Raw genomic sequence first — 56,658 nt, 5'->3', positions numbered from 1 at the left:
GGTCGTAAGCAATGACCGATACAACCAGCTGTGCAATCTGACGATGACCTGCCCCATCACGTCGCGCGACAACGGGTACCCGCTGCATCTGCCGGTGCATCCCATATCGACATCGCATAGCATCGAGGGATTCGTGCAGACCGAACAGCTCAAGGCATTGGATCTCAAGGCCCGCAACGCCGAGATCATCGGATATGTTCCCGACGACGAGATGAAGCACGTCATCGAATACGTCATGGCCTCCCTGATTTAAGGAACTGCGGACTCAATGCCGCCGGCGGGGACCTTGAATGTGAGCTCCCGTCCGCCCCGGCCCCCGCCGACGCCTGATGACGAGCATCACACTCGCACCGACGACAGCAACGACCACCGCCGCACCCGCACAGATTCCCGAAATCACGGCGGCGGACAATCCACTACCGTTATTCCCGTCATCCCTGGCCTCCACCTGAGACGAACCGACACCGTCGTCCACAGTCTTCGGCAGCCTCAGCATCGAGAGGAACAACGAATTCTCGTTCTGCGTGTGCATGCCGAGAACCAGCATCCGTCCGCCGTCTCCGGACTGGGTGATCAATAGCTTGCGCGGTCCTATCGGATCAGCGACGGAAGGCTGATTGTCATACGCCGAGTCCTTCGAATCGTAGATGGACACGCCGCTTTGCTGTCGCCCGGTGTCGAGATTCAGTTGATAAACCTTGCCGTCGTCCGATTCTCGATTGCCCATGGCTCCATATATGACGTTGCGGTCGTCCTCAATCATCATCGGTATGATGTTCGTGGCCACGGCATCCGTCTCCGCCTCGGCTTTCGCAACACCCCGAGAGAGGTCAAAAGCCTCGGCCTTACCGGCGGTCTGCCTTTGACCGATGGCGTTATTGCTTACCACCAGTCGTTTGCCGGTCCGCGACAGCATAAGGGTCCGTGGCGTGAACGGCACGTCAAGCGCCCGCCGCTCCCCCGTCCGCACGTCGATGACGACGACCTGCTTCGCACCGGAGATGTAGGCGAGCGCACCACCGTCATCGGACACCTTCATCCTCATATCGGAGCCAACTCCTTCCGAAGCGGTTTTCAATGCACGTATGTCGCCCGTGTTCATGTTGATGGTGCCGAACGCCGAATCCCGGTTGCGTTCACGATAGAAGTACGCGTAGATCAGCCCGGTTTTCGAGGAGAACGCGGGCAGATAGCTGACGCTGGCGTTCGTCAGGGAGAACAGCCGCTTGCTGTGTCCGCTGGCGATATCGTATGAGTACAGATCGTATTGCGCCAGGCCGGTTTCGGCGGTGCCGCCTTTGGTGATCACCGGCGCATAGGCGGTTCTTCCATCCTCACTGACGACGACCATGGTCAGATGACCACCAAAACCGCCGATCTGCTTCATGGACGCCGTATCGAACACCTTCACCGTGCCGGCATCCAACACATACAGCCGGCTGCCGTCGGCGGACAACGACACGTCGCCCGTCCCATTGGACATGAACGTTATCTTCGACCGCACCGTTCTGGAGACCACATCGACGACATATACGTGGCCTCCCTGCCGCACGTACGCGGTCTTGCCGTCCGGAGACGACATGACCCTGATGAAGCCATACGTTCCTCCGGAGTCGGACAACGAAAACGTCGGCGACACCGTTCCCTCGAACGTCGGCCCGCCATCATTTGCCGACGAGGCACCACCGGATGCCGATTCGCCGTCTCCGGCGGCCATAACAACGGACGATGCTGCATGGGACGGCGCCACAGGCGCTATCACGGTGGCCGCAAGCATGCCAATCACCATAAGTACGGCCGACAATACCGACGTCACCGGCCTGAGCATTCCCCCATGCAGCATATCTCCGTCCTCTCTCACGCTACCGACCCTCCCGTTAAGGGCAAGAACTTTGTCTCGCTGATAATTACTGAATACTGCGGCGCCATCAAAAACGGGGAGGCAAAGGAATCATCCTTGTTTCCATAGGATGATGTCGCTGTTCTTGGGCACGATCATCGAATCGTACATGGCGTGGGTCACATAGACCGAGACTCCACGATCATCTCGGGTACGTACATGTTTCACTGCGCCGAGCGGGGTCAGGTCACGGACAGCGGTATCTTTCAGACTGACGATTGCCAGCTTGCTCATCCCACGAAGCGCCGAGATATCGCTGAGGTTCGTCAGATGATCAAGACATATGATCTTCAGATTCGTGAATACCTCCAATCCCGAAAGATTCGTCAAGTGCTTCAACGCAATGCCGCATGACGGAAGTGTGTCGGGCATGTTGTATTCATTGAGCACGCCAATAACCGTGAGATCGGTCACGCTTTCCGCTTTCTTCTTGGAAAGCTGGTCCGTGGGTTTTGCCCACATTTCACTGGCCACACATTCCGCCAGAGTCCGGTCCTTGATCACGTCATAATATGTACCCAACGAATCAGTGACCGGCTTTTCGGTTTCGGTCGGAGAAGAAACGGATGGGGAACTTTCCGAAGGTGATGGATTCGTCGTCGCAGAGGCCGATGCACTGCCGCCGGACTTCGCGGCACCTGTCGATTCCCCTCCCGATGAGCATCCACCGATAAGCATCAACGACAGACACACCATCATCGAAGAAACAACCTTGATTGCACCGTAACGAGACTTCTCCATCCCGGCATCCCCATCCACGTATTCCGACATTGCAATACCGCTATCGCCTAATTTAGCATCACCGCCTCGTATCGTTTCCTCCTCGTCGTTGAAGTATGGCCTACGTCGCCCACGCTATCGGACTTGCCGGAACAGGCAAAATATTGCATCAACTATGGTTGATGCCTTTCGGCAGATGGCCGGCACCTTTTGGCAGATGATTGATGCCTTTCGGCAGCAACATATTCCGCATATTTCCTCACAGGGGAATGGAGGCGTATAACGTCCAGCTCCCGTCCTCCAGGACCTGACGAACCACGCCTCCCCTATGCGCAATGCGCTGCTTTAACGAGACAAGTCCGTGTCCCCGAGAAGCAGGAATCGCGGATTGTTCTTTTCGAATAGTGTTCGACTGCACCACGGTTATCTCGTGCAAGGAGAAAACGATGCTGAGATAATACGGTTCGCTCGGCTCGCCGTGCCGCATGATGTTTGCAAACAACTCCCTCAGCAAACCCGACAGGCATTCCTCACCTTCCGTCGAAATACGGGCAGGATCTCCCTGCACGGCAATTCTGCCGGCGAAACCGATCGACGCCAGTCGATGCTCCTCTTCCCGAAGCATCGTTCCCAACCTGTCGGACGGCCGTTGATGTGATTCTTTCAGGGAATCGGATTCGCTGAGATCCCGTTCCGACTCATCATTTAGATAGTCGATGATCTGATACAGCGAATTCATCGCCTTTACCGATGCATCCTGCATACCGGAGATTATCGTCTGCGGGGTCTTATCCGTACGCTGGGATAGAAGAATGGCGTAGGAAAGCTGCCCCGATACGGCATCATGGATTTCCGCTGCGACTCTTTTCTCACGTTGGTATTGCAGCCGTTCCTGATGCAGGGCCTGCAATTCACGATTGATGACGACTTCCCTCCGGAACATCCCTCCTATGCACCACGCGAAGATGAACGAACAGGACATCATCATTGCGATAATCAATGAGTCATCCGCAGCATGGAAAATGCAATATTGCAGCATTCTCGCCGACACGGCAACCATCATCATCACCAGGCCGTTTTTCCAAAAACGATGATAACCAAGAAAACCCAAAGCAACCCAGACGCCCCAATACTGACTCACTCCTTCATTCAAAGGCAGCAATGAAAAGCAGCAATAGATGAAAACAACGATTTCACCGCCTTCGATTGGCCTGAAAGGTATCAACAACACGGCGAATATGTGCGCGAGAGAACATACCACCGCAATAATGCAATGCGGAGGATTCATCTGCCATTCCAGTAGGGACACTACAACCACAACGGCTATCAATAACGTCACAAAATCAACATTCGAGGCTCGGTCCTGCAGCCATTCTTTGGAATCATTCATTGTCATTCCCTTGCCGTCACCCACATGCCCACGGCCTCGGCACGGTTGCGGGCGCCGAGCTTCTTCATCGCCTTGACCACATGCGTTTTGACCGTGGAAGGGGAGATACCGAGCTTTTCCGCGATCTCGTCGGAGGTCAGGCCGTATGAGCAGAGGTCCATGACGTCGAACTCCCGTTCGGAGAAGAGCTCCTCCCTAGCCGGCGTCGTCTTGCGGAGTCTTCGATACGATTCATCCACGGTCGTGAAACGGCCGTATCGCTCGAAGAGACCGCCATCGGCCACGGTGACGATCGCCCGCACGATTTCCATGCGGTCAAGCTTGGGAACCAGACCCTGAGCCCCGGCTTCCGCCAACCGCTTTGCGTATTTCGTCGGAGAATACGACGTGATGCCGAGAATCGCCATGACTTCGTGCCGGGAACGTACCGCTTCGCAGACGCGAACGCCGGAGATGTCCTCCATGCTCATGTCGAGCAGCAACACGTCCGCAACGGTCTCGACTCGATTGCACCGCATAATCGCCCTGCGGCCGCTGGTCTCGCACCAGTCCGTCACGATGCGAATCCCGTCTTCGGCGAGGTCATCGTATGTTCCGCAGATCAGCTGGTCCAACATGGCGAGCGCGCATCGGTCATTGTCCACGATCGCCACATGAATCGTCCGGCATCCCTTGTCATCATTCACGCTATCCAACCTACTCCGGCGGGATTCGTTCATACGAGGGAAAGGGGATTATAATCCGCAGCTTGCCGTGGGGCATCAACTATAGTTGATGCCCCGTTTGCATACGCAATACGAAAGCCCCTTCCGCATGGCTGCCGCATGCGGAAGGGGCCTTGACGAAAAGACATTGCGGGCCGTCGAAACCGGAGAACTCGGGCGGGAGTCTACTTGCAGATATCCCTGGTCTGTTCGACGTTGCGCCTGAGTTCGGCGACGAGTTCGTCGGCGCCGTCGAAATGCACCTGCGGACGCAGGAACTTCACGAACTCCACGCGGGTGTGGTGGCCGTAGAGGTCCAGCCATTCGGGCTTGCCGTCCTCGCCGAGCGGGGCGATGGCGTAGGCTTCGAGCACGCGGGCCTCCGGCTCGCCGAACGTCACCTTGGTGCCGATGGAGATGGCGGAGGGGTAGCGCCTCTCCTCCCCCGTCTCGGGGTCGACGTCCACGAGCCATCCGGCGTATACGCCGTCGGCCGGCATGTAGCCCTGCACGTCGCCGGCCACGTTGGCCGTGGGGAATCCGAGTGTGCGGCCGCGCTGCTTGCCACCGACGACCACGCCTTCGACCACATGCGGACGGCCGAGAATCTCGGCGGCCTCGTCCACCCTGCCTCGAGACAGCAGGTAGCGCACGTACGAGGAGCTCCATGCGCGCACCAGACGGTTCGGGGTCTTCTTGCTCAGTGCACGACGTTCCGCCTTGGTCAGGCCGGAATCGGGATCGTTCACCTTGTCGAGGGCTTCGGCGGTCTCGTCGCTGTCGGTCAGCGGCACGCGCACCTCGCCGGGGCCGCGGTCGTCGACCACGTCCACTTCGAACATGCGGGTGGCCTGGGCGATGGAGTCAATGGAGTCGACGTTGCCGGCGCGTCCGGCGCCCATGCGAGCGTCCTTGCCGATCACGAGATTGCGCAGGCCGATCTTGCCGACCAGCTGGCCAAGGAAGTACTGGTAGGATTTGGCGCCGAATTCCAACGTGTAGCGAATCACGATGGCGTAGTCGATGCCCATCTCCTCGATGAGCTTCAGACGACGGTCGATGCCGGTCAGTGCCTCGGCATCGGTGTAGGTCTCGTCCTTGGGCAGCTGGGCGCCGTCATGGTCCTTCGCGTACTGGCGCACGATTTCCGGACGCGGGTCGAACAGGATGACCACCGAACGGCAGCCATAGCTTTTCGCCAGGTCGACGGTGCGCTTGAGCACCGCCTGATGGCCGCGATGCACGCCGTCGAAATTGCCGACGGCCACGATGGAACGCTTGTTCTGCCCGAACGGCGGCCAAGCCAGCGCGCCTTCGGTGTCGGGAACCAGTGTGGTGATCTTCATGAATGTCCTCGCTCGAATTCCTATCGTCTGTCGTCTCTGTCGTCGGACGCCGACGCTCATATATACCGATGTACTAGCTTAACGGCCCCGCCGAACGTTATTCGATTATTCGATTATTCGACGTCCGGCTATTCGGCCGGAAACACGACGGCCGGCTTCGCCTGCCGTTTGCTGGCGGGCTGGATGATGGCGACGAGGTCGTCGCCATGGATGGCGGCGACGAGTCCGTCGCCCCGTCGTGCAATCCACCGGCCGAAACGCAGTTCCCTCGCCTCGTCGGCGGTCACATCGACGCAGGGCATGGTACGTCGCGCGCTGTCGGGCATCGACGATGCGCACGACAGCAGGTAGGCGCGATGCCGTTCCCTGATGTCGTCGGAAGAATCGGCGCCTGCTTCGGTATTGTCTTCGTCCGGTTCGGGATAGTCGAGTGCGCAGCGATTGCGCGTGATGGTCTCGCCGTCGCGGTTGGTGAACGTGCGGCTTTCGGCGTGGGCGGTGACGGCACGGAACCGTTCGGTCGTACCGAGATCGAATTCGCCGACGCGGGTGCGGCGCAGCATGGTCAGATGGCCGCCGACGCCGAGCACGTAGCCGAGGTCTCGTGCCAGGGCGCGGATGTAGGTGCCCGACGAGCAGGTGACGCGCACGGTGATGTCGATGACGGGTGTTGTCGCGTTGCCGCCGTCGGCATTCGTGTCGGTGTCGGTCTCATTCGTGTCGGCGTCGACCGCGTCCGTCACGGCGATGTCGGGCGTAAGCACCGTGAATTCACTGATGGTGACGGGGCGGGCCTCGAGCCTGACGTCCTTGCCTTCGCGGGCGAGATCGTAGGCACGCTTGCCGTCGATCTTGATGGCGGAGAACATGGTTGGCGTCTGTTCGATGCGACCGGTGAAATGCTCGGCGATGGCCTGTTCGATACGGCTGCGATCCAACGCTTTCAACGTTTCCGAAGCGGAACGGACGTCTGCGATATCCCCAGAGATGTGCGCATCCGGCTGGATGTCTGGGGAGAACCCGCCATGGGCGAGCTTCTCCTCCCATGAGAGGATGTCGCCATCGGCGTCGTCGGTCGTGGTGAACTGGCCGAGCCTGATGGTGGCCTCATAGGTCTTGTCGGCGCCGACGATGTAGTTGAGCAGTCGGGTGGCGTTGCCGAAACCGACGACGAGCACGCCGGTGGCCATGGGGTCGAGCGTGCCCGCGTGGCCGACGCGCTTCATGTGCAGTCCACTGCGGACCGCGGCCACGACATCATGGCTGGTGACGCCCTGCGGCTTGTCGACGACGAGAATGCCTGATTCGGATGGTGTGGGCATGAATGCTCCTTCGGCTTCGATCTCCTGTCGGGTCGTTGTTTCAGGCCATTCGGGCCTTTTCGGGTTTTTAAGGATACTTTCAGATCTTTCGGACCTTTTGCAAATCACTTGCCAATATGAAGAGCCTCCCCCAGCAGGAGGAGGCTCTTCATCATGAAGCCATGAACGATGGCAATGACGATACCGCCGATGACGACGGGTCAGGCTTTGGAATCGTCCGACTCGACGTCGTAATCGTCGTCGTACTCCTCGATGTCGGTGTCATCGACATCGTCGATGTCACCGTCGGCATCCTGCTCGGGATGCTTGTACGGGTCGGCGTCGCCGGCGTACTGGGCGGTGGCACGCACCTTGGCGAGCTCCTCGTCGCGCTTGCGGGCGGCGGTGAGGATGTCCTCGATTTCGGTGGCCTCTCCCGGCACCTCATCGTACTTGAACTCGAGCACGGGGGTGAGTCGCAGTCCGGCCTTGCGCCCGACGAGCGAACGCAGACGGCCCTTGGCCTGGTTGAGCGCCTGGGATGCGCGCCTGCGCTGTCCCTTCTCCTTGCCTTCGTCTCCGAGCTGCGTCCAGAAGATGCGGGCGATCTGCATGTCGTTGGTCACGCGCACGTCGGTGATGGTCACGCCGAACAGACGCGGATCGTGCAGCTCGGCTTCGAGGGACTGCGCGACCACACGCTTGATGAGGCCGGCGATGCGCACGGCCCGAGGGTTGGTACCAGCCATATGAATTTCCTTACGTTGTCTTATATATGCAATTGGCTCCCCTCTGGAGGGGAGCTGTCGGCTGCGCCGACTGAGGGGAGGCGCCTCATCATCAGATGATATTCACCTTCACTCAGACCGCCTTCGGCGGCCAGCTCCCCTCAGAGAGGGGAGCCAGAGGAATCGGTCGAATCGACCGATCGACTACTTGCGTTCGACCTCGCGCATCTCGAAGGTCTCGATGATGTCGCCTTCCTGGATGTCGTTGAAGGAGCCGAGGTTGATACCGGCCTCGTAGCCTTCCTTGACCGACTGGACGTCGTCCTTGAAGCGACGCAGCGAGGAGATCTCGAGGTCGTTGACCGTGGCGACGCCGTTGCGCAGGATACGGCACTTCGTTCCGCGCTTGACCTCGCCGTCCTGCACCATGACGCCGGCGATGTTGCCGAACTTGGAGGAGCGGAAGATCTCGCGGATCTCGGAGTGGGAGGTGACGACCTCCTCGTATTCCGGCTTGAGCATGCCCTTGAGGGATGCCTCGACGTCCTCGATGGCCTTGTAGATGATCGAGTAGTACTTGATCTCCACGCCCTCGCGTTCGGCGAGGTCCGCGACCTGACGGTTCGGACGCACGTTGAAGCCGATGATGACGGCCTTGTCGACCGTGGCGAGGTTGACGTCGTTCTGCGTGATGGCGCCGACGCCGCGGTGGATGACCTGGATACCGACCTCGTCGGAGACCTCGATCTTCATCAGGGAGTCCTCGAGCGCCTCGACGGAGCCGGAGGAATCGCCCTTGATGACGATGTTGAGCATATCGATCTCGGACTTGGCGAACTGCTCCTTGAGGCTCTCGAGCGAGACGACCTTGCGGCGCTTCGCCAGCTGGGCGGCGCGCTCGGTGGCCTGACGCTTCTCGGCGATCTGGCGGGCGGTTCGGTCGTCGGGGGCGACGAGGAAGAGGTCGCCTGCCGTCGGCACGGAGGTGAGGCCAAGCACCTGCACCGGGGTGGAGGGCGTGGCCTCCTTCATCTGCTGGCCGTTCTCGTCGAGCATGGCGCGAACGCGGCCGTACGAGGTGCCGGCCACGATAGCGTCGCCGATGTGCAGGGTGCCCTGCTGGACGAGCACGGTGGCCACGGCGCCGCGACCCTTGTCGAGTCGGGCCTCGACGGTGGCGCCACGGGCGTCCATGTCGGGGTTGGCCCTGAGGTCGAGCGTCGCGTCGGCGGTAAGCAGCACGGCTTCGAGGAGCTTGTCCACGTTGATGTTCTGCTTGGCGGAGATGTCGACGAACATGGTGTCGCCGCCGTACTCCTCCGGCACCAGGCCGAACTCGGTGAGCTGGCCGCGCACCTTCTCGGGGTTGGCGCCCGGCTTATCGATCTTGTTCACGGCGACCACAATCGGCACGTTGGCGGCCTGGGCGTGGTTGATGGCCTCGACCGTCTGCGGCATCACGCCGTCGTCGGCGGCGACCACGAGGATCGCGACGTCGGTGAGCTCGGCACCACGGGCACGCATGGCGGTGAACGCCTCGTGGCCAGGGGTATCGAGGAACGTGAGCTTGCGGTGCTCGCCGTTCAGGTCGATGGCGACCTGGTAGGCGCCGATGCGCTGCGTGATGCCGCCGGCCTCGCGTGCAATGACGTTGGTCTTGCGGATCGTGTCGAGCAGTCGGGTCTTACCGTGGTCGACGTGGCCCATGACGGTGACCACCGGAGGACGGGGCTTGAGATCCTCGTCGTCCTGCAGCTCCTCTTCGTCAAGATCGATGTCGAACTGCTGGAGCAGCTCCTTGTCCTCCTCTTCGGCGGACACGATCTTGATGTTCCAGCCGATCTCCTCGCCGAGGATCTGGAAGGTGGACTCGTCCAGGGACTGCGTGGCCGTGGCCATCTCGCCCAGGTGGAAGAGCACGGTGACCAAGGAGGCGGCGTTGACGTTGATCTTCTCCGCAAGGTCGGCCAGCGTGGCGCCCTGACGAAGCTTGATGGTCTGGCCGTTACCGGTGGGGATGCGGACACCACCGATAACGGGTGCCTTCATCTCCTCGAACTCCTGCCTCCTTGCGTGCTGACGCTTGCGAGCCCTGGAGGACTTACCGCCCTGACGACCGAAGGCGCCGGCGGTACCGCCGCGGCCTCCGCGACCACCCGGACGACCGCCACCGCTCTGGGGACCGTTGTTCGGACCGCCGCCCTGACCCGGACGCGGACCGCCGAAACGGCTGCCGCCGGGACGACCGCCGCCGGAGGTGCCTGCACCCTGACCCGGACGGCTGTGGCCCCACTGGTTCGGCCTGCCCTGACCCGGACGACCTCCGCGACCACCCGGACGCGGACCGCCCTGGCCCGGACGACCCGGGCGACCGCCACGGCCGTTGTTCACGGTCGGACGGGCCATCGGATGCGGACGCGGGATGTCACCCGGCGTGGGAACGCTCATGCCCTGCTTGCGGCTGAACGGATTGTTGCCCGGACGCGGCGTGCCGGTGGCATGCGGACGGGGCGTGGCGGAGCCATTGGCGCCGCCGTGGTTCTGCTGGCCCTGGGCGCCCTGACCCGGACGCGGACCACGAGGATTCTGCGGACGTGCGCCCTGGCCACGGCCCTCGCCATGGTTGCGGCCACCGCCACGACGGTCTCCCGGACGGGGAGCCGAAGGACGGGCGCCCTGAGGATGCGGACGGGCGGAACGGCCCTCGCCGCCATGCTGGCGCTGGCCGTCACGGGACGTCTCGCGCTCGCCGCGCTCACCACGCTCGTTGCGGTGGAACGCGTTGCGCGGAGTGGCATGGGAGGATTCGCCGGCGGCATGATGACCCGGCTTCGGAGCCGCAGGACGCGGACCGGGGGTCGCGGCGGAAGCCGCAGCGGCGGAGGATTCGGATACAACAGGCTTCTTTGCAGCCGGCTTCGGCTGCGGACGACGAGACTGGGGCTTCTTGGCATCGCCCTTCTCGGTGTTGGACGGCTGGAATTCCGCCCGGAGTTTGCGCACAACCGGCGCTTCCACTGTCGACGAGGCCGACTTCACGAACTCGCCCATGTTCTTGAGCTTGTCAAGAACGGTCTTGCTATCTACGCCAAACGCCTTGGCCAATTCATATACGCGTGCTTTGGGCACCAATATCTCCTATTCCCGACCGCGCGTATACGATTCCCGTACGGACTCCCGCGCGATCACTGATCACTGATGGCAAACATGTGCTGTCTCATCGTGCGACCATGATGTGTTACCTCGTTCTTTTCCTGAAAGTGGGCATACTACACCCGCATTTTCAGACTCCGAGACAAGCATACTCATCCCCATGGATTGCATATACCAGAAAAACGCCGGAGGTGTCGCCGCATGTCCACGACGTCACCTCCGGCGTGACGAATCACTCCTCGGAACCCTGCTCGTCCTTGGAGGCCTCCGCCGCCTTCGCGGCCTCGGCGGCCTTCCTGGCACGCACCTCCTCGGACTCGATGCCGATCTTCCAGCCGGTGAGCTTAGCGGCCAAACGGGCGTTCTGCCCCTCCTTGCCGATGCCCAGCGACAGCTGATCGTCATGGATGAACGCGATGGCCGTCTTGTTCTTCTCGCTGACCACCTTCACCTCGGTGGTGTGCGCCGGCGACAGCGCAGCGGAGACGAACTGGGCCGGATCGGCCGACCAGTCGACGATGTCGATCTTCTCCTGGCCGAGGTTCTCCATCACCGCACGGACGCGGGAGCCGCCGGGGCCGATGAGCGCGCCCTTCGGGTTGACGCCCTGCGCGTTGGCGCGCACCGCGATCTTCGTGCGGGCACCGGCCTCGCGCGCGATCGACATGATGGACACCGCACCGCTCGACAACTCCGGGACCTCACGCTCGAAGAGACGACGGACCAGCTCCGGATGCGAACGAGAAACGATGACCTCCGGGCCCTTGAGGCCGCGGGAGACGTTCACCACATACACACGCAGGCGCTCGCCGTGGCGGTAGCGCTCGCCCGGCACCTGCTCGCGACGCGGCAGGATGGCCTCGACGTCGCCGACGGCGATGTGCACGTTGCCCGGGTCCTTGGCGTCCTGCTGCACGATGCCGGTGATCAGGTTGCCCTTCTGGCCCGAGAACGCGCCGAACACCTTTTCATCGGCGGCGCGACGGAACAGCTGGGAAATGACCTGACGGGCCGTGGCGGCGGCAAGACGTCCGAAATCACGGGGGGTGTCGTCATATTCCTCACCCAGAACCGGGTGCGGGTGCGGATCCTCTTCCGTGGGCTCCTGGGGAATCTCATCCTGAGCCCACACCGTGAACGTTCCGGCGCGGGAATCAAGTTCCACGCGGGCATGCTTCGCGGCGTGAGGAGTTTTCAAGTACGCAAGACGCAGGGCTTCAGCCAGTGCGTCATCCAGAGTCTCGGCATCTATTCCCTGCTCAGCAGCAAGTGCGTGAATGCCAGCCAAGTCCAATTCCATGCCAAAGACCTCCCATATGAAGTTATTACACGGGCACCTTGCCCGCAATGGTCTGCAACGGCTACTAGTCTAACGATTCATGCAGACACTATGCGCTCAGGGCGAATCCGACGTCAACCGTTCCACGCGACGCGCATCATTCCCGCTCCCGCTGTTCGCGGCGCTGATGGCCGTCATCAGCTTGTTCGCCTTCTGCGTGCCGGCCCACGCGATCGGTCTGAGCGGCCAGGGCACCGATGACTCCGAACTGAGCCCCTGCGAGCAGGCACTTACGTTGGCGACGAGGCATACCAGGCAGTATCAGGAAGGCATGCCCTCCTCCATTCGTCTGCTCTCCGCTGCGGCCGCCCAGCATGACTGGCGGAACGTGGCCGCGGACTGCCCGCAGCGGTTCGCCGAAGGCACCGTGCGCAGTGCCATGGCGACGCATGCCGCCACGACCCTTGCCTCGCAACTGCATATCAAGGACGTCTCGAAGGTGATGGACTCCCCCGCAGCGCAGGTCGCCTCCGGCACCACGCTGAGCATCGACACCGACGCGGCAGCCACGCTGAGTCTCGCCGAGGACCGCGCCGGATTCGGCTACGAGATCCTCGCGGCGAGGAACAACGCCGACGCCACGCTGTATCAGCTCAGCAACCAGCGCAAGACGAACGCGCAGATTCTCGCCACGGCTGTCAAACACGAGAAGGACCCCCGCCAGAAGATCTATTCCATCAAGTCCGTCGTCAATAATCCGGCGACGAGCACCGACCCCGATACCGGACTGACCGCCGCCACCTCCGCCGTCATCGAAATGAACTGCGCGGTCGAACAGCTCAACGCCATGGCCGCCGTGGACGCCGCCGACGGCGATGACGACGCCTCTTCGAGCTCGAACTCTTCGACTACCGACTCCGCCGGCAGCTCTTCAGCCGACGCTTCCGGGACCGGTTCCTCCGCAGCCAGTTCCACGACCGCCGGCTCCTCCGCAATCAGCGCCAAGGAACGCGCCTCGCTGACGACCGTATCCTCGCTCATCAGCGCCCACATCCTGCAGGCCATCGACCTCGGCTACCCCGCCCTCGAATCCGCCCTGCTCAAGTAATCCCCTCGGAATAGTGGGTCCACTCACTCGGATCCATGGGTCCATCGAATCATTTCCACCATGAAATGATCTCCTGACTTGGTATGCCGCAGCGTAAGCAACGGGATATCCGTAATAATGTGGTTACTCGTATTGTCGAACAGCGATCGCCTTCTTCCGCTCAATGCCTCTTAATCCCCCATTTCGCCGTCGTCGATCACTCCGTTCTTGTTGGTATCCACCGGAATATAGGTGCTGTAATCATCGGGGTCGGACGCGTTCCCGATACCAAACGGCAGATACTGCATCGTGCCGTTTTCCATCTCCTGATAGACGGAGCTGCACGGGGTCAATTGCCCTGAATTGCCGGCCAAGCAGTTATAGCTCTTGTATTGGTCGTATCCGACGGCATTGGAGTTGCCCTTATACTGTGCCTTCATCATTTCCGCCGGCGTAGGGGTATTGCCCGTCATATAGAAATCGCAGATGGAACGATGATTCTCGTCGAAGCACTTGACCCTATAGGTATCGTCACCAATCCGTTTGGGTGTGCTGTATTCCTTGCGATAGGCACCGTCATCGTCATCATTGAATTCATCTCCATCCGACGCATACCACCAATTCATCGAATTGTTCCATGACGCGTTATCACCAAGATCACGGACGAGGCTGGTCCCCGTATACCCCAGTTTCTGCGCCAGGCATCGAAGATCGACATACTCGTTCATGCTCGTATAGGTGGTTCCCGTGTTTTCCAAGCGCGCGACCGGTTTCCCCGCATCGCCCGTGGTCAGAACGAAATACCCCGGGCGCCCGCATGTCGCCAGATCACGCAGACCCTGATCGTCGGTCTGAGAGGAAGTCCGATCCGCGCTTTCCCCAGTGGCATCGGGCGACGCATCATCAGTGGAATCAGCTAATGCATCGTTGGGATCCTTAGTCTCGTCAGATTCCTCCCCACTGTTTGAAATCTCTGAAGACTCCTGGCTCTTATTGGGTTGCGAGGTCGAACGGGAACTTAGCACCGCACCGACGATCACGGCGATCACAATCAGCACAACCACGGTGATCACGATGACACGCCTGCGATGCCACTTCTGCTCCTGTTGAGCCATTCGCCGTTCCCGAGCCGCTTCGGCCGCCTGCTCGGCCTGCTCATCCGAACGGTTCCACCAATGTGGTTCGGCATCATCGGCATTACGCGAGGTATTACGGGCTGATTCATCTACGACGCCATGCCCGCCTTGGTCTTTCCTCTCATCCGACTCGACATCGAATTCCTCGGCACTGTCAGGCCGCCGTTGCTCCACTACTGGCTCACTGGACGAATCACGCGCTTCCGTCTTGTCCGCAGTCGAAGCCAATTTCGCACCGCACTTCGGACAGAACAGCGAATCCTCCGGTATCCGAGCACCGCACTTATGACAGAACATGATTGATCACTTCCGATAGAACACCGATTGGTCGGATATGGTTGTTTCTCCCGGATGGCCGATAACCAGATAATCACGGGAATTATCAGGAGGATTGTTTGAGTCAATGGAGAACCGCTGGAAATACTGCATATCGACTCCGGGCATCACAAAAAAGACACCTTCCTGAGAACCTTGATCACAACCCGCCGACCCCTGACAACCGGCGAACATCGGAAACGGTTCCGGACTCGGCGGCATGGTCTGCTTGGTTTGATACTGGAAACCGAGTTCGACTTGGGACTGACCGTTCGGCAATGGATTGGAAGAGGAATCCCCGGCAGTAAAACTCAATGTTCCCGGAGTTCCCTCATAGGTATTCGGGTCGTAGAAATCGTTCTTTGCGATATGGACGCATACGCCATCCGCCCGGCAATAGTCCCCCGCGATTTTCGACCAGTCGTTGTCATCCACGGTCGTCTTCCACAAATCAGCGAAATCATCGTCCGACGTTCGGCTCTCACTCCTGCGGTTTTGTTCTGATCTCTCAGAGGAGGAATCACCACTCGAAGCCGTATCAGAAGAACTGTCAGATACTTTCTCCTCAGTCAGAGCACACAGAAAACGGCCCATCCCCTGAATCGATGTATCCGCATCCCCAATGGTCCACATGCATCGCGCCGCAACGTTATTGGTCAAAGCACGGGGAGACACCTCGTCAAGGCTCTCGATTCCATCGGTTTTTTTATTATCCTGAGCAAATTCATCAAGCATAGCGGATAGATTCCCTTGGTATCCAAGGGCGTCTGTCATGCAGTTCATTGCTTTTTCGGTACTCTCACCATATGCACTGATGTCTCCGCTATCGAGAGATAAGCCCCAATCATAGGTAATGAGAAGCCTGTCCGATTTCGGCATGAAAAGAACAGAGTCAAGTTGAGTGGACGAGGTGAGTTCGCCGGTATAGCCATATTGATGACATTCATCAACTACCTTTGCCACATGGGGAAGCTTACGTTTCCACTGATAATAAGACTCTCCTTTAACCGCATAGGTATTGATACCAGCAGGAAACTCCTTAGGGAACATCTTGGGCCACAAGATGCCCGTAACGACGATAAACAGCGCCAGCAATGCCGCTACGGCTATCACGATGATGCGCTTGCGATCCCACTTCTGTTTCCGCTGAACCGACCGCTGTTCTCGAACCGTCTCAGGCCTCTGATTGTCCTGATTATCCGAGCGGTTCCACCAATGTGGGTCATCAGTATCGGCATTATGGGCCGCTTCACCTGCGACATCATGCCCACCTTGGTCTTTTTCCCCATCAGGCTCGATATGGGATTCCTTATCGTCGTTCTCCACTGCCGTCGACTTTCCGCACTTGGTGCAGAACAGGGCTCCTTCCGGCAGCAACGCCCCGCAGAAACGGCAGTACTTATCTTCCATGTCGGCACCTTCACCTTTCCGGACTCAAGAATGCCATATACAGGAGGTCATATACAAAACGGCTCGCTCGTATCTTTCGAGGTATGCCACGCAACACGCCTTCGGGTGCTTGGAACCATTATGTCTAGGAACTCGGGCTGAACATGCAGAGACTTCGCATTTCCCGTGGCCTGTCGCAGGAACATGTAACCTACGAGGCCGGTCTGAGCCGGTATACCTATCAGAAGTTCGAAAAGGGCGAGTCCATGCCGGGGACACCGGCGAATCCCAGCCTGAGGAACATCATGGCGATCGCCCAGGTGCTGGGTGTCACCCTTGACGAACTGTTGCTCAGTCCGTGGCCCGGCCTGCACGCCAGACAGATTATCCATTCCCCCAATGGGTGATCGAAGGAATTGATGACCAATCAACTTGGCCGAACCAATCATCAAAAGACATGTTTTCACCAAGATTGGCCAATCCGTTCACGAAGACCTCGGTTTCGGCCTGTTCGTGAACGACTAGGCCAAGTAAGGGTCTTTATGATCGGTTCAGCCAATGAATGATGAACGGGTTGGCCAAGTAACGAGGCCAGAGGACAGACCGTCTGTTCAGAAGACATGATTTGGACGTGGAGCCCCAGGCCCCCTCATCAGTCAGCCGCAAGCTGGCAGCTTCCCCAGAGGGGCAAAGAAACCAAATCCGATCTGTCGGACACACAATTTGGCCTACCCCCCCCCAAAAAAAAAACCGTTGGAATACCGCCGAAAACGGCATGAAAAAAGGGTTCCGGCCATCCCAACTGGCCAGAACCCTTAAGGGCGGATAAGGCGAGATTCGAACTCGCGGAGGGGGTTGCCCTCACACGCTTTCGAGGCGTGCTCCTTCGACCGCTCGGACACTTATCCATTGCTACAAAAACGCAACTTGAATAGTATGCCACACTTTACGGATATTGCAAAATCGAGGTATTACCCGTGTCGTCACAGGGCGGGTTCTACACCTGCGGCTTCTCGTGAACGGAGGCGTTCACCCACTGCGTCTGCTGCACGTTGCTGCCCGAGAACACGCCGATGTCGAGCATGCAGTCGCGGTAGTCGCGTCCGTGGGCGATGGTGATGTAGTTGTCGTCGACCAACCGGTTGTGAGTGGGGTCGAGCCCGATCCAACGGTCCTTGTGATACACCTCCACCCACGCGTGGGTCGCCCCCTCGCCACCCAGCAGTCCGGCGATGTATCGCGCGGTCAGTCCGACGTGGCGGCATACCGAGAGCATCACATGCGCGTAGTCCTGGCATACGCCCTTGCCTTGGGCCAGAGCCTGTTCGGCGGTGGTGTGAATCGTCGTGGACTTCGGCGTGTAGACGAACGACTTGAACACCTCGTCCATCACCACGGTGGCCACGGCGACCGGCGAACCGGTGTTCTTCTCGTGACGCAGACGGTCCTTGCATCGTTCGGTCAGCGCCTTGACGGCCGGACCGGGAATGGTCAGCGCGGAATCGAACCGGTAGAGCGGCTTGTAAATCTCGGATTTGATGTTGGCGTTGTCCACGAACGCGATGCCCGTCACCTTGTAGCCGAAATGCGTGTGCGGTTCGGGCAGGAATCCCGTCATCACCACGGAATCGAACGAATCGATGGACGTATTCGGCTCGATTGCGGGGTCGATGACCACTTTGGTGTCGATGACCTGCTGGCGGGGACCGGTGGCGGGAATGCACCGGAGCTGGAAACGATGATCGGTTACGGGCGAGCTAAACGTCAGCTTCATCTCGTAATCAAAATACAGTTTCTTCAACGAATCCAGCTCCTTTTACGCCCGATATGCGGATGCGCGGCGCATGACGCATACGCACGGCCGGTCCGCAGACTTTCCTTCAAGGATAGTCGTATCGGTCCGGCGACTACGCCGCCCATCCGAAAACGCATGAGAGCAACATGATACCGGTGGCTGACGCCCGCTTGCCGCCTACTGGTCGCCGCTTGCCAATCACCGATCGCCGAGATCGGTGGGGTCGACGGTCATCAGCGGCTTCAGTCGGGATGCGACCACATGATCGGTGAATCCGGTCTCGAAGTCACGCAGCCGGTCGGCGAGCCTCTCGTAGCCGCGGGCAGGCAGCTGACCGATGAGCCAGCGTACGCCGGAGACGAAGCACTGCGGCACGGGCATGCCGTCCAACGTCATCGCATAGTCGACGAGCTTGCGCAGCGGCGGCTTGAGCTCGGTGGGCGAAACATGCAGGCGCGTGTACAGGTCGAGTCGTTCGAGGTATTTGCCGACGAAGAGGAACGACTTGAGCGTCTGGTCGACCACCGAATTCTCGACGGCGCCCCAGAAGGCCAGCATGTCGTCGGTCACATCGCGCTGGTCGTACAGGTCCTCGGCCTCGGACGAACGCTCGCTCGCGTCGGTGATGCTGCTCAGCGCCAGTTCCACGTACTGCAGCACGCGAGAGCTGAGTTCGGGACGCAGGATCACGGCGTTGTTGAACGCGTAGTCCATGGCGCTGCGCACCGAGTTCGGGTTGCTCTCGTCGTACAGGAAGCTATGCACGAACGCATCGAAGTCCTCGAAGTCCTCCGGCAGGTCGAGTGCGCGGGCGAACGGGCGGAACGCGTCCACGTCGGTGTCCATCACATGGTCGTAGAACGGGAAGAACCGCGTGAGCGTGGTGAACACGCGTTCCGTGTACCGTCCGAGCCAGTAGAGGTTCTCCGCCTTCGACGCGGTGAGCAGCGAAAGCGAGTGCCGCTGCGTCTGCGTGGCGATGGAAATCTTCTCGTCCTCGAACTGGTCGTATTTGTCGGTCATCGCGGCATCGTCGTCAGCCAGCACCCACGTGTCCTTGAATCCGCCGCCCTGCGAGGAATTCACGATCATCTGTCCGGGGACCGACGAGTAGCGGGTCAGGCCGGAATACCATACCTGCGTGTCCTTGCCGGTCACGACGAACGCACGAAGATCGGCCTTGCGCGGCTCGTACTGCCCGGTCTTCGGGTCGACCACGTCGATGTCGCGGAACTGGATGACCTCCTGCGCGATGAATCGGCGCGGGTCGGCCTTGATCCTGTCGGCGAGCTCCTCGCGCTGGGATGCGTCGAGCGACGATCCGAACACCACGCCGTATCCGCCGGCTTCGGCGACGTCCTTGATGACGAGTTCGCCCATGCGGTCGAGCACGGTCCTGCGGTCCTGTTCGAACATCGGCATGTAAGTGGGCGCGTTGTGCAGGATCGGGTCCTCGTGCAAATAGTACTGGATCATCGCCGGCACGAAGTAGTAGATGGCCTTGTCGTCGGCGGCGCCATTACCGGGCGCGTTCATGATCGCCACGTTGCCGGCGCGGTAGGCGCCGAGCAGGCCGGGCACGCCGATTACGGATTCGGCATTGAAGGCGAACGGGTCGAGATAGTCGTCGGAGAGTCGGCGGTAGACCACGCCGACGCGGTGCTTGCTGCCGGAGTAGTCGATGAAGAACAGCTGGTTGTCCTCGACCTCGAGATCCTCGGGGAATGCGAGTACGGCGCCGGTCTTCTCGGCGAGATACGCGTGTTCGAAGAACGCGGAGTTGTAGCGGCCGGGCGTGAGCACCACGGCGATGCCCTCGGTGGTCACGAAATCCATCGACCGGCGCAGCATCATCGGGTAGGCACGGTTGTCGCGCACACGCACGTCGCGGAACAGTCTGGGCGAGATGCGGCGTTCGATATCGCGCACGAACAGCGGATAGCTGGCGCCCGACGGGATGCGAAGGTTGTCTTCGAGCACCCACCAGCGGCCGTCCTCCCCCTGCACCAGGTCCTCGCCGGCGATGTGCGCGAACACGCCGCCGGGAGGGGTCACGCCGTTGACCTGCGGATAGTAGCCGGCCGACGTGTACACGTATTCCTCGGGGATGATGCCGTCGTGGATGATGCGCTTGTCGGAGTAGATGTCGCGCAGGTAGGCGTTCAGCGCCTTCACGCGCTGCGCCAGACCGAGTTCAAGCTCGTCGAACTCCTTGGATTCGATGATGCGAGGCACCGGATCGTAGGGAAACAGCTGATCGTGGTACTGACCGTTCTTGTAGATGCCGAACCGTACGCCGTTACGGCTCAGTTCGCGGTTGATCGCCTCCCTGCGGTCGACGAGTTCCGTTGCCATTTTCTGCGCCCGCGATTGAATCACTGCCCACTCCTTTTCCCACGTTTCCCACGTGCCGAAGCACCTGCGGCCGGCACGTTCCGCGCACGGCCGTCGACGCATGCTTCGCCTGCGTCCGATCGGCACGATGGCCGGCCGGCAATCTGGGCATCAGATTAATCACGCACCGTTAACGCAAATACCGAGGAATGTTTCCAACATGATTCATGATTTATCGCATGTCATGTGTGTGACGTGGAAGCGGTCGCGGCACGGACGTGCGCGGCCATGACGGCCGGACCGCACACGTCACGGCTGCCCGGCCGTCGCGACCTTCGTGGCCGATGCGGCTACAGCGTGCGCACGGCGCGAATGGCCTGCGCACGTTCGGCGAGCATGTCGTCGGGAGGATAGGCCACGTATTCGAGCGTGAGGCCCTTGGCCGCGGCCGGACCGGTGGAGCCTTCGCGCATGGGAACGGCCATTTTCCGCGCGAACCATTCCACGTCCTTTCGGCCGCGTCCGACCTGCAGGCAGCCGTTGACCAGCGAGCGGACCATGTTCCTCGCGAACGCGTCGGCGACGATTGTGAAGCACAGCAGTCCCGATTCCGCATACGGCACCGGCTCGCCGTAGCCGCCGTCGGCCGCTCCCCCGTGCAGCATCGTGCCGGGATCGACCCGACGCCACTGCGCGTACTTGACCTCTCGGATGGTGGTGCCTCCCGGATTGGGCGTGGCGAACGAGCCGAAGTCATGCAGACCGATGGTGAGCGCCGCCGCCTGGTTCATGGCGTCCATATCGAGCGTTTCGTCGACGGCGACGACGAATCCTCGTGTCCGGGGGTCCACGAATCGTCCGTTGTCGCTCACCCGATACACATAGGTGCGTTCGAGCGCGGAGAATCGTGCGTCGAACCCGTCGGGGGCCTGCTGCACACGATGGATGGCGATGTCGTCGGGCAGCACGCGCTGCAGTCGTCGTTCCAAGGCGACCTCCGGGGTCACGTCCATGTGGCCCACGGCCCGGGCGAGCACGTCTTCGGGGATGTCGATGTGGCAGACCTGATGCAGGGCGTGCACGCCGGTGTCGGTGCGGCCGGCCACCACCAGCCGGATTTCGGGGGCGTCGGCATCGTCGGCCCGTACGCGCAGCACCTTGCGGATTGCCGCCTCGATCTCCCCCTGTACGGTACGTAGCTTCGGCTGGCGAGCCCATCCGTAGAAGGCGCCGCCGTCATATCCCAAATCGATCCTCAAACGCATACGTACTAGAGTATCGGGATTACTTGGCGAAAACGATCATGAAGAAGGGAAAACATGGTCGTAATGAACGGATTGACCAAATTCGGGATATTACAGGATATTAAGAACGAAAGAGGTCCGGGACCTTGCGATCCCAGACCTCTTCAGCGGTTTGAAACCAGTTCACCTGACGTGAATCAGATTCACTCGGCCTTCTCCTCGGCGGCGGCTTCCTGAGCCGGAGCCTCGGTGGCCTCAGCGGCCGGAGCCTCGGCCTCGGTGGCCGGAGCTTCTTCGGCGGCGGCCTTGGTGGCGGCCTCAGCCTCGGCAACGGTGGCCTTCTTGGCGCTCAGCGGCTCGGTGACGAGCTCGATGACGGCCATCGGGGCGTTGTCGCCACGGCGCGGAGCAATCTTGACGATACGGGTGTAGCCACCCTCACGCTGCTCCATCATTTCGGCGATCTGGGTGAACAGCACGTGCACGACGCTCTTGTTGCGGATGACGCGCATCACGCGACGGCGGGAGTGCAGGTCGCCACGCTTGGCGAACGTGATCAGACGCTCGGCCAGCGGACGGAGGCGCTTGGCCTTCGGCAGCGTGGTGGTGATGCGGCCGTTCTGGAACAGGCTCGTAGCCATGTTGGCGAGCATCAGGCGCTCATGCGCGGGGCTGGAAGCCAGACGCGGGCCCTTCTTGGGTGTAGGCATTGTAATTACTCCTTATGTCCCGTGCCGGCAGGAGGGCAGAGGCCCAAACGTCTGCGCGGCACGAGGCTGCGTTTATTCAAGGGAGACGTTCGTCTCCCGGAGACGATCACTCGTCTTCCGGAGAGAAGAACGTGCCTCCTTCGAGATTGATGGTATCGAGACCAAGCGGCGAGGCCTTGAGCGACAGACCGAGGGACTGCAGCTTCTCCTTGACTTCGTCGATGGACTTCATACCGAAATTGCGGATGTCGAGCAGGTCCTGCTCCGTATGGGAGACCAGCTCGCCGACCGTGTGGATGCCCTCGCGCTTGAGGCAGTTGTAGGAACGCTGCGTCAAGTTGAGCTCCTCGATCGGAACCGCCATCTCGGGGTTGGTTTCTTCCACGACCGGAACCGGACCGACCTCGATACCCTCCGCCTGGTTGTTGAGCTCACGGCACAGGCCGAACAGCTCGACAAGGGTGGAGCCTGCGGATGCCACGGCATCGCGCGGGGAAATGGCCGGCTTGGTCTCCACATCGAGGATGAGCTTGTCGAAGTCGGTACGCTGCTCGACTCGAGTAGCCTCGACCTTGTAGCTCACCTTCAGCACTGGAGAGTAGATGGAATCCACCGGAATGCGACCGATCTCGCCCGTATCCTGCTTGTTCATCTGAGCAGGAACGTAACCGCGGCCACGCTCGACAGTGAACTCGATCTCCAGCTCGCCGTCCTCGGCGAGAGTGGCGATGTGAAGATCGGGATTGGAGATGACGACGCCGGCCGGCGGAGTGATGTCTCCGGCGGTGGCCTCGCCTTCACCGTTCTTGCGCAGGTACATGACGACGGGCTCGTCGTATTCGCTGGTAAGAACGATTCCCTTGATGTTCAGAAGAATCTCGGTAACGTCTTCCTTCACGCCGGGCAGAGTGGTGAACTCATGCAGCGCGCCGGAGATGCGCACCGACGTAACAGCAGCTCCGGGGATGGAGCTGAGCAGCGTACGGCGCAGCGAGTTACCGAGGGTGTAGCCAAAACCAGGCTCAAGCGGCTCGATGGTGAAGCGGGAACGCTGGGGATTGAGGACTTCCTCAGTCAGGGTCGGACGCTGTGCAATAAGCACTTTACACTTATCCTTTCAGCTCAAACCGGCCGTGCACTCGCCGGTTCTCGCGGGTTGGATTATAGATTCTGTAGGTCAGTGCTTCAGACGCGGCGACGCTTCGGAGGACGAACGCCGTTGTGAGCCTGCGGGGTGACGTCGGAGATGGAACCGACCTCAAGGCCTGCGGACTGCAGGGAGCGGATGGCGGTTTCGCGACCGGAACCCGGGCCCTTCACGAACACGTCGACCTTCTTGACGCCGTGTTCCATGGCCTTGCGGGCGGCGGCTTCGGCAGCCATGCCAGCGGCGTACGGCGTGGACTTACGGGAGCCCTTGAAGCCGACATCGCCACCGGACGCCCAGGAGACAACGGCACCGGACGGATCGGTGATCGAGATGATCGTGTTGTTGAATGTGGACTTGATGTGCGCCTGTCCGACGGGAACCGACTTACGGTCCCTACGACGGGGCTTGCGCGTGGCCTGCTTCGCAGCTGCCATGGATCCTCGTTTCCTTGTTTACGAATAATTATCGAATTTCAGGCGATGAGCGTCAACCACTCGTGGCCTGAACTGAGGTCTGATGAAAATCAGGCCTTCTTCTTACCGGCGACCGTGCGCTTCGGGCCCTTGCGGGTACGGGCGTTGGTCTTGGTGCGCTGGCCACGCACGGGCAGGTGCCTACGGTGACGCATGCCCTGGTAGCAGTTAATCTGGATCTTACGGCGAATATCCGCATCCACCTCACGGCGGAGATCACCCTCGATCTTGTAGTTACCCTCGAGGTAATCACGCAGCGTAATCAGCTGCTCATCGGAGAGATCCTTAACGCGGGTGTCCGGGTTGATACCGGTCGCTGCGAGCGTTTCCTTGGCACGAGTGCGACCCACACCAAAGATGTAGGTGAGGGCGATCTCGATGCGCTTCTCATTGGGGATGTCGACTCCGGCAAGACGTGCCATTGCGATTCCTTCTGTTCATCGGAGGTCTTACGCCAAATCGTCCGAGTTCACGGCCCAGGCCTCCGCACCTGGGGTTCAATGCCGTACGTGGTGATACGAACACTGTGATTCAGCGTCTGATTTACTTTGCCGCTGGGGTCTGCTTTCAGCCCTGACGCTGCTTATGGCGCGGGTTCTCGCAGATCACCATGACGCGGCCGTGACGACGGATCACGCGGCACTTGTCGCAGATCTTCTTCACACTGGGGCTGACCTTCATGGTTTTCCTTTTACTTGTAACGGTACGTAATTCGACCACGGTTCAGATCGTACGGGCTCATTTCGAGCACGACGCGATCCTGCGGGAGGATGCGGATGTAGTTCTTCCTCATCTTGCCGGAGATCGTCGCCAGAACGATGTGCTTGTTTTCGAGTTCGACACGGAACATCGCGTTCGGCAATGCTTCGATAACCTGACCTTCTACCTCAATCACACCGTCTTTTGCCATGAGTCCCTATCCGTTCCTTGGCGTCAATTACTGAAAGATATGCCCGAAGACACACCAAAAATACAGAATAACAGAAACACCGTATTCCCGCAAGTCGCGGGAATACGGTGTACTATTGGCGTGTCGTAATCGACGGGCCGGATCAGCGGGCGTCGAGCGCGCTGACGATGTTGGCCTGGATGGCGTCGATGTCGCCGACGCCGTCGATCTTGACCAGCAGGCCGCGCTGCTCGTAGGTGTCGAGCAGCGGAGCGGTCTCCTTGGCGTACACGTCGAGGCGCTTGGCGATGGCCTCCGGCGTATCGTCGGAGCGGCCTTCGATCTCGGCACGCTTCTTCATGCGCTCCATGAGCACGTCATGGTCGGCGTCAAGGGCGACCACGGCGGACAGCGGAGTGCCCAGCTTGGCGAGGATGCCATCGAGGGCCTCCACCTGGGAGGCGTTGCGCGGGTAGCCGTCGAGAATCCAGCCGTTCTTGGCGTCGTCCTGGCCAAGACGGTCCTCGACGATGCGGTTGGTCAGTTCGTCGGGGACGAGCTCGCCCTTGTCGATGAACTTCAGCGCCTCGAGACCGAGCTCGGTCTTGTTCTTGATGTTGAAGCGGAAGATATCGCCGGTGGAGATGGTGGGGATGCCGTAGTGCTCGGCGAGCTTGGCAGCCTGAGTGCCCTTGCCGACGCCCTGGGGGCCCATGATTAGCAGTCGCATATCACTTACTTTCTGTGTTGGTTTCGTCTTCGAGCAGGAAGCCTTCGTACTGGAACTGCTCGGTGCGGGCCTTGGCCTGGCGAAGGGTGTCGAGGCCGACGCCCGCGATGATCAGGATGGTGGTGCCGCCGAACGGCAGCTGCTGGCTGAGGCTCAGCGCCATGATCAGCACGGTCGGGATGAGGGCCACGAACAGCAGGTAGACCGCGCCCACGGTGTTGAGGCGGTTCATCACGTACGTGAGGTACTGGCTGGTGGCGCGTCCCGCGCGGATGCCGGGGATGAAGCCGCCGTACTGCTTCATGTTGTCGGCGGTCTCGTCTGTGTTGAACGTGATCGACGTGTAGAAGAAGCAGAAGAACACGATCATGACGGCGTACAGGCCGATGTACCACACGGTGGTCGTGTCGGCGAGGTTCGTGTTGATCCACTTGACCCACGACTGGTCCGACTTGCCGAACTGCGCGATCAGGGTCGGCACGGCGAGGATGGACGAGGCGAAAATCGGCGGGATCACGCCCGACATGTTGATCTTCAGCGGCAGGTACGTGCTGGTGCCGCCGTACATCTTGCGGCCGATCATGCGGCGGGTGTACTGCACCGGTATGCGGCGCTGCGCGAGCTCGACGAACACGACGAACACGAGGATGACCACGAGCACGCCCACGACGATGCCGAACTTGGTCCAGTCGCCGTTCGAGCCGTTGGAGCCCCAGCCGATGTCCCACAGCTTGGGCAGGAAGCCCGAGCAGATGGACATGAAGATCAGCACGCTCATGCCGTTGCCGATGGCCTTGTCGGTGATGAGCTCGGCCATCCACATGATCAGGCCGGTGCCGCCGGTCATGATGAGGATCATGACGATGAGGTTCCACGGGCTGCCGTCCGGGATGACCTGGCCGGAGCAGGCGTAGTTGAACAGGGCGCCGGTACGGGCGGTCACCAGGATGGTGGTCGACTGCAGCACGGCCAGGCCGATGGTCATGTAACGCGTGTACTGCGTCAGCTTGGCCTCGCCCGACTGGCCTTCCTTGTGCAACGCCTCGAAGCGGGGAATCACCACGCGAAGCAGCTGCACGACGATGGACGCCGTGATGTACGGCATGATGCCCAGTGCGAAGATCGACAGCTGCAGCAGGGCGCCGCCGGAGAAGAGGTTGACCAGACCGATGAAGTCCTCGTTGCTGGATCCGGCGATGCAGTCCTGCACCGTTTTGTAGTCCACGCCGGGCACCGGGATGAACGAACCGATGCGGTAGACGATGATGATACCGAAGACGAAGAGGATCTTGTTCCTCAACTCCTTGGTACGGAGAGCTTGAATGAGCGTTCTCACGTGTTTCCTCCCTTGGTATGCCGGCGTCTCTGGGCATACACATACAGGCAAACAGTGTACACATACGCAATGACCCTCCCCTGTTACGGGGAGGGTCATGCATCTTTTTACGGAAGCGTTTCCCTCAGAGGATTACTCTTCGGAGATGGAGCCTCCAGCGGCCTCGATCTTGGTCTTGGCGGAAGCCGAAGCCTTGACACCCTTGAGGGTGAGGGCCACGGAGATCTCGCCATCGCCGAGAACCTTGACCGGGAAGCCGCCACGAACGGCTCCCTTGGCGACCAGCTGCTCAACGGTCACTTCGCCACCCTGCGGGAACAGCTCGGCGAGAGCGGAGACGTTGACGACCTGGTACTGCTTCTTGAACGGGCTCTTGAAGCCACGCAGCTTCGGCAGGCGCATGTACAGCGGCAGCTGTCCACCTTCGAAGCCAGGACGCACCTGGTAGCGTGCCTTCGTGCCCTTGGTGCCACGACCGGAGGTCTTACCCTTGGAGCCTTCACCACGACCGACGCGGGTCTTGGCCTTGTTGGCACCGGGGGCCGGACGCAGATCGTGCATGCGCAGGATTGTGGCTTCCTCGTTGTTTTCGGCCATAATCAGTCTGCCTCCTCTACGGTGACCATGTGGCGGATCTTGTCGATCATGCCACGGTAGACAGGGGTGTCCTCGCGGATGACGGTCTGACCGATCTTGCGCAGGCCGAGCGACTGGGCGTTGGCCTTCTGCACGGCGGTCTTACCGGCGAAACCACGGATCAGAGTGATCTTGAGATTTGCCATTCTCACTCACCGTCCTTCTCTTCGGCTGCCTTGGCAGCGGCTTCCTCGCGAGCCTTGCGGGCCTCGGCGATGCCGGCGGCGCGCTCACGGAGGAGGGCTTCAGGAGCGACCTCTTCGAGGCTCAGGCCACGACGGGCGGCGACCTCTTCGGGCTCCTCAAGCTGCTTGAGGGCGTCCACGGTGGCGTTCACGGTGTTGATCGCGTTCGACGAACCCATGGACTTGGACAGGATGTCGGTGATGCCGGCGCACTCGAGCACGGCGCGGACGGCGCCACCGGCGATAACACCGGTACCCGGGGCGGCCGGGCGAAGCAGCACGGTGCCGGCGGAGTCGTGACCAAGCACCGGGTGGGTGATGGTGCCACGAACGCGCGGAACGGTGAACATGTGCTTCTTGGCGTCGAGCTGGCCCTTGGCGATAGCCGCCGGGACCTCACGGGACTTGCCGTAACCGACGCCGACGGTGCCCTTGCCATCGCCTACGACCACGAGAGCGGCGAAGCTGAACGTACGGCCGCCCTTGTGGGTCTTGGCCACACGGTTGATGGTGACGACGCGATCGAGCAGCTCGTCGCCGCGGTTCTCCTCACGGCGGTTGCGACGCTCACCACGACGACCCTCGCCACGACCGCCGCGGCGGCCCTTGCGATCCTCGTTCTTGGCAACGGCTTCGGCTTCGGTCTTCTGCGAATCTTCAGCCACTTGGGTTTCCTTCACTTCGTTGTCGCTCACAGTGCCAGACCTCCCTCGCGGGCGCCTTCAGCAACGGCTGCGACGCGACCATGGTACTTGTTGCCACCGCGGTCGAAGACGACGGCGGAGATGCCGGCGGCCTTGGCCTTCTCGGCGATGAGCTCGCCGACCTTCTTGGCGGCATCGGTCTTGGTGCCTTCGAAACCGGTGAAGTCGTCGTTCAGCGTGGAGGCGCTCACCAGGGTGATGCCCTTGGTGTCATCCACGACCTGAGCGATCATGTTGCGGTTGGTACGGGTAACGACCAGGCGCGGACGCTCGGCGGTGCCGATGATCTTCTTGCGAAGACGAGCGTGACGGCGCAGGCGGGCAACCTTCTTGCCCTTACCGAAAATCTTAACGGTCATATCACTTACCAGCCTTTCCAGCCTTGCGCAGAATGTGCTCATCCGCGTACTTCACGCCCTTGCCCTTGTAGGGTTCCGGAGCGCGCAGCTTGCGAATGTTAGCTGCAACCTGGCCGACGACCTGCTTGTCGATGCCCTTGACGACGAGCTCGTTGGCGTTGACGACCTCGAACTCGATGCCTTCCGGCGGGTTGACGGTGATCGTGTGGGAGTAGCCGAGGAAGAACTCCAGGCCCTTGCCCTTGGCGACCACGCGGTAACCGGTACCGACGATGAGCAGGCGCTTGGCGTAGCCTTCGTGCACGCCCTTGACCATCGAGGCGATGATGGAGCGGCTCAGGCCATGCTTGGCGCGGGTAGGACGAAGATCATCGGCCGGGGTGAGAACAATCTCGTTGTTCTCGACGACGGCGGTGATGCCTTCGGGGATAGTGTAGGAGTCAGAGCCCTTCGGTCCCTTGGCGGTGAACGCCTGACCATCGAGCTTGACCTCGACCCCAGCCGGGATGGCGACGGGGAGCTTACCGATATGCGATGCCATAAGTAATCAGCTCTCCTTTCTCACCACACGTAGGCGACGATCTCGCCGCCAATGCCTTCCTTGAGGCATTCCTTCTGGGTCATCAGTCCCGAGCTAGTCGAGATGATAGCGATACCAAGGCCACCCAGCGGCATGGGCAGGGAGTCGGACTTGGCGTAACGACGAAGGCCCGGCTTGGAAACGCGCTTGATGCCTTCGATGGAACGCTCGCCGTTCGGGCCGTACTTGAGGGTGACCTCAAGAGTCTGGCCGACCTTGGCTTCCTTGGCGGTGAAGTCCTTGATGTAGCCTTCACGCTTCAGGATGGCGGCGATGGCCGCCTTGAACTTGGAGTACGGCATGTCGACGGTCTCGTGCTTCGCCGTGCTCGCGTTACGCAGACGCGTAAGCATGTCTGCGATGGGATCTGTCATTGTCATGTGGGCTTATGCCCTTCCTCGCCGTGGTTTCCGCCGCTTGGCATGAATGCTCATGCAAGCAGCGGACCTTCAGCGTCGATATTTACCAACTGGACTTCGTAACGCCGGGCAGCTCACCGCGGTGGGCCTTCTCACGAAGGCAGACGCGGCACAGGCCGAACTTGCGGTACACGGAATGGGGACGACCGCAGACCTGGCAGCGCGTGTAGGCGCGCACCTTGAACTTCGGCTTGCCGGCCGCCTTGTTCTTCAGAGCGGTTTTTGCCATATCAGTTCTCCTTGAACGGGAAGCCAAGGTGCTTCAGGAGGACCTGAGCTTCCTTGTCGTCCTTGGTTGAAGTCACAACGGTGATGTCCATACCACGCTGGTGGTCGACCGCATCCGGATCGATCTCGATGAACATCGTCTGTTCCGTCAGACCAAAGTTGTAGTTGCCGTTGCCGTCGAACTGGTTGCCGTTGATGCCGCGGAAATCGCGGATTCGCGGCAGGGCCAGGGTGAGCAGACGGTCCAGGAACTCCCACATGCGGTCGCCGCGGAGGGTGACGTAGGCACCGATGGCCTGGCCTTCGCGCAGGTGGAACTGGGCGACGGACTTCTTGGCCTTGGTGATCTTCGGCTTCTGACCGGTGATCTTGGTCAGGTCGGAGACGGCACCTTCGATGAGCTTGGAGTCACGAGCCGCAGCGCCGACGCCCATGGAGACGACGACCTTCTCGACGCGAGCCACCTGCATCGGGTTGGAGTACTTGAACTCCTTCTCGAGCTCGGGGACGATGACGTCGTTGTACTGCTGCTTCAGGCGCGGGGTTGCCGGCGCTTCGATAGTGGTATCGGTCATGCCAGCTCCTTTCCGGACTTCTTGGCGACGCGCACGCGCACCTTCTTGACCTTGCCGTCACGGGCTTCTTCCTTGACGACGACGCCAACGCGGGTGGGCTGCTTCGTCTCGGGGTCGATGACCATCACGTTGGAGCGATGGATCGGAGCCTCGACGGACACGATGCCGGCCTGCTGGCCCTGCTGGGTGGCGCGGACGTGCTTCTTGACGATCTGCACACCTTCGACGATCAGGCGATCGTTCGGCAGGATCTTGACGACCTTGCCTTCCTTGCCGCGGTCGCGACCGCGGATGACCTTGACCTCATCGCCGGTCTTGATCTTTGCTACCACTCAGATCACCTCCGGTGCGAGGGACACGATCTTCATGAAGCGCTTGTCGCGCAGCTCACGAGCGACCGGTCCGAAAATACGGGTGCCCTTGGGTTCACGGCCGGAGCCGAGAATGACGGCGGCGTTCTCATCGAACTTGATGTAGGAGCCATCGGCACGACGGGTTTCCTTCACGGTGCGGACGACGACGGCCTTGACCACGTCGCTCTTCTTCACCGATCCGCCGGGAATGGCGTCCTTGACAGTGGCGACGATGACATCGCCAATGCCTGCATAACGGCGCTTCGAACCACCGAGCACGCGGATGGTCAAGAGTTCCTTGGCACCCGTGTTGTCGGCGACACGAAGTCGCGATTCCTGCTGAATCATTGATTCTCCTTAAGCCGAGCTGGTCCTCCCCATTCACCCGGCGGCCGAGTTGCCCCGGCCGCCGGGTGAATGGCGAGCCTTGCCGAACTTGTATTACTTAGCGCGCTCCACGATGGCGGTCAGACGCCAGCGCTTCGTCTTGCTTAGGGGTCGAGTCTCCATAATACTCACGAGGTCGCCAACGTGGGCCTCGTTGTGTTCATCATGGGCCTTGACCTTGCTGGTGGTGCGAACGACCTTGCCGTAAAGCGGGTGAGTCGAACGCTGCTCAATCTCGACCGTGATCGTCTTGTCCATCTTGTCGGACACGACGTAGCCACGGCGAACCTTGCGGGAGTTACGCTCTTCAGCCATGCTTACTTCTCCTCAGTCTTTTCTTCTGCCGGAGCCTCGCTGATGCCAAGCTCACGTTCGCGCAGAACCGTGTACATGCGAGCGATGTCGCGCTTCACGGCCTTGAGGCGAGAAGTGTTTTCGAGCTGACCGGTGGCAGCCTGGAAGCGGAGGTTGAACAGCTCTTCCTTCGACTGCTTGAGCGCGGCCTCGATCTCGGCGTTGGTCTTTTCGTTGAGGTTCTTGATGGTGTAATCAGCTGTACCGACTGACATCAGTTGTCACCGCCTTCACGAGCAATGATCCTGCACTTCATGGGGAGCTTGTCGATTGCACGGCGCAGAGCCTCGCGACCGACTTCCTCGGAGACGCCACCGATCTCGAACATCACGCGGCCGGGACGCACGTTGGCGATCCAGAACTCCGGGGTGCCCTTACCGGAACCCATTCGGGCGCCGAGGGGGTGCTTGGTGAGCGGGCGATCCGGGAAGATCGTGATCCACACACGACCGCCACGCTTGATGTAGCGGGTCATGGCGATACGAGCTGCCTCGATCTGGCGGTTGGTCACGTAAGCCGGAGCCAGTGCCTGGATACCGAAATCACCGAAGGCGATTTCGTTGCCGCCCTTGGACATGCCCTTACGGACAGGACGATGCTGCTTGCGATATTTAGTCCTCTTCGGAATAAGCATCTGGTTTACTCCTTTGCTTCCGTGGCGGCAGGAGCAGCTGCTTCCTGCTTGGCCTCAGCCTGAGCCGGAGCGGCCTTCTGAGCGTCACGACGGGCACCACGGCGCGGGCGGCGATCGCCACGACGGCCACGGCCGTTGTTCTGCTGGGCCTGCTGCTCCTCGAACTCACGCTCGGTCATGTCGCCCTTGTAGATCCACACCTTCACGCCGATGCGGCCGTAGGTGGTACGGGCTTCGAAGAAGCCGTAATCGATGAGGGCGCGCAGCGTCTGCAGCGGCACGCGGCCTTCGCGGTAGAACTCCGAACGGCTCATTTCGGCGCCACCGAGGCGGCCGGAGAGCTTGATACGGATACCCTTGGCGCCGGCGCGCATGGCATCCTGCTGGGCCTTGCGCATGGCGCGACGGAAGGTGACGCGGTTGGTGAGCTGCTCGGCGATGCCCTGGGCAACGAGCTGGGCGTCGATCGCGGCGTTCTTGACCTCGAAGATGTTGAGCTGGACCTGCTTGCCAGTCAGCTTCTCGAGCTTGGCGCGAACGCGGTCGGCCTCAGCACCACGACGGCCGATGACGATGCCCGGACGAGCGGTGTGGATGTCCACACGCACGCGGTCGCGGGTACGCTCGATGACGATGCGGGAAACGCCCGCACGCTCGAGGTCGGCGTTCATGGCCTTGCGGATCTTGTCGTCTTCGAGAACGAAGTCGCTGTAACGCTCGCCCGGCTTGTTGGAGTCGGAGAACCAGCGGCTGCGGTGGGTTTCGGTTACGCCAAGACGGTAGCCAAACGGGTTGATCTTCTGACCCATTTTATCGGGCTCCTTCCTTGTCGGCGACGATAACCGTGATGTGGCTGGTGCGCTTGTTGATGCGAGCGGCACGGCCCTGGGCGCGTGCACGGAAACGCTTCAACGTAACGCCTTCGTCGACGTACGTCTCCTTGACTACCAGCTCGTTCTCGCGGAACGGCTCGTTGGCCTTGTCGGCCTTAACACGAGCGTTGGCGATGGCGCTCTCGAGGACCTTGCGGACCGGAACGGCCGCTTCCTGCGGAGCGAACTTGAGGATGGTCACCGCTTCGGTCGCCTGCTTGCCTCGGATGAGGTCGACGACGCGGCGAGCCTTGCGCGGCGTCACGCGGACGTGACGAGCGATTGCTTTAGCTTCCATGTGTCTTTACTCTCCTCGCCTTTAGCGGCGTGCCTTCTTGTCGTCCTTGACGTGACCCTTGAAGGTGCGCGTCGGGGCGAACTCACCGAGCTTGTGGCCAACCATGGCCTCGGTGACGAACACCGGGACATGCTTGCGGCCATCGTGAACTGCGAACGTGTGTCCGATGAAATCAGGGGTGATCATCGAACGGCGCGACCACGTCTTGATGACGTTCTTCGTGCCCTTCTCGTTCTGCTCGTCGACCTTCTTCTGCAAGTGGGCGTCGACGAATGGGCCCTTCTTGATGCTACGAGTCATCTGTCAGACACTTCCTTACTTGCGGTTCTTGCCGGCCGGACGACGACGAACGATCATCTTGTTCGAAGCCTTCTTCGGACGACGAGTACGAACTTCGCCCTTGCCCCACGGCGACACCGGCGGCTTACCACCGCGGGTACGACCACCGTGCGGGTGGTCCACCGGGTTCATGGACTCACCACGGGTCCACGGACGCTTGCCGATCCAACGGGCGCGACCGGCCTTGCCGAGCTGGATGTTGGCGTGCTCGGAGTTGCCGACCTCACCAACGGTGGCGCGGCAGCGGGCATCCACGTTGCGGATTTCGCCGGACGGCATACGCAGCTGGGCGTAGGCGCCATCCTTGGCGACGAGCTGAACAGCGGCACCGGCGGAACGAGCGATCTTGGCGCCACCCAGCGGACGCAGCTCGATGGCGTGAACCACCGTACCGGTCGGGATGTTGCGAAGAGGCAGGTTGTTGCCCGGCTTGATATCGGCCTGGGCGCCGGTCTCGATGACGTCGCCCTGCTTCACGCCCTCGGGGGCGATGATGTAGCGCTTCTCGCCATCCGCGTAGTGCAGGAGGGCGATGCGGGCGGAACGGTTCGGGTCGTACTCGATGTGAGCGACCTTGGCGGGCACGCCGTCCTTGTCCCAACGCTTGAAGTCGATGAGACGGTACTGGCGCTTGTGGCCGCCGCCGCGGTGACGGCTGGTCATACGACCGTAGGAGTTACGGCCGCCAGTCTTGCTGAGCTTGCGAACCAGCGACTTCTCAGGCGTCGAACGCGTGAGCTCGGAGAAATCCGAAACCGAAGCGTTGCGACGACCGGCAGTCGTCGGCTTGTATGTACGGATAGCCATAATTTAGTCCCTAACTTTCTCGGCTAGCCTTCAGTTACCGAAGATGTCGATGGTCTGGCCCTCGGCGACGGTAACGATGGCGCGCTTCTCGCTCACGCGCTGGCCGAAGCCGGTGCGGGTGCGGGTGCGCTTGCCAGCGCGGTTGAGGGTGTTGACGTTCGTCACCTTGACATTGAAGATCTGCTCGATTGCCTGCTTGATCTGCACCTTGTTCGCCTTGGGGTTCACCACGAAGGTGTACTGGCCCATGTCGGAGTTGGCGTAGCTCTTCTCGGAGACGACAGGCTTGATGATGATGTCGTGTGCGGGCTTGTGGATTGCGACCATGATTAGTCCTCCTTAGCGGCCGTGGCGGTCTTCGCCGCGACGAAGGCTTCGAAGCCTTCCTTGGTGAAGACGATGTCCTCGGCGGTCACCACATCGTAGGTGTTGAGCTGATCGGCGAAGATGGGGTGCACGGTCGGCAGGTTGCGCACCGACAGCCACTCGTTGATGTTCTCGCGGGAGAACACGACGGTGGCGAAGCGGTTCGCGGCCACAGCTTCGAGAACGGCCTTGGCGGTCTTGGTGGACGGGGTCTCGGCGATGCCGAAATCAACCACGTGCACGCGACCGGCGTTGGCGCGATCGGAAAGCATGTAGCGCAGAGCTGCGGCCTTCATCTTCTTGGGGGTGCGCTGCGAGTAATCGCGCGGAACCGGACCGTGGACCACGGCGCCGCCGGCCCACTGCGGGGCGCGGATGGAGCCCTGGCGGGCACGACCGGTGCCCTTCTGCTTCCACGGCTTCTTGCCGCCGCCGGAGATGCGGGCGCGGTTCTTCACAGCGTGGGTGCCGCGACGGGCGGCAGCCAGCTGGGCGATAACGACCTGGTGCACCAGCGGAACGTGGTTCTGCACTTCCTCGGCGGAGATGCCGAACAGTTCTTCCGGAGCCTCGACGGTGCCGTTCTGGCCTTCAGCGCTAGTGATGTTCAGAGAAATAGCCATGAGTTATCAGGCTCCCTTCACTGCGGAACGAACCACGACGATGGCGCCCTTGGGGCCGGGGATGGCACCCTTGATGGCGATGACGCCGTTCTCCACATCGGAGGAGACGACCGTCAGGTTCAGCGTGGTGTTGGTGACATGGCCCATGCGGCCGGCCATGCGCTTGCCCTTGAGGATGCGGCTCGGAGTGGCGCATGCGCCCACGGAACCGGGACGACGCTCGTTCTTGTGAGAGCCGTGAGTACGGCGGTAGGACTTGAAGCCCCAGCGCTTGATGGTACCGGCGAAGCCCTTGCCCTTGGTGGTGCCGGTGACGTCGACCTTGGAGCCTTCGGCGAAGAGCTCGGCGGTCAGTTCCTGACCCGGCTCGAAGCTCTCGGCTTCCTCGGTGCGGAACTCGACAAGGTGACGGCGCGGAGTGACGCCGGCCTTGGCGAAGTGGCCGGCGAGCGGCTTGGTCACCTTGGTCGGGTCGATCTGGCCGTAGCCGATCTGGACGGCCTTGTAGCCGTCGGTCTCTTCGGTCTTCACAGCGGTAACCACGTTGGTGGAGACGTCCACCAGCGTGACGGGAACGAAGAAGCCGTTCTCGTCCCACACCTGGGACATGCCGAGCTTCTTGCCCAGCAGTGCACTCTTGATGTTGTTGCTCATAACGGTTCCCCCCTCCCTTACAGCTTGATCTCGATGTTCACGTCCGCCGGCAGGTCGAGACGCATCAGAGAATCGACGGCCTTAGGCGTCGGGTCAACGATGTCAATGAGGCGCTTGTGAGTGCGCATCTCGAAATGCTCGCGGGAATCCTTGTACTTGTGAGGAGAACGGATAACAACAAACACGTTCTTCTCGGTCGGCAGAGGAACCGGGCCAACTACGGTTGCGCCCGCGTTCGTGACCGTCTCGACGATTTTCTTCGCCGACTGGTCGATGACCTCGTGGTCATAGGACTTAAGCCTGATGCGGATTTTCTGTCCCGCCATTGCCGTCCGCCCTTTCTTGCGAATTAATTACTGTTTATCCAGCCTGTTTCTCTAGGGCACGTCAAGGCGTGGCCGACTTCGGGATCCCTCCCCGTGGCGGCCGAACCGTATCAGTGCATGGCCATGCAAGGACGTGGAATAATCCTTGTGCCATGCTCGCTTTTGAATAGACAATTTTGCGAGCCCAAAACAGGCAACTTGATAATTAAAGCACAAGGGGTGCCCCTAGCAGAATTCGGGCGTGTCGCGCTTCGCGATCGGCGTCGAATCGCCGTAATCACAACGATAATATGGTCAATCCGGTCATGAAAACACCGGACTTGGTAAATCCGATCACGAAGGATCGGTTTTACCGGTCTTTATGAATGGTTCGACCAAATTACCGATTCATGACCGTTCCGGCCAAGGTATTCGTCATCCGAGCAGTCTCGGAACCCCGGCCCATTCCAGCTTCCGTACCAGCGGCGCCCTCCGATACGCCTCCGCGAACGAGAACCTTACGAATCCGTCCACGACCATTCTCACCCGCTCCTCACGCTCCTTCTCCGCGATGATGGTATCGGGCAGGCTGCCGTTGCGGTACATGGATTCGTCACGGTATTTAATCCGCCCGTCAAGTTCCGCCACGACACGACGCCCATCCCCGGTCACCCACAGAAAGTCGACCCGGTCGGGATTGCCGTTCTCATTGCGGCACGGCATCTCGGCCTGGATCGTCGGTTTCGCGAACCTCTCCTCAAGAATCACGCCATAGACATAGGATTCGCCGCCGTTGTAGGTACGGCCGGTCGCCTCATCCAATACGTGCAGGGCACGGCCCACGTATCTGCCGCGTTCACGAAGCAGGGAGTCGTGAAGCGCGGCGCGGCCCATGGCCCCTTGTCTCAATACCGCGTCGACCACTGCGAGCGCATCGGGGAAATCCATCCATCTGGCGCAGTCGAACACCGTTCTGGGCAACGACGTCACCTTTACCCCATCCACGACGACGTACGACGCATCCGTCACGTAATGACTGGTCACGATATCGGTGTCACGAACCATGCCGTTCCCTGCGATCACACGATGGACCGTCCTCATCTGCCGATGAGAATCGCATACGCCATGCATCACCGCGGCGGTCGGCCCGCCGAACACCCAGCGCGGATGCTTCCCCGACAGGGAACGCGCCAGATGACGAAACCGCTCGAATTCGGTCAATCCCTGCCAATACGACGGCCTCGCATAGCATCGGGCCCCCACGTGAATCAGTTCCCCTACGGACTGCCGGCGTCGCATCATCTGGCGTTCGGCGTCGTCGCGGCTCCATATGCACAGCCGGTTCGATTCGGCCTGGTCCAACATCACGTTCAGTCTCGTATTCACCCTCATGATTCGACGGTAGGAGGCCCTGACTGGGAAAATCCAGTTTTCCGAGCAATGTGGACGAACGTGACGGCCGCCCACAATCCCGTATGCCCATACGTAATACTTACTTGGCAAAACCAATCATGGAGAACCGATTTTCATGGTTCTTATGAACGGTTCTGCCAAGTCACCGATTGGCTACAGGGTCTTGGTCAGGGCTATCAGCAGGATGCCGACCACCACCAGCGTCAGACCGACGGAGATGGAGACCTTCTCCTTGCGCGTCTTGCTTTCGTGCAGGAACACCATGCCGCCGATGGTGGAGATGATGAGTCCCATCTGCGACATCGGGAAGGCGATGGCCACGCCGAGCCTGCTGTCGTAGATCATGAGGATGAGGTTGCCGATGCCCCACAGCACGCCGGGAACGAGCAGCAGGGCGGTCTGCCGGGTGAGCTTGTTCGGCTCGCGCCGCCCCATCACCAAACCGCCGACGAACATGCCGACCGCCTGTGGCAGCATCGCATCGAACGAGTTGACGGAGAATATCTGGATGATCGAGACGTAGCCGATGTATCCGAGCGAGGAGATCGTGATGACGGTCAGGCCCATGATCATGTTGTTCGCCTTCGTATCGCCGTCCTCGACGCCGCCCGCGACGCCGTGCCGCTCCACGTACGATGTGAACGCCACGCCGACGATGAACAGCGCGATGGCGGCGAATCCGACCATCTTCGCCTGCGCGGACGCCCAGTCGCCGAGGAACAGCACGCCGACCAGGCTGGTGCCGACCAGCTGCTCGCCGGTGGAGATGGGCATGGTGCTGGAGACGCCGATCTCCTTGAATCCGCAGATCTGCCCGTAGCAACCGATGGTCCATAGGATTCCCGACACGAAGCTGACGAGCACCGTAAGCCATGTGTAGGAGTGCGGCACGAACGGGAACGCAGCCAGCGCGAACAGCAGGCATCCCGTGGTGACGCCGAGTATCTGGCGATATGATGAGCCGCCGATCACCGGCAGGATCAAGGCGTATACGCCCCACAGCAGCGAAGGAGTGGCGGCCAGTATCAAATCCATTATCGGTTTCTCCCCTGTTTGAACGTTCTAGATAAATTGACATCCGACAGTGTATCCAAACTCATGAAAATTCCCATGACGTGTTCGGCATCGGAGACGGCGGATGAATCGTCGTTGTCGGACTTTGCACGGTTGGTTGAAAATGAATATGGCGACGAATTATCGTGAGGATATGACGAAATCCGCTGCCGCGAACATCAGACCGATCCATGAGCATGGCGCCAACGTGCTCTATCAGCATGGCACGCTCGCCCAGCTCGTGCCGGGCCTGCTCGAAGGCACCACCACCATCGGCGAGCTGCTCGAACATGGCGACACGGGAATCGGCACCGGAGAGGGACTCGACGGCGAGCTCATCATCCTCGACGGCGTGGCCTACAAAATCGGACAGTCCGGCGTGGCGGAGGTCCTGCCCGACGACTTCACCGTGCCGTTCGCCAGCGTGCATCACGCGGCATTCCAGTACCAGTGCGAGCGGTCCGACATCGGCCTCGAGGACCTCAACAAGAAGATCGTGGAGGCCAATGGACGCGCGAACACGTTCTTCGCGGTCATCGTGCGCGGCACGTTCAGCTTCATCAAGACGCGCGCCGTCATCAAGCAGCAGGCGCCGTACCCCACGTTGGAGGAGGTGGCAGACCAGCAGGCCATGTTCCTCGGCCACGACGTGAAGGGCACGACGATGCTCGGCTACTTCTCGCCATTGATGTTCAACGGGGCGGCGGTGGCCGGATTCCACGAGCATTTCCTCGCCGACGACCGTTCGATCGGCGGTCATGTGCTCGACGCGGTATTGGAGCGCGGCGACATACTGAGCCAGGTGTTCGACACGCTGGTGCAGCATCTGCCGGTCGACAACCCCGAATACCGCAGCCACGACTTCTCGAACGACCCGATCGCCGAGGCCATCGCCAAGGCGGAGTAAGCCGGCCGCATCGGCGGGCTATGCCGGCAGCACCGCCTCCCGCACGGTGTCGAAGGTCTCCACGTTCTCGCCATCCTTCACATCGGCAAGATAGCATTGCAGCGCGCCGACGAGGTTGGCGTCGTTCTGGAACTTGCAGGTGACGACCTCGGCCTGCGCGACATGATACGGGCAGTATGCATACAGCCGGTTGAGATTGGTGCGGATGGCGTCAATCAATGTCGGCTGCGCGGAGATCCCTCCTCCTATGGCAAACCGGTCGGGATCGAGCACATTCTGGATGTTGAAAATCTGGATGGCCACTTCGTGGGCGAATTTGTCGAGGCACGAACGTGCATCGGGGTCGCCGTCCTCCACCGCCTGGAAGAATCGGATGCCGTCGACCTCCTCGACCGGCCGTCCCTTGATACGCGCGTAACGATTGCACAGGCTGAGTGTGCTGCACTGGTTGCCCCACACGCCTTCGATGCTGGGGTCGACGCTGCGCGACGTGATGATGTAGCTCACCTCGCCGGCGGAGAAATGCTTGCCACGGTACAGTTCGCGGTCCTTGACGAACCCCCCTCCGACCATGGTGCCGAAAATCAGCGCGAAGCCGTTGCGCACGTCCTTGAGACTGCCGACGGTCGCTTCGGCCATGACCGCGCACTTGGCGTCGTTCTCCATCACGATACGCACGGGGCAACGCTGGTACAACGCATGGCGCAGGTAGAAGTCGTCGTTGTACCGCAACGCGCCGCCCATGACGACATAGCCGTTTTCGGAGTCGATGATGCCTGGCAGGGAGATGGCCATGCCATCGATATTGAACTTCTCCTCCTCCTGACGGTAGAGGCCCGCGAGCGTCTCTATAAGATCATTCCGACTGTTCTGCGGCGTCTCGACCTTCCCTCGGGAAAGAATGATGCCGTCGTCGCTCATGGTGGCGTATTTGATGAAGGTGCCGCCGATGTCGATGGTGAGAACGTTCATGATAATGCTCCTTTGCATTATGGTTCATGCATATATGGAAGCCATCGACGCCGGTCGATCGTCACGATGGAAGAAAGGAAGTCGTGGCGACTCGGCCTTGGCATCGATGGCATGTCCGGCCGCCACGCTGCGGCCGGATGGATTGGTGCGGCATTCGCGATGCGGATGCCGCCCGTTCGAATGGGTGCCGTCAGCAGGTGGCCATGGTCCTGCCGGCGCCGACAAGACCTTCGAAATCAGCGGTGAAGGCGTCGACTGCGGCGTCGATGGCCGAGTTCCTCACCAATCCGTCGATCACCGAGGAGGCCACGGTGGAGGCGCCTACGCCATGCCTGGCCAGTTCGAGCACCTGCTGCGAGTTCTTGAAGCTGGCCGCGAGCACGTCGCAGTCGAAATCATTGGCCCGGAAGATGTCATGGATGGCACAGGCGACGGCCACGCCGTCATATCCCATATTGTCGATGCGATTGATGTAGGGGGCAGCATATGAGGCTCCTGACTTGGCGGCGATGAACGCCTGCAGTGGTGTGTAGATTGCCGTGGCGGTGATGGGCACGCCGGCGGCGGACAGCGCTTTCATGGCCTTGAAGCCTTCGGGAACGCTGGGGACTTTGGCGAAGGTGTTCGGACCGAGCTCGCCGACGATGCGTTTGGCGTCCTCGATCATGCCGGCGGCGTCGCGGGCGACGACCTGGGCATGGAGTTCGTCGTCGGGGCCGATGATGGCGCGGATTTCCTTGAGCACGTCGAATGGCTGACGTCCGGACTTTGCCAGGATGGAGGGATTGGTGGTCACGCCGTCGATGGGATAGTAGTCGATCAGACGGGTGATGGCGTCGACATCGGCGTCATCGATAAGCAGCTTCATGATATTTTTTTCCTTTCATTACTGCTGGTTTGATAAATCAGGCATTGGTTTCGTCGGTGCTCAGAGCGTCTGCTCGGTACGCTCGATGATGTCGTTCTGCGTGGCGCGGGAGAGCACGGTGAAGAACGCGCTGTATCCAGCGACGCGGACGATGAGGTCGCGATGGCGTTCGGGATGCTTCTGCGCATCGATGAGTGTTTCGCGCGAGACCACGTTGTACTGCACGTGGTAGCCGTGAAGGCGGTCGAAGAACGTGCGGGTGGCGAAGGCGAGCTTCCTCCGGTTCTCCGGCTTGGCAAGCACCTGCGGCGTCATTTTCTGGTTGAGCAATACACCACCGGTGATGTCTTCCGTCGGCAGCTTGGAGACGCTCTTGAACACCGCGGTGGGACCATAGAGGTCGGCACCGTGCGATGGGCTGCATCCTTCGGCCAGCGCCTCCCCGGCCTTACGGCCATCGGGAGTGGCGAGGGTGCCGGCACCCTGCGGCACGTTGGCGGAAATGGAGCTGGTGCCCGCATAGTACACGCCGCCGATGGGGCCGCGGCCGTACCGCGTGTTGTGGTACTTCTTCATCTCGTCGATGTAGATGTCGTATGCCTGACGAATCAGCGAGTCGACGTAGTCATTGTCATTGCCGTATTTCGGCGCCTGCTGCAGCAGCTGGCGGATTCGTTCGTTGGTGGCGCCCTCGAAGTTCGCCTCGAGTGCGTTCCAGAGTTCCGACGGTGTCACGACCTTGTCCTCGAAGACCACCTTCTTCATCGCGGCGAGACTGTCGGCCAGATTGGCGATGCCGACCTGCAGATCGGAGATGAAATCGTAGACCGAACCACCCTCCTTCATGTTGAGGCCGCGTTCGATGCAGTCGTCGGTCAGGGCGGAGCAGAGGATATCGGCAGTGTCCTGTTCGAGCACCATGTCGCAGGTGGCATCGATGATCACACACTGGCGTGCCATTTCACGGATGACCTTGTCCCAGCAGGCCATGACCTGTTCGAAGCTCGTGAAATCGCGGAAGTGGCCGATGCCCTCCACAAGCTTGGTGCCGCTTGCCGGGTCGACGCCATCGTTCATGGCGATGAGCAGCGCCTTCGGGAAGTTCAGGAAGCTCATGCCGGTGCAGCGGTAGCCCCATTTGCCGGGAACCGCGGTCTCCACACATCCGATGGCGCTGTAGTTGTAGGCGTCCTCCCGTTTCACGCCCTTGTTGATGAAGCTGGGGATGATGATCTCGTCGTCGTTGAACGCCGGCATGCCGAATCCGCAGCGGACGACCTCGATGCATTCGTTCATGAAGTCGTCGGGCAGGTTCGCATGGTAGCGGACGGTGAGGTTCGGCTGGGTCAGATGGCATTGCGCCACGGTCTTGAGGATGAGCCAGCTCATCGGGTTCGTGGCGTCCACGGGCTTGTCGTCCACGAGCTTCTGGCCGCCGACGGTGACGTTCTGGTAGAGCGGCGAGCCGGCGGAGAACTGCGTGTGGCTCCAGGAGCGGATCTTGTTGATGGTGTAGGTCTTGAGCCACAGGTTGCTCATGAGCTCGGCGGCCTCGTCCTCGGTGATGCGGCCGGCCTTGAGATCGGCCTCGTAGAACGGATCGAGGTACTGATCCATGCGACCATATGACAGGCTGTGGCCGTTGGATTCGATCTGCAGCACCAGATGCACCAGCCATACGGACTGCACAGCCTCGCGCAGGGTGCGTGCCGGCTCGTAGGGCACGCGGTCGAGCGCCGCGGCCATCCGCTCCAATTCCCGGGCGCGGTCCGGCGAGGCCGTCGCCGCCTGCCGCCGGGCCAGTGCGGCGTAACGTCCGGCGAACTCGCGCATGGCGTCCACCACCATGAGGATCGCACGGTAGAAGTAGCTCTTGTGAATGTTGCGGTAGTCGGTGAGGTCGAGTTCGTCGAGCTTGCGCTGCGCCCGCATCGCATATCCCTTGAGGCCCTGCGACAATACGCCGGCGTAGTTCACCGCGCAGTGGGCGTCTCCCGAGGTGATGTTGCCTTCGGATTTGATGATGCCGAGATCGTAGAACAGCTTGGAATGCGGAGGGAACGCCGCCAGACCGCGGTCGAGCAGCGTGTTGTGCTCCCAGAATGGCGCAATGGAATGCAGCTTCTCCTTGTTCTCCTCGGTGATGGTGAACCGGTCGCCGTCGCGCTTGTCGAACTTGTCGAGCTCGTCGATGACCCAACTCATGGCGTATTCGGGGAAGATCGGGGCGCCGCGGTTGGTGGAGGCCTGGTTTCCGGCGATCAGCGTCTCGGGTTCGATGAAGATGGTCATCTCCTCGAGTACGCGCTTGAGCATGATCGCGCGCTTCAGCGCGAGAGGCTGGTCGGCGTTGTCTCGATATACCTCGGTGGTGATCATCGCACGCTCGACGTCGACCTGCGGTTCGGCGTCGAGAAGCTGGTCGCGCAGCGAATTCATTCGTGGGGTGAGCCTGCCGAAATGTTCTTCATTCATGGCCGTCTGTCCTTTCTGATTGCCGCGTACTTCACTGCATCGGGATGCACCCGGCGACGTCTTCATTGCTTTCCGTCATCCGTGCCGTGCGGCTTGACGGTTTTCAATATATCGAAACAAATTTCGATTGTCAATTTTCGTAATAGTTTTTTCTTTCATTCGAAAGTAAAAACTGATTCAAATATACTCAAGGCCAACAAAGACAAGGATTTCCCGCATGGACGCCAACAACACCCGACCGACCGGTCGGCGTGTCGACACCCGTCCGGCATACGAAAAAAGGCCGAGGCATACACCCCGGCCCATCAGCCTCAGATTCCCCCAGGACGGCAATCCCGTCAGACGGTGATCAACGTGATCCCGGCATCGGCAAGCGAGCCGGCGACCTCCATCCCGACGCTCGCATCGGTGACGACCATGCAGTCAAGCCCATTGAAATCCAAGGGAACCGTGGAGCGCCTGGCGAACTTCTCGCTTTCGGTCACCACGGCGACCCGACCGGCATGGGCGGCCATGTCATGAACGGCCTGCGCGCGCATATGGTCCCGGCTGGAGAATCCGGCCCGGGGGCTGTACCCGTCCGCGCCGACGAACAGCACATCCACATACAGCCCCTTCATGCACTGTTCCAGCATCGGCCCCACCATCACCTGGGAATCCTGCTGGTATATGCCGCCCAGAAGAATGATCTGCACATTCGACTTGCCGCGGATATATCCGGCGATGAACGCGCTGTTGGTGATGATGGTGAGGTCCTTCTTCGTCTCCGCGAGCTCGGCGGCCAGCAATGCACAGCAGCTTCCGCTTTCGACCATCACCACATCGCCGTCGGACACGCATTCCGCGGCACGCCCGGCGATCTTGCGCTTCTCCTCATAGTGGTAGGCGAGACGCCCCTCCACGTCGTCGGCGCTTCTCAACATGGCGTATCCATGCTCACGGCTGATGATGCCACGCCGCTCCAGGTCGTTGAGATCCTTGCGGACGGTGACCTGCGAGACCCCCAATTCCTCGGCGAGCCGGGCGACCTCAATGCGCTTGCGCTCGGTCAGCAGTTCAAGAATGCGGCCTTCTCGCTTCATCGTCGCCATGTCATCTCCCAACGCAGTAAGTCTTCTTTCGCAACCATAACATAGCTTCGACATACGGAATCCAAACACCCTGCGAACGCAACCAGCCGCAGTACCCCGCATATATCTTCATCGCCTCGCCCCAAAGACATCATCATCACTATTTATTTTCGTTCGTAAGTTGATTTACTTTCATTCATTAGTTATTATCGCAGTAAGGAAAGGTTTCAATGATGACTACCACAATGACGAATCCTCTGAATGCAGCCCCCGCACGGACCACCACGGCCATCTTCCGTCCATGCACGGCTGAAAAAACCGGCACAGGATTGATTTTCAACATCCAGAAATTCTCCACCAATGACGGCCCCGGCATACGCACCACCGTGTTCTTCAAGGGATGCCCGCTGCATTGCCCGTGGTGCGCCAACCCGGAATCCATCAATCCCTGCGTCGAGACGCTGACCGATCCGAGAACCGGCGAGACCACCATCGAGGGAAAGTACTACACCATCGACGAGGTCGCGGACATCTGCGAACAGGACAGGGACTTCTACGAGGAATCGGGCGGCGGAGTGACGCTGTCGGGCGGCGAGGCCCTCATGCAGCACCGGTTCTCCATCCCTCTGCTGCGAGAGTTGAGACGACGCGGCATCGCCACGGCCATGGAGACGACCGGTCATGTGGCTCCGCCCATCTTCAACCGGGCGTTGGACGAGCTCGACTATCTGCTCATCGATGTCAAGCATCATGACAGGAAGGCCCATAAACGCTGGGTGGGAGGATACAATGACCTGCCATTGAAAAACCTCGCCAGCGCCGTCGAACGCGGGATGGAGATTTGCGTGCGCATCCCCGTGATACCCGGAGTGAACAACACACCGGAGGATGCACAAGCCTTCTCGACTCTGCTTCGCTCGATGCAGATCGACACCGTCCAGCTACTGCCGTTCCACCAATTCGGCGAACGCAAATACGAAATGCTCGGACGCACCTACGCCATGACCGGCGTACCGGCATTGCACGAGGAGGACCTGACCGACTATCGCCGGATATTCATCGACAACGGCGTACGGGCCTATTTCTGACGATCGCCGAGGCCATCGCCAAGGCGGAGTGATTCGCAATTTGGTCGAACCGTTCATCAGGACCGCCAAAATCGGTTCTTTATGAACGGGGTTACCAAATTACGAGGAAACGAAGGTACGGATACGAAGAAACCCCCGCTGCAGGGAAACGCAGCGGGGGTTGATGCCGGCTCCAAGGAGTCGGAGGGTCATGATCGGCGGTCGACAAACCAACGGCCGCCGATCATGGATTCAGGAGGACGTCAGTCGCGCTGGGAGGCTTCCTCGACCGAGGCGGCGCCTTCGCGCTCGATGCGCAGACGGTGGCCTTCGGCCTGCGGCACGCCGTAGTAGGCGGCGATGGCGATGTCCTTCATGTCCTCGATCATCGGGATGCGCGGGTTGGCCGGGGTGCACTGGTCCTCGTAGGCGCGCATGCCGATCTGCTCGAGCACGCTCCAGAAGTAGTCCTCGTCAACGCCGGCGGCCTGGAAGGAACGGTCCATGCCCAGCTTGTTGTCGCGGTAGTCCTCGACGGCGCGGGCCAGGTTCTCGACGCCTTCCTCGACGGTCTTGCCCGGGTCGATGCCAAGGTTCTTGGCGATCTCCTGGTAGCGCTGCGGGGCCACGTACTTGTTGTACTTCGGCCAGCTGGTCGGCTCGTCGGGGAGCTGGCCGTTGTAACGGATGACGTACGGCAGCAGGATGGAGTTGGTGCGGCCGTGGGCGATGTGGCACAGGGCGCCGATGGTGTGGGCCATGCCGTGGCACATGCCGAGGAACGCGGAGCCGAACGCCATGCCGGCCATGGTGGCGGCGTTGTGCATCTTCTCCTGGGCCATCGGGTTGGCGGCGCCCTCCTTCACGGAGGTCTCGAGGTTCTCCCAGATCAGCTTGGCGGCGTGCAGCGCCATGCCGTCGGTGAAGTCGTTGGCATACACCGAGACGAAGGCCTCGAAGGAGTGGGTCAGGGCGTCGAAGCCGGAGTCGGAGGCCAGCTTGCGCGGCTGGGTGCGGGCGAGCACCGGGTCGACGATGGCCACGGACGGGGTCAGCGCGTAATCGGTGACCGGGTACTTGTAGCCGGTCTTGTGATCGGTGATCACGGCGAACGGCGTGACTTCGGAGCCGGTGCCGGACGAGGTCGGGATGCAGACCAGGCGGGCCTTCTTGCCGAGGGCGGGCAGCTTGAACGCGCGCTTGCGGATATCGAAGAACTTCTCGCGGATGTCGGCGAACTCGATTTCCGGGTGCTCGTAGAGCAGCCACATGATCTTGGAGGCGTCCATCGGGGAGCCGCCGCCGATGGCGATGATGGTGTCGGGCTGGAACTCGTCGCGCATCATGGCGGCGCCGCGCTCGACGGTCTCGACCGAGGGCTCGGGCTCGACGTAGTCGATGATGCGGTACTGCACGTTGTTCGTGCGCAGGCGCAGCTGCTGGATGGCCTTCTCCACGACGCCCAGGTCGAGCATGACCTTGTCGCAGACGATGACGACGCGGTTGACGTCGGCCATGTCGCGCAGGTACTTGATGGCGTTCGGCTCGAAGTAGGTCTTGGCCGGGATCTTGAACCACTGCATGTTGTTGTTCCTCCGAGCGACGCGCTTGATGTTGATGAGGTTGACGGCCTGGACGTTGCCGGAGACCGAGTTGCCGCCGTAGGAGCCGCAGCCGAGGGTCAGCGACGGAGCGATGGCGTTGTAGATGTCGCCGATGCCGCCGAGGGAGGAAGGCTGGTTCCAGATGATGCGGCAGGCGTGCATGCGGTTGCCGTACTCATCGACCAGGGCCTGGTCGTTCGTGTGGATGGCGGCGGTGTGGCCGGCGCCGTGCACGAGCATCTGCTCGCACATCTCGAAGGCCTGCTCCTTGTTGTCGGACTTCAGGAAGGCCTGGATCGGGGAGAGCTTCTCCATGGTGAGCGGCTCCATCTCACCGACCTCCTTGCACTCGGCGGCGAGGATGGTGGCGTCGGACGGAATCTCGAAGCCGGCGGCGTGGGCGATGGCCTGCGGGGACTTGCCGGGTACCCAGGCGTTGAGCTTGGTCTTCTGGTCCGGGCTCTCGTAGGCGGTGACGCCGAACACGAACTTCTCGAGCTTGGCCTTCTCCTCCTTGTTGACGAAGTAGGCCTTGCGCTTCTTGAGTTCGGCCAGCAGCGGCTCGTACACGGACTTGTCGGCGATGACGGCCTGCTCGGTGGCGCAGATCATGCCGTAGTCGAAGTGCTTGGAGAGGATGAGGTCGTTGGCGGTGCGCACGATGTCGGCGTCCGGGGCGACGTAGGCCGGGGCGTTGCCGGCGCCCACACCGAGGGCGGGCTTGCCGGAGGTATACGCGGCCTTGACCATGCCGGGGCCGCCGGTGGCGAGGATGGTGGCGACGCCGGGGTGCTTCATCAGGGCGCCGGTGGCATCGATGGACGGGTGCTCGATCCACTGGATGCAGTCCTCGGGGGCGCCGGCCTTGATGGCGGCGTCGCGCACGATGCGGGCGGCTTCTACGGAGCACTTCTGGGCGCCGGGGTGGAAGCCGAAGACGATCGGGCAGCGGGTCTTCAGGGCGATGAGGGACTTGAAGATGGCGGTGGAGGTCGGGTTGGTGACCGGGGTGACGCCGGCGACCACGCCGACGGGCTCGGCGATCTCGGTGATGCCTTCGACGTCGTCCTCACGGATGATGCCGACGGTCTTCTGACCTGCCAGGTAGTTGGTGATGTGCTCACACGCGAAGATGTTCTTGGTGGCCTTGTCCTCCACCAGACCACGCTTGGTCTCCTCGACGGCGAGCTTGGCGAGCACGAGGTGCTTGTTCAGCGCGGCGACGGAAGCCTTGGCGACGATGTGGTCGACCTGCTCCTGGTTGAGCTCCTCGAACTTCTTGAGGGCGACCTGCGCCTTCTTGACCAGGGCGTCGACTTCCTGCTCAGCGGACGGGACTTCATTGACCTGCGGTTCTGCTGCGGCTGCTTCGGCCTTCTTCTTAGCTGCGACCACGTGTCCTCCTTGATCGGTTAGCCAAGTATTTGGTTTGGTTTGATGTGGTTTGTATGCATGCAGGCGTTCTTCGTCATGTCCAGTCGTTGTTGATTGGAATGCCGGGTCGCGAACGTCTGTGGGTTCTCCTCCGCCCCTGCCGCTGGCTGCGGCCAGAGGTTGCATCACAGCGTGCCCGTTGTGATGCAACTCACAATAACACCAAACATCAGGAAGCGCCAAAACATCGCCCAAGCTTTTATAAAAGTATTTTCTAAAAGTGGGCAAAACCCTTGGAATTCTTTGTTTTGTGAGACATCGGGGTACTGTGGACGTATGGAGAGAACGTCATTACACCGCTATGCCACCCGCCCGGGCCTGTTCCTCACCGAGGACGGCGGCGCCGATGCCGTCGTATGGTCCGAAACCGCCGACCAGCTCTGGCTGAGCGTCATCGAGCCGCTCGACAGCCCCAGCGCCTTCTACAACACCGCCACCCAGCTTCCCCGTGATTCGGTCATTCCCTTCCACGAGCAGATCGCCATGTTCCCGGTGTGCTCGCGCATCGTCGAGGGACGCTACTGCCGCGAGACCCTGTTCAAGATGGAGGGCCCCAACTACGGCATGTGGTATGTGCACATCCCGCGCGCCTGGGACGGCATGCGCTACGGCTACCGCGCGTCCGGCACCTGGGACCCGCGGCGCGGCGTGCAGTTCAATCCGTACAAGATCCTGCTCGACCCCTACGCCAAGGGCATCGACGGGAAAATGGACATCGCCCCCGAGGCGTTCTCCTACCAGTGCACCGTGGAGAACGGACGCGTGCACGGCTCGGCCTACGGCTCGATGAGCATGCTCGACAACCTGGGCCACACCCCGCTTTCCGTGGTCATCGACGACCGCGACGTGCACAAGCACGAGGGCGACCCCCAGCATCCGCACATCCCGTGGAGCAAGACCGTCATATACGAGCTCCACGTGAAGGGCTTCACGAAGAACGCGCCATGGATGGAGCCGGAGCTGCGCGGCACCTACGCCGGCCTGGCACACCCCACCACCATCGCCTACCTGCAGAACCTCGGCATCACGTCGGTGGAGCTGCTGCCCATATTCGCCAAGCAGACCGAGATCGGCATCGCGGAGCGCGGACTGACCAACTACTGGGGCTACTCCACACTCGGCTATTTCGCACCCGACCCCGACTACGCCACGGAGGAGGCACGGCGCAAGGGCCCCGCAGCCGTGCGCAAGGAGGTCATCGACATGGTGCGGGCGCTGCATGCCGGCGGCATCGAGGTGCTGCTGGACGTGGTGTTCAACCATACCTGCGAGGGCGGCATCGACGGCCCCACCGTCTGCTGGCGTGGACTCGACGCCGTGAGCTACTACCGGCGCCGCACCGACAACCCCGGCATGCTCATCGACACCACCGGCTGCGGCAACACCTTCGACTTCACCAACACCCGCGTCATCAACTACGCCGTGGACTCCCTGCGATACTGGTCGAAGCGCATCGGAGTGGACGGCTTCCGATTCGACCTCGCCCCCACGCTGGCCCGTCTCGAGGGCACGTTCAGCAAGCACCATCCGTTCCTCTACGCCCTGCGCTCCGACCTCATGCTCGGCAACCTCAAGATGATCATGGAACCGTGGGACCTCGGCGAGGGCGGCTGGCGCACCGGCCAGTTCGGCGTGCCGTTCGCCGAATGGAACGACCATTTCCGCGATTCCACACGCCGGTTCTGGCTCACCGACGTCGACAGCCAGCACCGCGGGTTCAACAACGAGATCGGCATGCAGGAGATGGCCACCAGGCTGTGCGGTTCGGCGGACCTGTTCGCCACAGACCCGGGGCGCGGCGCCGTGGCGTCCATCAACTTCGTCTCCTGCCACGACGGATTCACGCTCACCGACCTGACCCGCTACGACCACAAGCACAACGAGGCCAACGGCGAGAACAACCAGGACGGCAACAACACCAACCATTCGTTCAATTTCGGCGAGGAGGGCCCGTCCGACGACCCGGCCGTCGAGGCCCGGCGCGAAAGGGCGGCCATGAATATGATCGGCACGCTGCTCATGAGCCTGGGGACGCCGATGCTGCTGGCCGGCGACGAGTTCCGCAATACGCAGGACGGCAACAACAACGCCTACTGCCAGGACAACGACATCAACTGGCTGCATTGGGAATGGCTGTTCTCCCCCGAGAAGACTCCCGAGATGCGACGGCTCGAACATACGACGAAGCTCATCGCGCTGCGCAAGTCCCTTGACCTCTACCATCACGAGGAATTCTTCACCGTACTGTCGATGCTGGGTCTGCTCAAGCCGTCGAGTCGTGTGCAATGGCTGCTGCCCAACGGCACGACGCCCATGGAACGCGACTGGTTCGACACGAGCGTGCGCTGCTTCGCCATGCGCCTGCTGGCGAACGACGAATACGATGTCGTCATCGTCATCAACGGCCTTGACCGGCACGTCGACTTCATGCTGCCCGACGACTGCGAATGGCGCATGCTGTGGAGCTCGGCGGAGACCAACGGCCGGCAGCCGCGTCATGTCTCCGAGTTCCCGAAGGAAATCACCGATGACGACGACGCCGATGCCACGACCGGTTCCGTGCTCTATCCCGACAAGCCGAACGATTCGGTCTGGACGCTCACCATTCCCGACGGGGACACCCCCATCCATCAGGCGTTGAAGGCCGCACGCCAGCATCGTCTCGCCGAAGTCCTCCGTGCGCAGGGAGATCATGCCGGCGACGGCGACGCCAACGGCGTGCATATCGAGGACATCCGCACCAATGATGCCGGTTCGGGCGTTGCCGCATCGCCGGCGTCCGACGGCGATGCGACGCATGGAACGCTCAACGGCATGAAGAATGGGACGCCAGCCGCCCCTGCGGCAGCGCAGTCCCGCGCGGCCGGCGTGAAATCCACGCCGGCACCCGGATCCGCCGCCGGGGCCGACGACGCACGCCATCGACAGACGCCGACGATGAACGCATCGTCCGATGACGCAGCGAACGATCCGTGGCGCATCGACGGGCTGTCCATCAGCCTGTTCCGTCAGATACGCTGACCGGCCGGTGATATGCAAAAAGCCCCTCGTCCAAACGGACGAAGGGCTTTTTCGATGCCGTGCAGGCGGCGGGAACGCCGCCATGCATGCAGTAGGCGAAACTTAACGCTTCGAGTACTGCGGGGCGCGACGAGCCTTGTGCAGACCGGCCTTCTTGCGTTCCACCGCACGGGCGTCACGGGTCAGGAATCCGGCCTTCTTCAGGGCGGCGCGGTTGGCGTCGCGGTCGATGGCGTTCAGGGCGCGGGCGACGCCGAGACGGATGGCGCCGGCCTGGCCGGTGGTGCCACCGCCGTCGACGAGCACGACGACGTCGAACTTGCCTTCGAGCTTCAGCAGAACGATCGGGGAGTTGACCTCACGCTGCTGGATCTTGCCCGGGAAGAACTCCTCCAGGGTGCGACCGTTGATCGTCCACTTGCCGGTGCCCGGAATCAGGCGAACACGGGCGACGGCTTCCTTACGACGGCCGGTGCCGTAGCCCGGGGCGATCGTGGAGGTGCCGGTGCCAGCGCCAGCGTTGGTTTCGGAAGTGTACTGCGTGAGCTCCTCTTCGGTCTCCTGGACCGCGGAGTTGATGTTTTCAGCCATAATCGGTGTCTCCTTTCGGTCCTGAATCACTTAGCCTGCTGGGAGATCTGCTTGATCTCGTACTCAACGGGCTTCTGAGGGGTGTGCGGGTGCTCGGCACCCTTGAAGATGCGCAGGCGGCTCAGCTGAACCTTGGCCAGACGGTTCTTCGGCAGCATGCCCTTGACGGCGGCCTTGATCATGCGCTCGGGGTTCTTCTCGAGCAGCTCGCCGTAGCTGTCGGCGCGCAGGCCACCCGGGAAACCGGAGTGCATGTAGAGGTTCTTGCCGAGCTTGTTGCCGGACAGGGCGATCTTCTCAGCGTTGATGATGATGACATGGTTGCCACCGTCGGCGTGAGGAGCGAACGTCGGCTTGTTCTTGCCGCGCAGCAGGTTGGCGGCAGTGGTTGCGAGACGGCCGAGAACCACGTCGGTGGCGTCGATGACGTACCACTCGTGGGTCAGATCGTTAGGCTTCGGAGTGAAAGTTTTCACGATATACCTTTTCTTTACTATTGTGTTCCGGGCAATTGCGGATTGGTTAGGTCCCCTTTTGCCTCATTATCCGTGGGCTCCCTGAAAGTCCTATTGGCGAGTGGGACAGCGCTTTGAAGGACCCCTGGGAAACACAACAATCCATTAGTGTACCGCTTTTTACGCGTTCGTCAAAACACCGGGGTCAATGCGACACGCCGATGATTTCGTCGTAAAGCCGCGCCAGACGCTCATCGCGATGCTTCCTGTCGAGCTCGCATTCCCATACGGTGATGACGCGCCATCCCATCCCCTCGAGCTCGGCTCGCTGTCGGCGGTCGCGCTCGCGGTTGCGGGTGAGCTTGGCCGTCCAGAACTCGACGTTCGACTTCGGCATCGAATGCTTCGGGCAGCCTTCGTGCATATGCCAGAAGCAGCCGTTGACGAACACGATGACATGCCATTTCGGCAGCACGATGTCGGGATGGCCCGGGTAGCGCCTGTCGTTCTTGCGGAATCGCAGACCACGCCGGAACAGATAGCTTCGGGTGAGCGTCTCGATGGAGGTGTCCTTGCCGCGGATATGCGACATGGTGTAGCTGCGCGTGCCGCGCTCGTATTTCTCCGGCTTCGCGCTTTTCCCGGATTTCCTTGGTTCTCTGGCTGCCATCGTCATCGATGGTAGCCGGGCGAGAAGATCTTGGCGGATTCGGATCCCGGACCCCGGTCCGCCATACGACGAACGGCTCCCCCTACTTCGCAGGGGGAGCCGTATCGATATGTCGAAAAGGAAACCGGAGGTTACTTCTCCCCTCGCATCACGGCGGCGAGGGACTGGACGCGCGGCCTGTCGAACAGGTCGTCGAGCAGCACCGGCGCGCCTTCGCCGTCGGCGAGCGGGATGCGCCAGTTCGGGTACTCGTTGTTCGTGCCCGGCTGGTTCTGCGTGCGCCGCTCCCCCACGCCATCGGTGATGGTCGCGCACAGCAGCTTCGACGGCGACGCGCACAGCGCACGGTGCATGCCTTCGATGAGGTCCTGCTCGTGGGCGTCCTCGTCGTCGAGCCATTCGCGCCGGATCCAGCCTCCGTCGGCCAGCATGGAGAGCAGGGCGTCATGCTCGCGCCTGGCGTCGGCCATGAACTCCTCCTCGCTGCCGGTGAGCAGATGCAGCTGGCTGCGCAGCTTCACGTGCACGTACCTGAGGTAGCCGGCCGTCGGAGGAATGTCGTGCGTGGTGACCGAGGCCAGGGTGAGCGGGCGCCAGTCCTGCGGCTTGCGGAACTTGCCGTCACGCTGTTCGAACCATTCGATGGCGCAGCCCAGCAGGCCGTGCGCGGCGAGCTCCTTGGCCATGTAGTCCGGCACCACGCCGAGGTCCTCGCCGACGACCACGCCGTGCGCGCGCTCGGCCTCAAGCGCCAGGATGCCCAGCATCACGTCGGAGTCGTAGTATACGTAGGCGCCTTCCTTGGCGCTGCGGCCTTCGGGAATCCACCACAGGCGGAACAGGCCGATGGCGTGGTCGATGCGCACTGCGCCGGCGTGGGCGAACATGCCGGCGACGATGTCGCGGTACGCCTTGTATCCGGTGTCGGCGAGGTATTCCGGGTTCAGCGGCGGCTGGCTCCAGTTCTGCCCCTGCTGGTTGTAGAAGTCAGGCGGGGCGCCGACTGTGGCGCCGTAGGCGAACCGCTCCGGGTTCCACCACACGTCCGAGCCATAAGGGTGCACGCCCACGGCCATGTCGGCCATGATGCCGATGCGCATGCCGGCGTCATGCGCCGTCTGCTGGGCGTCGGCGAGCTGCTCCTCGGCGATCCATTCGAGCCAGCGATAGAACTCGAGGGTGTCGGGATACTGCTTGCGCAGCTGCTCGATCTCGGGGGACTTGCGGTTGTAGACCTTCACCCACGATCCGGCCTCGTCGGTCGGGGCGCCCCACTTGTCGTAGGCCAGGCACCATGCGGCGTAGCCCTCCAGATCCTCGCCGGCCTTCTTCTTGTACTCGTCGAAGGCGCGCTGACGTTCCTCGGTGCGCGACGCCTTGAAGATGGACCACAGGGCCGGCATCTTCGCGCTCCACATCTCGTCGCGGTCGATCTTGTCGGCATCGGTGTTGAGCAGCTTGACCGAATCATGCAGGCGCTCGACCTGCGCCTTGGTCTCGTCGGGCAGCTCGGAGAACTCGGGGATGCTTTCCGGATGGATGTACGTGAAGTTCACGAAGCGGCGGGAGATGGGCAGGTACGGCGACGGGGTGAGCGGAGTGCACGGCTCGCCGGCGTGCACGGGGTTGATGAGCACGAAGTCGGAGCCCGTCTTCTCCTTGGATTCGCGCAGCATGGTCTTCAGGTCGCCGAAATCGCCCACGCCCCACGACTGCGAGGAGCGCGTGGAGTAGAACTGCGCCATCCAGCCCCACAGGTGCCCGTGCTTCATGGGGTCGAGCAGTTCGATCTTCTCCGGCGCGCAGATCAGCGTGGCGGTCTCGACCCGGCTGCCCACCTTCACCTGCAGCGTGTGGTAGCCGAGCGGAACGTCGGCGGGGATGATGATGACCGAATTCACCACGAACCTGTCGGAAAGCGCCTTCGCCATGGTTCCATCGCCGGCGTCGCCCTCCAACGGACCGTATTCGGTGCCGTCCTCCAGCACCAGCGTCGCCGACGGCACGTCGGTGACGCCGTGGTTCACCTTGATGCGGCTTTCGTGTCCGACGATGTGCAGCAGCGTCGGCGCGACAAGACGGCTGTAGATGCTTTCGTTCGCCTGCGTCAATGCAGCGGCGATGGCATCGTCATCCGACGCGTCGACTCCCAGACTGGCCAGGACGTTCACCAAGACATCATCGTCTATCTCAACATATTCGCCCTGTTGGCCCACGTAGAACGTGGCCACACCCTTGGCCTTCGCCAGCTGAATCAGCGGGCGGGCCAGG

Annotated in this window: 59 protein-coding genes, 1 tRNA gene and 1 pseudogene (2 of these 61 only partly in view); 6 read left to right on the top strand and 55 right to left on the bottom strand. The window is 61.3% G+C overall.

Annotation, left to right across the window (positions count from 1 at the left end; all coding sequences use genetic code 11):
• A protein-coding gene (locus CS006_RS05360) for a type II toxin-antitoxin system PemK/MazF family toxin (protein ID WP_207760007.1) crosses the window boundary here: on the top strand, nt 1-253 show its 3' portion. Its footprint begins 86 nt before the window's first position; only the last 253 of its 339 coding nucleotides appear in the window; its start codon lies off the left edge, out of view; its stop codon occupies nt 251-253.
• Nucleotides 254-265: 12 nt separating this feature from the next.
• On the opposite strand, the gene CS006_RS05355 is transcribed toward CS006_RS05360, so the two are convergent.
• The 9 genes from CS006_RS05355 to nusA form a co-directional block, all read right to left on the bottom strand.
• Nucleotides 266-1,483, bottom strand: coding sequence for a hypothetical protein (locus CS006_RS05355; protein WP_133119535.1), 1,218 nt, complete (start codon nt 1,481-1,483; stop codon nt 266-268).
• A 468-nt stretch (nt 1,484-1,951) separates the two neighbouring features.
• Nucleotides 1,952-2,671 carry a hypothetical protein gene (locus CS006_RS10670; RefSeq protein WP_133119534.1) on the bottom strand — a complete coding sequence of 240 codons (720 nt, stop codon included), beginning with the start codon at nt 2,669-2,671 and terminating at the stop codon, nt 1,952-1,954.
• A 208-nt stretch (nt 2,672-2,879) separates the two neighbouring features.
• Nucleotides 2,880-4,010 (bottom strand): sensor histidine kinase, encoded by a 1,131-nt coding sequence (locus tag CS006_RS05345; RefSeq protein ID WP_100510748.1) that lies wholly within the window; start codon nt 4,008-4,010, stop codon nt 2,880-2,882.
• Nucleotides 4,011-4,012: 2 nt separating this feature from the next.
• Nucleotides 4,013-4,696, bottom strand: a complete 684-nt coding sequence (locus CS006_RS05340; RefSeq protein WP_165777256.1) for a response regulator transcription factor — start codon at nt 4,694-4,696, stop codon at nt 4,013-4,015.
• 203 nt (nt 4,697-4,899) lie between these two features.
• Complete coding sequence (gene ribF / locus CS006_RS05335) at nt 4,900-6,060, bottom strand: bifunctional riboflavin kinase/FMN adenylyltransferase (protein WP_100510746.1); 1,161 nt, start codon at nt 6,058-6,060, stop codon at nt 4,900-4,902.
• A 128-nt stretch (nt 6,061-6,188) separates the two neighbouring features.
• Complete coding sequence (locus tag CS006_RS05330) at nt 6,189-7,382, bottom strand: tRNA pseudouridine synthase B (RefSeq protein WP_100510745.1); 1,194 nt, start codon at nt 7,380-7,382, stop codon at nt 6,189-6,191.
• 200 nt (nt 7,383-7,582) lie between these two features.
• On the bottom strand, nt 7,583-8,110 hold the full coding sequence (rbfA, locus tag CS006_RS05325; protein ID WP_100510744.1) for a 30S ribosome-binding factor RbfA: 528 nt from the start codon (nt 8,108-8,110) through the stop codon (nt 7,583-7,585).
• 183 nt (nt 8,111-8,293) lie between these two features.
• Nucleotides 8,294-11,218, bottom strand: coding sequence for a translation initiation factor IF-2 (gene infB, locus CS006_RS05320; RefSeq protein WP_100510743.1), 2,925 nt, complete (start codon nt 11,216-11,218; stop codon nt 8,294-8,296).
• Between the two features lie 256 nt (nt 11,219-11,474).
• Nucleotides 11,475-12,542, bottom strand: coding sequence for a transcription termination factor NusA (gene nusA / locus CS006_RS05315; RefSeq protein WP_100510742.1), 1,068 nt, complete (start codon nt 12,540-12,542; stop codon nt 11,475-11,477).
• Between the two features lie 79 nt (nt 12,543-12,621).
• Between nusA and CS006_RS05310 the strand changes: the two genes are divergently transcribed.
• Nucleotides 12,622-13,629 carry a hypothetical protein gene (locus CS006_RS05310; RefSeq protein WP_100510741.1) on the top strand — a complete coding sequence of 336 codons (1,008 nt, stop codon included), beginning with the start codon at nt 12,622-12,624 and terminating at the stop codon, nt 13,627-13,629.
• A 170-nt stretch (nt 13,630-13,799) separates the two neighbouring features.
• Here the strand turns inward: CS006_RS05310 and CS006_RS05305 are convergent, their stop codons facing one another.
• Both CS006_RS05305 and CS006_RS05300 read right to left on the bottom strand, forming a co-directional pair.
• The gene (locus CS006_RS05305; protein ID WP_100510740.1) at nt 13,800-15,041 is read right to left on the bottom strand and encodes a zinc ribbon domain-containing protein; all 1,242 of its coding nucleotides are present in this window, start codon (nt 15,039-15,041) and stop codon (nt 13,800-13,802) included.
• Between the two features lie 6 nt (nt 15,042-15,047).
• A complete protein-coding gene (locus CS006_RS05300) occupies nt 15,048-16,469 on the bottom strand; it encodes a zinc ribbon domain-containing protein (RefSeq protein WP_100510739.1) in 1,422 nt (473 codons plus the stop codon).
• Nucleotides 16,470-16,606: 137 nt separating this feature from the next.
• Between CS006_RS05300 and CS006_RS05295 the strand changes: the two genes are divergently transcribed.
• Nucleotides 16,607-16,855, top strand: coding sequence for a helix-turn-helix domain-containing protein (locus CS006_RS05295; RefSeq protein WP_341476070.1), 249 nt, complete (start codon nt 16,607-16,609; stop codon nt 16,853-16,855).
• Between the two features lie 415 nt (nt 16,856-17,270).
• On the opposite strand, the gene CS006_RS05290 is transcribed toward CS006_RS05295, so the two are convergent.
• From CS006_RS05290 to CS006_RS05120, 35 genes are all read right to left on the bottom strand, one after another.
• A tRNA-Ser gene (locus CS006_RS05290) sits at nt 17,271-17,356 on the bottom strand.
• 89 nt (nt 17,357-17,445) lie between these two features.
• On the bottom strand, nt 17,446-18,249 hold the full coding sequence (locus tag CS006_RS05285) for a transglutaminase family protein (protein ID WP_100510737.1): 804 nt from the start codon (nt 18,247-18,249) through the stop codon (nt 17,446-17,448).
• Between the two features lie 192 nt (nt 18,250-18,441).
• Nucleotides 18,442-20,598: a circularly permuted type 2 ATP-grasp protein gene (locus CS006_RS05280; RefSeq protein WP_423734831.1), complete on the bottom strand. Its 2,157-nt coding sequence runs from the start codon at nt 20,596-20,598 to the stop codon at nt 18,442-18,444.
• A 329-nt stretch (nt 20,599-20,927) separates the two neighbouring features.
• Entirely contained in the window at nt 20,928-21,842 is a 915-nt protein-coding gene (gene truA / locus CS006_RS05275) for a tRNA pseudouridine(38-40) synthase TruA (protein WP_100510735.1), read from the bottom strand.
• Nucleotides 21,843-22,024: 182 nt separating this feature from the next.
• Complete coding sequence (gene rplQ / locus CS006_RS05270; protein WP_100510734.1) at nt 22,025-22,531, bottom strand: 50S ribosomal protein L17; 507 nt, start codon at nt 22,529-22,531, stop codon at nt 22,025-22,027.
• 106 nt (nt 22,532-22,637) lie between these two features.
• On the bottom strand, nt 22,638-23,633 hold the full coding sequence (locus tag CS006_RS05265; protein ID WP_100510733.1) for a DNA-directed RNA polymerase subunit alpha: 996 nt from the start codon (nt 23,631-23,633) through the stop codon (nt 22,638-22,640).
• Nucleotides 23,634-23,716: 83 nt separating this feature from the next.
• A complete protein-coding gene (gene rpsK, locus CS006_RS05260; RefSeq protein ID WP_093959596.1) occupies nt 23,717-24,115 on the bottom strand; it encodes a 30S ribosomal protein S11 in 399 nt (132 codons plus the stop codon).
• 89 nt (nt 24,116-24,204) lie between these two features.
• Entirely contained in the window at nt 24,205-24,576 is a 372-nt protein-coding gene (gene rpsM / locus CS006_RS05255) for a 30S ribosomal protein S13 (protein ID WP_100510732.1), read from the bottom strand.
• Between the two features lie 145 nt (nt 24,577-24,721).
• Nucleotides 24,722-24,835, bottom strand: coding sequence for a 50S ribosomal protein L36 (gene rpmJ / locus CS006_RS05250; protein WP_093959598.1), 114 nt, complete (start codon nt 24,833-24,835; stop codon nt 24,722-24,724).
• Between the two features lie 10 nt (nt 24,836-24,845).
• The gene (infA, locus tag CS006_RS05245) at nt 24,846-25,064 is read right to left on the bottom strand and encodes a translation initiation factor IF-1 (RefSeq protein ID WP_100510731.1); all 219 of its coding nucleotides are present in this window, start codon (nt 25,062-25,064) and stop codon (nt 24,846-24,848) included.
• A gap of 142 nt (nt 25,065-25,206) precedes the next feature.
• A complete protein-coding gene (locus CS006_RS05240) occupies nt 25,207-25,773 on the bottom strand; it encodes an adenylate kinase (RefSeq protein WP_100510730.1) in 567 nt (188 codons plus the stop codon).
• 1 nt (nt 25,774) lies between these two features.
• Complete coding sequence (gene secY, locus CS006_RS05235) at nt 25,775-27,109, bottom strand: preprotein translocase subunit SecY (protein ID WP_100510729.1); 1,335 nt, start codon at nt 27,107-27,109, stop codon at nt 25,775-25,777.
• Between the two features lie 132 nt (nt 27,110-27,241).
• A complete protein-coding gene (gene rplO / locus CS006_RS05230; protein WP_100510728.1) occupies nt 27,242-27,706 on the bottom strand; it encodes a 50S ribosomal protein L15 in 465 nt (154 codons plus the stop codon).
• 2 nt (nt 27,707-27,708) lie between these two features.
• The gene (rpmD, locus tag CS006_RS05225; protein WP_100510727.1) at nt 27,709-27,891 is read right to left on the bottom strand and encodes a 50S ribosomal protein L30; all 183 of its coding nucleotides are present in this window, start codon (nt 27,889-27,891) and stop codon (nt 27,709-27,711) included.
• Nucleotides 27,892-27,893: 2 nt separating this feature from the next.
• The gene (gene rpsE, locus CS006_RS05220; RefSeq protein ID WP_100510726.1) at nt 27,894-28,625 is read right to left on the bottom strand and encodes a 30S ribosomal protein S5; all 732 of its coding nucleotides are present in this window, start codon (nt 28,623-28,625) and stop codon (nt 27,894-27,896) included.
• Complete coding sequence (gene rplR / locus CS006_RS05215) at nt 28,622-28,993, bottom strand: 50S ribosomal protein L18 (protein ID WP_100510725.1); 372 nt, start codon at nt 28,991-28,993, stop codon at nt 28,622-28,624. The genes rpsE and rplR overlap by 4 nt, the downstream gene beginning before the upstream one ends.
• Nucleotide 28,994: 1 nt before the next feature.
• The gene (gene rplF / locus CS006_RS05210) at nt 28,995-29,534 is read right to left on the bottom strand and encodes a 50S ribosomal protein L6 (RefSeq protein ID WP_100510724.1); all 540 of its coding nucleotides are present in this window, start codon (nt 29,532-29,534) and stop codon (nt 28,995-28,997) included.
• Between the two features lie 20 nt (nt 29,535-29,554).
• Nucleotides 29,555-29,953: a 30S ribosomal protein S8 gene (gene rpsH / locus CS006_RS05205; protein WP_100510723.1), complete on the bottom strand. Its 399-nt coding sequence runs from the start codon at nt 29,951-29,953 to the stop codon at nt 29,555-29,557.
• A gap of 82 nt (nt 29,954-30,035) precedes the next feature.
• The gene (locus CS006_RS05200; RefSeq protein WP_033493929.1) at nt 30,036-30,221 is read right to left on the bottom strand and encodes a type Z 30S ribosomal protein S14; all 186 of its coding nucleotides are present in this window, start codon (nt 30,219-30,221) and stop codon (nt 30,036-30,038) included.
• A gap of 1 nt (nt 30,222) precedes the next feature.
• Nucleotides 30,223-30,795: a 50S ribosomal protein L5 gene (rplE, locus tag CS006_RS05195; protein ID WP_100510722.1), complete on the bottom strand. Its 573-nt coding sequence runs from the start codon at nt 30,793-30,795 to the stop codon at nt 30,223-30,225.
• On the bottom strand, nt 30,792-31,127 hold the full coding sequence (rplX, locus tag CS006_RS05190; protein WP_100510721.1) for a 50S ribosomal protein L24: 336 nt from the start codon (nt 31,125-31,127) through the stop codon (nt 30,792-30,794). Before rplX ends, rplE begins: the two co-directional genes overlap by 4 nt.
• Complete coding sequence (gene rplN / locus CS006_RS05185; protein WP_100510720.1) at nt 31,128-31,496, bottom strand: 50S ribosomal protein L14; 369 nt, start codon at nt 31,494-31,496, stop codon at nt 31,128-31,130.
• 93 nt (nt 31,497-31,589) lie between these two features.
• Nucleotides 31,590-31,850: a 30S ribosomal protein S17 gene (rpsQ, locus tag CS006_RS05180; RefSeq protein WP_100510719.1), complete on the bottom strand. Its 261-nt coding sequence runs from the start codon at nt 31,848-31,850 to the stop codon at nt 31,590-31,592.
• 2 nt (nt 31,851-31,852) lie between these two features.
• Complete coding sequence (rpmC, locus tag CS006_RS05175) at nt 31,853-32,104, bottom strand: 50S ribosomal protein L29 (protein ID WP_100510718.1); 252 nt, start codon at nt 32,102-32,104, stop codon at nt 31,853-31,855.
• Nucleotides 32,104-32,523 (bottom strand): 50S ribosomal protein L16, encoded by a 420-nt coding sequence (gene rplP / locus CS006_RS05170; protein WP_100510717.1) that lies wholly within the window; start codon nt 32,521-32,523, stop codon nt 32,104-32,106. The genes rpmC and rplP overlap by 1 nt, the downstream gene beginning before the upstream one ends.
• Before the next feature lie 5 nt (nt 32,524-32,528).
• A complete protein-coding gene (gene rpsC / locus CS006_RS05165; RefSeq protein ID WP_100510716.1) occupies nt 32,529-33,332 on the bottom strand; it encodes a 30S ribosomal protein S3 in 804 nt (267 codons plus the stop codon).
• A gap of 1 nt (nt 33,333) precedes the next feature.
• Nucleotides 33,334-33,693: a 50S ribosomal protein L22 gene (rplV, locus tag CS006_RS05160; protein WP_100510715.1), complete on the bottom strand. Its 360-nt coding sequence runs from the start codon at nt 33,691-33,693 to the stop codon at nt 33,334-33,336.
• 21 nt (nt 33,694-33,714) lie between these two features.
• A complete protein-coding gene (gene rpsS, locus CS006_RS05155; RefSeq protein WP_033490666.1) occupies nt 33,715-33,993 on the bottom strand; it encodes a 30S ribosomal protein S19 in 279 nt (92 codons plus the stop codon).
• Between the two features lie 15 nt (nt 33,994-34,008).
• Nucleotides 34,009-34,839 carry a 50S ribosomal protein L2 gene (gene rplB / locus CS006_RS05150; protein ID WP_100510714.1) on the bottom strand — a complete coding sequence of 277 codons (831 nt, stop codon included), beginning with the start codon at nt 34,837-34,839 and terminating at the stop codon, nt 34,009-34,011.
• A gap of 30 nt (nt 34,840-34,869) precedes the next feature.
• Nucleotides 34,870-35,166, bottom strand: a complete 297-nt coding sequence (rplW, locus tag CS006_RS05145; RefSeq protein WP_100510713.1) for a 50S ribosomal protein L23 — start codon at nt 35,164-35,166, stop codon at nt 34,870-34,872.
• A gap of 2 nt (nt 35,167-35,168) precedes the next feature.
• The gene (rplD, locus tag CS006_RS05140) at nt 35,169-35,828 is read right to left on the bottom strand and encodes a 50S ribosomal protein L4 (RefSeq protein ID WP_100510712.1); all 660 of its coding nucleotides are present in this window, start codon (nt 35,826-35,828) and stop codon (nt 35,169-35,171) included.
• Nucleotides 35,829-35,834: 6 nt separating this feature from the next.
• A complete protein-coding gene (gene rplC / locus CS006_RS05135; RefSeq protein ID WP_100510711.1) occupies nt 35,835-36,482 on the bottom strand; it encodes a 50S ribosomal protein L3 in 648 nt (215 codons plus the stop codon).
• Nucleotides 36,483-36,499: 17 nt separating this feature from the next.
• Nucleotides 36,500-36,808: a 30S ribosomal protein S10 gene (rpsJ, locus tag CS006_RS05130; RefSeq protein ID WP_006288664.1), complete on the bottom strand. Its 309-nt coding sequence runs from the start codon at nt 36,806-36,808 to the stop codon at nt 36,500-36,502.
• Nucleotides 36,809-37,222: 414 nt separating this feature from the next.
• Nucleotides 37,223-38,155: a CTP synthase gene (locus CS006_RS05125; RefSeq protein WP_133119533.1), complete on the bottom strand. Its 933-nt coding sequence runs from the start codon at nt 38,153-38,155 to the stop codon at nt 37,223-37,225.
• A gap of 198 nt (nt 38,156-38,353) precedes the next feature.
• Nucleotides 38,354-39,235 carry a GRP family sugar transporter gene (locus CS006_RS05120; RefSeq protein WP_100510709.1) on the bottom strand — a complete coding sequence of 294 codons (882 nt, stop codon included), beginning with the start codon at nt 39,233-39,235 and terminating at the stop codon, nt 38,354-38,356.
• A 172-nt stretch (nt 39,236-39,407) separates the two neighbouring features.
• Here CS006_RS05120 and budA point away from each other — a divergent pair, with 172 nt between their 5' ends.
• Complete coding sequence (budA, locus tag CS006_RS05115) at nt 39,408-40,160, top strand: acetolactate decarboxylase (RefSeq protein WP_165777255.1); 753 nt, start codon at nt 39,408-39,410, stop codon at nt 40,158-40,160.
• Between the two features lie 18 nt (nt 40,161-40,178).
• Here budA and CS006_RS05110 read toward each other — a convergent pair whose 3' ends face one another.
• From CS006_RS05110 to CS006_RS05095, 4 genes are all read right to left on the bottom strand, one after another.
• Nucleotides 40,179-41,132 carry an ROK family protein gene (locus CS006_RS05110; RefSeq protein ID WP_100510707.1) on the bottom strand — a complete coding sequence of 318 codons (954 nt, stop codon included), beginning with the start codon at nt 41,130-41,132 and terminating at the stop codon, nt 40,179-40,181.
• Nucleotides 41,133-41,322: 190 nt separating this feature from the next.
• Complete coding sequence (locus tag CS006_RS05105) at nt 41,323-42,000, bottom strand: transaldolase family protein (RefSeq protein WP_100510706.1); 678 nt, start codon at nt 41,998-42,000, stop codon at nt 41,323-41,325.
• A gap of 60 nt (nt 42,001-42,060) precedes the next feature.
• Nucleotides 42,061-44,475, bottom strand: a complete 2,415-nt coding sequence (locus CS006_RS05100; protein ID WP_100510705.1) for a glycyl radical protein — start codon at nt 44,473-44,475, stop codon at nt 42,061-42,063.
• 338 nt (nt 44,476-44,813) lie between these two features.
• Nucleotides 44,814-45,566, bottom strand: coding sequence for a DeoR/GlpR family DNA-binding transcription regulator (locus CS006_RS05095; RefSeq protein ID WP_207760006.1), 753 nt, complete (start codon nt 45,564-45,566; stop codon nt 44,814-44,816).
• A gap of 209 nt (nt 45,567-45,775) precedes the next feature.
• Here CS006_RS05095 and CS006_RS05090 point away from each other — a divergent pair, with 209 nt between their 5' ends.
• Nucleotides 45,776-46,633, top strand: a complete 858-nt coding sequence (locus CS006_RS05090; protein ID WP_243386749.1) for a glycyl-radical enzyme activating protein — start codon at nt 45,776-45,778, stop codon at nt 46,631-46,633.
• 242 nt (nt 46,634-46,875) lie between these two features.
• Here the strand turns inward: CS006_RS05090 and adhE are convergent, their stop codons facing one another.
• Entirely contained in the window at nt 46,876-49,611 is a 2,736-nt protein-coding gene (gene adhE, locus CS006_RS05085) for a bifunctional acetaldehyde-CoA/alcohol dehydrogenase (protein WP_100510703.1), read from the bottom strand.
• 315 nt (nt 49,612-49,926) lie between these two features.
• Here adhE and glgX point away from each other — a divergent pair.
• Nucleotides 49,927-52,200 (top strand): annotated as a pseudogene (glgX, locus tag CS006_RS05080) (glycogen debranching protein GlgX); the annotation flags it as partial.
• Between the two features lie 573 nt (nt 52,201-52,773).
• Here glgX and rpsI read toward each other — a convergent pair.
• The 4 genes from rpsI to malQ form a co-directional block, all read right to left on the bottom strand.
• The gene (gene rpsI, locus CS006_RS05075) at nt 52,774-53,262 is read right to left on the bottom strand and encodes a 30S ribosomal protein S9 (RefSeq protein ID WP_100510701.1); all 489 of its coding nucleotides are present in this window, start codon (nt 53,260-53,262) and stop codon (nt 52,774-52,776) included.
• 26 nt (nt 53,263-53,288) lie between these two features.
• The gene (rplM, locus tag CS006_RS05070; RefSeq protein ID WP_100510700.1) at nt 53,289-53,738 is read right to left on the bottom strand and encodes a 50S ribosomal protein L13; all 450 of its coding nucleotides are present in this window, start codon (nt 53,736-53,738) and stop codon (nt 53,289-53,291) included.
• A 184-nt stretch (nt 53,739-53,922) separates the two neighbouring features.
• Nucleotides 53,923-54,387 carry a very short patch repair endonuclease gene (locus CS006_RS05065; protein ID WP_100510699.1) on the bottom strand — a complete coding sequence of 155 codons (465 nt, stop codon included), beginning with the start codon at nt 54,385-54,387 and terminating at the stop codon, nt 53,923-53,925.
• A gap of 131 nt (nt 54,388-54,518) precedes the next feature.
• Nucleotides 54,519-56,658, bottom strand: the 3' portion of a protein-coding gene (gene malQ, locus CS006_RS05060; protein WP_100510698.1) for a 4-alpha-glucanotransferase. 29 nt of this gene lie beyond the right edge of the window; the window shows 2,140 of its 2,169 coding nt (coding positions 30-2,169); the start codon falls outside the window, past its right edge; the stop codon is at nt 54,519-54,521.

Origin of the sequence: Bifidobacterium primatium (assembly GCF_002802875.1) — a bacterium.
Taxonomy (GTDB): Bacteria; Actinomycetota; Actinomycetes; order Actinomycetales; family Bifidobacteriaceae; genus Galliscardovia; species Galliscardovia primatium.
The sequence above is the reverse complement of the archived record's forward strand: the minus strand, read 5'-3'. Positions and strand labels throughout refer to the sequence as shown.

Excerpts from the sequence above, each read along its gene's own strand:
- CS006_RS05355 (WP_133119535.1), bottom strand. The coding sequence starts at position 1,483 with ATGTCCAATGGGACGGGCGACGTGTCGTTGTCCGCCGACGGCAGCCGG.
- CS006_RS10670 (WP_133119534.1), bottom strand. The coding sequence starts at position 2,671 with ATGTCGGAATACGTGGATGGGGATGCCGGGATGGAGAAGTCTCGTTAC.
- CS006_RS05345 (WP_100510748.1), bottom strand. The coding sequence starts at position 4,010 with ATGAATGATTCCAAAGAATGGCTGCAGGACCGAGCCTCGAATGTTGAT.
- ribF (WP_100510746.1), bottom strand. The coding sequence starts at position 6,060 with ATGAAGATCACCACACTGGTTCCCGACACCGAAGGCGCGCTGGCTTGG.
- CS006_RS05330 (WP_100510745.1), bottom strand. The coding sequence starts at position 7,382 with ATGCCCACACCATCCGAATCAGGCATTCTCGTCGTCGACAAGCCGCAG.
- rbfA (WP_100510744.1), bottom strand. The coding sequence starts at position 8,110 with ATGGCTGGTACCAACCCTCGGGCCGTGCGCATCGCCGGCCTCATCAAG.
- nusA (WP_100510742.1), bottom strand. The coding sequence starts at position 12,542 with ATGGAATTGGACTTGGCTGGCATTCACGCACTTGCTGCTGAGCAGGGA.
- CS006_RS05310 (WP_100510741.1), top strand. The coding sequence starts at position 12,622 with ATGCAGACACTATGCGCTCAGGGCGAATCCGACGTCAACCGTTCCACG.
- CS006_RS05305 (WP_100510740.1), bottom strand. The coding sequence starts at position 15,041 with ATGTTCTGTCATAAGTGCGGTGCTCGGATACCGGAGGATTCGCTGTTC.
- CS006_RS05300 (WP_100510739.1), bottom strand. The coding sequence starts at position 16,469 with ATGGAAGATAAGTACTGCCGTTTCTGCGGGGCGTTGCTGCCGGAAGGA.
- CS006_RS05280 (WP_423734831.1), bottom strand. The coding sequence starts at position 20,598 with ATGGCAACGGAACTCGTCGACCGCAGGGAGGCGATCAACCGCGAACTG.
- truA (WP_100510735.1), bottom strand. The coding sequence starts at position 21,842 with ATGCGTTTGAGGATCGATTTGGGATATGACGGCGGCGCCTTCTACGGA.
- rplQ (WP_100510734.1), bottom strand. The coding sequence starts at position 22,531 with ATGCCTACACCCAAGAAGGGCCCGCGTCTGGCTTCCAGCCCCGCGCAT.
- rpsK (WP_093959596.1), bottom strand. The coding sequence starts at position 24,115 with ATGGCAGCTGCGAAGCAGGCCACGCGCAAGCCCCGTCGTAGGGACCGT.
- rpsM (WP_100510732.1), bottom strand. The coding sequence starts at position 24,576 with ATGGCACGTCTTGCCGGAGTCGACATCCCCAATGAGAAGCGCATCGAG.
- rpmJ (WP_093959598.1), bottom strand. The coding sequence starts at position 24,835 with ATGAAGGTCAGCCCCAGTGTGAAGAAGATCTGCGACAAGTGCCGCGTG.
- infA (WP_100510731.1), bottom strand. The coding sequence starts at position 25,064 with ATGGCAAAAGACGGTGTGATTGAGGTAGAAGGTCAGGTTATCGAAGCA.
- CS006_RS05240 (WP_100510730.1), bottom strand. The coding sequence starts at position 25,773 with ATGCGACTGCTAATCATGGGCCCCCAGGGCGTCGGCAAGGGCACTCAG.
- rplO (WP_100510728.1), bottom strand. The coding sequence starts at position 27,706 with ATGGCCGAAAACAACGAGGAAGCCACAATCCTGCGCATGCACGATCTG.
- rpmD (WP_100510727.1), bottom strand. The coding sequence starts at position 27,891 with ATGGCAAATCTCAAGATCACTCTGATCCGTGGTTTCGCCGGTAAGACC.
- rplR (WP_100510725.1), bottom strand. The coding sequence starts at position 28,993 with ATGACCGTTAAGATTTTCGGTAAGGGCAAGAAGGTTGCCCGCCTGCGC.
- rplF (WP_100510724.1), bottom strand. The coding sequence starts at position 29,534 with ATGGCATCGCATATCGGTAAGCTCCCCGTCGCCATCCCGGCTGGGGTC.
- rpsH (WP_100510723.1), bottom strand. The coding sequence starts at position 29,953 with ATGACAATGACAGATCCCATCGCAGACATGCTTACGCGTCTGCGTAAC.
- CS006_RS05200 (WP_033493929.1), bottom strand. The coding sequence starts at position 30,221 with ATGGCAAAAACCGCTCTGAAGAACAAGGCGGCCGGCAAGCCGAAGTTC.
- rplE (WP_100510722.1), bottom strand. The coding sequence starts at position 30,795 with ATGACCGATACCACTATCGAAGCGCCGGCAACCCCGCGCCTGAAGCAG.
- rplN (WP_100510720.1), bottom strand. The coding sequence starts at position 31,496 with ATGATTCAGCAGGAATCGCGACTTCGTGTCGCCGACAACACGGGTGCC.
- rpsQ (WP_100510719.1), bottom strand. The coding sequence starts at position 31,850 with ATGGCTGAAGAGCGTAACTCCCGCAAGGTTCGCCGTGGCTACGTCGTG.
- rpmC (WP_100510718.1), bottom strand. The coding sequence starts at position 32,104 with ATGTCAGTCGGTACAGCTGATTACACCATCAAGAACCTCAACGAAAAG.
- rplP (WP_100510717.1), bottom strand. The coding sequence starts at position 32,523 with ATGCTTATTCCGAAGAGGACTAAATATCGCAAGCAGCATCGTCCTGTC.
- rpsC (WP_100510716.1), bottom strand. The coding sequence starts at position 33,332 with ATGGGTCAGAAGATCAACCCGTTTGGCTACCGTCTTGGCGTAACCGAA.
- rplV (WP_100510715.1), bottom strand. The coding sequence starts at position 33,693 with ATGGAAGCTAAAGCAATCGCTCGTCACGTCCGCGTGACGCCGCGCAAG.
- rpsS (WP_033490666.1), bottom strand. The coding sequence starts at position 33,993 with ATGACTCGTAGCATCAAGAAGGGCCCATTCGTCGACGCCCACTTGCAG.
- rplB (WP_100510714.1), bottom strand. The coding sequence starts at position 34,839 with ATGGCTATCCGTACATACAAGCCGACGACTGCCGGTCGTCGCAACGCT.
- rplW (WP_100510713.1), bottom strand. The coding sequence starts at position 35,166 with ATGGTCGCAATCCACAAGCCCGCACACGACATCATCATCAAGCCTGTC.
- rplD (WP_100510712.1), bottom strand. The coding sequence starts at position 35,828 with ATGGCTATTTCTCTGAACATCACTAGCGCTGAAGGCCAGAACGGCACC.
- rplC (WP_100510711.1), bottom strand. The coding sequence starts at position 36,482 with ATGAGCAACAACATCAAGAGTGCACTGCTGGGCAAGAAGCTCGGCATG.
- rpsJ (WP_006288664.1), bottom strand. The coding sequence starts at position 36,808 with ATGGCGGGACAGAAAATCCGCATCAGGCTTAAGTCCTATGACCACGAG.
- CS006_RS05120 (WP_100510709.1), bottom strand. The coding sequence starts at position 39,235 with ATGGATTTGATACTGGCCGCCACTCCTTCGCTGCTGTGGGGCGTATAC.
- budA (WP_165777255.1), top strand. The coding sequence starts at position 39,408 with ATGACGAAATCCGCTGCCGCGAACATCAGACCGATCCATGAGCATGGC.
- CS006_RS05110 (WP_100510707.1), bottom strand. The coding sequence starts at position 41,132 with ATGAACGTTCTCACCATCGACATCGGCGGCACCTTCATCAAATACGCC.
- CS006_RS05105 (WP_100510706.1), bottom strand. The coding sequence starts at position 42,000 with ATGAAGCTGCTTATCGATGACGCCGATGTCGACGCCATCACCCGTCTG.
- CS006_RS05100 (WP_100510705.1), bottom strand. The coding sequence starts at position 44,475 with ATGAATGAAGAACATTTCGGCAGGCTCACCCCACGAATGAATTCGCTG.
- CS006_RS05095 (WP_207760006.1), bottom strand. The coding sequence starts at position 45,566 with ATGGCGACGATGAAGCGAGAAGGCCGCATTCTTGAACTGCTGACCGAG.
- CS006_RS05090 (WP_243386749.1), top strand. The coding sequence starts at position 45,776 with ATGATGACTACCACAATGACGAATCCTCTGAATGCAGCCCCCGCACGG.
- rpsI (WP_100510701.1), bottom strand. The coding sequence starts at position 53,262 with ATGGCTGAAAACATCAACTCCGCGGTCCAGGAGACCGAAGAGGAGCTC.
- CS006_RS05065 (WP_100510699.1), bottom strand. The coding sequence starts at position 54,387 with ATGGCAGCCAGAGAACCAAGGAAATCCGGGAAAAGCGCGAAGCCGGAG.